Source organism: Paenirhodobacter ferrireducens, from assembly GCF_004022265.1.
Taxonomy (GTDB): domain Bacteria; phylum Pseudomonadota; class Alphaproteobacteria; order Rhodobacterales; family Rhodobacteraceae; genus Rhodobacter; species Rhodobacter ferrireducens.
In genome coordinates this window covers 166,083-219,292 of record NZ_SAVB01000003.1, presented here as the reverse complement: position 1 = coordinate 219,292, position 53,210 = coordinate 166,083, and the positions used below count along the sequence as shown (strand labels likewise).

The window sequence follows — 53,210 nt, the reverse complement described above, 5'->3', positions numbered from 1 at the left end:
CATGGTCTTCTCCGTTCAGCTTCGGCTTGAGCCGTCACGGATTGACTAGCAGGCAATTTATTTTCTTCACAATCCATTTTACTTCCGGAGAAGAAGAATTTCTCGCGATGCAAATCGTGCCGCTTTTCCGGGCAGTTTTCCCCGCACCCCAGCCCCCCAAGCCGCAATTCCGGGCAAAAACCCGCCCGGAACACACACTCACGCAACCTGAGGATACGTGATGATCGACAGATAGCGCGCCGGAAGCTCGATCAGCTCCTCGGGCCCATGCGGCGCATCCGAATCGAAGAGCAGCGTGTCGCCGGGTTCGAGGCGATAGACCTGCTCGCCGTGGCGATACTCGACCACGCCCTCGAGCATGTAGAGCATCTCGATCCCCTCGTGCTGGAAGGTCTGGAAGCGGTCGCTCTCGGTGGTCAGCACGATCAGATAGGGTTCGACCACCACGCCCGAATTGTTCGAGCCGATATGGCCGAGCAGGTGATACTGATGCCCGGCGCGGGTGCCGGCACGTTCGATCTCGACCCCCTCGCCCGCCTTCACATGCATGCAGCCGCGCGGTTCCTCATAGCCCGAGAACAGCTGCACCAGCGGCACCCGCAGCGCATGGGCGAGCGACTGGATCGTGGTCAGCGAGGGCGAGATCACCCCGTTCTCGATCTTCGAGAGCATGCCGACCGACAGCCCGGTCTGCGCGGCAAGGTCAGAGCCCGTCATCCGCTGCCGCTTGCGCAGCTCGCGCACCTGGCGGCCGATCGCCACCTCGAGATTCTTCTCGCGCGTCTCGCGCACCGCGTGCGGGTTCTGCGACAGACGCTCTTCCGTTGCAGCGCTCTTTCCGGCCATGCCCAAATTCCTTCCGCAATCCCTGCGCGCCCGGGCCGGGGCCCGCGGCAAATCCTTCTGCTTGTCGCGGTTTCGCGGGCCGCTGTCCATGCCCGACCGCAAAAGCGCCCGCTCAGTGCGCCACGTCAGCGCATCCGACGCCGCGCACGATCGCCGCGATGCCCGCCAGCTGATCGGCGAGCGGGCTCGACCGGCGCCAGACCATGCCGATGGTGCGCCGCGGCCGCGGCTCGGGCAGGCGCGCAATCGCGACCTCGGCCGAGCGGGTCTCGACCGGCACCGCCATCTCGGGGATCAGCGTCACCCCGATCCCCGCCCCCACCATCTGCACCAGCGTGGCGAGCGAGCTGCCCTCCATCAGCGCGCGCGGCGCCGAGGGCGGAATCTTGCAGAAGGAGAGCGCCTGATCGCGGAAGCAATGCCCCTCTTCCAGCAGCAGAAGCCGCATCTCGCGCAGTTTCTCAGCGCTTGGCACCGGCTTGCCGGCATCGGCGGGCGGGCGGACGAGGACGAATTCCTCGTCGAACAGCGCCACCTCGTCGAGCGCGGGCTCGGAAACCGGCAAGGCGACGATCGCCGCATCGAGCCGCGCCGCCAGCAGGTCGGCAATCAGCTTGCCGGTCACCGCCTCGCGCGGGCGCGGATCGAGGCCGGGGTGGGTCTCGGCCAGCGCATGGATGATGCGCGGCAGCAGATAGGGCGCGACGGTCGGGATCACCCCCAGCCGGAAACGGCCGGCCAGACTGCCCCGCGCCGCCCGCGCCAGATCGCCCAGCTCGTCGACCGCGCGCAGGATCTCGCGCGCACGGGTGGCGAAATCCTCGCCAAGGGCGGTGAGCCGGATCTGCCGCGCCGCGCGCTCGACCAGCGGCGCGCCGACGATCTCCTCGAGCTCGCGGATCTGCATCGAGAGCGCCGGCTGAGTGATCGCGCAATCCTCGGCCGCGCGGCCGAAATGCCCAAGCCGGGCCAGCGCCTCGAAATAGCGCAGATGTTTCATCGTCAGCGGATTCATCAGGCGAACTTATCAACGCCGTAAGGAAATGCAATTATCCTTTATCGCGCCCCTCCGCTAGCCTGCATCCATCGGGGAACCGGACGCAGCGCCGGCCCCTTTCAGATCATGACCCAAGCCCTGGAGGAGACCATGGACGGCAACGAGATGAAAACCGCCGGCAAATGCCCGGTGATGCACGGCGCGATCACCAGCGAGGCGCGCTCGGTGATGGAGTGGTGGCCGAATGCCCTCAAGCTCGAGATCCTGCACCAGCACGACAGCAAGACGAACCCGCTTGCGGGCTTCGACTATCGCGAGGCGGTGAAGGGGCTCGACGTCGCCGCGCTGAAGCGCGATCTGGCGGCGCTGATGACCGACAGCCAGGACTGGTGGCCGGCCGACTGGGGCCATTACGGCGGGCTGATGATCCGCATGGCCTGGCACGCGGCGGGCAGCTATCGCGCCGCGGACGGGCGCGGCGGCGGCGGCACCGGCAACCAGCGCTTCGCCCCGCTCAACTCCTGGCCCGACAACGTCTCACTCGACAAGGCGCGCCGGCTGCTCTGGCCGATCAAGCGCAAATACGGCAATGCCGTGAGCTGGGCCGACCTGATCCTCTTGGCTGGCACCGTCGCCTATGAGACGATGGGGCTGAAGACCTTCGGCTTCGGCTTCGGCCGCGCCGACATCTGGGCGCCCGAGATCGACACCTATTGGGGCGCCGAGAAGGAATGGCTGGCACCGTCGGACGAGCGCTATGGCGACGTCGACAAGCCCGAAACCATGGAGAACCCGCTCGCCGCGGTGCAGATGGGGCTGATCTACGTCAACCCCGAGGGGGTGAACGGCAAGCCCGACCCGCTGAAGACCGCAGCCCAGGTGCGCGAGACCTTCGCCCGCATGGGGATGAACGACGAGGAGACGGCGGCGCTGACCGCGGGCGGGCATACCGTGGGCAAGACCCACGGCAACGGCTCGGCAGCGGCACTTGGCCCCGATCCCGAGGCCGCCGGCCCCGAGATGCAGGGCCTCGGCTGGGCGAACCCGAACCAGCACGGCAAGGCGGCGAATGCAGTGACCTCGGGGCTCGAAGGCGCCTGGACGACGCATCCCACGGTTTTCGACATGGGCTTCTTCGACATGCTCTTCGGCCATGAGTGGGAGCTGCGCAAATCGCCCGCCGGTGCCTGGCAATGGGAGCCGGTCGCGATCGCGGAAGAGGACAAGCCGCTCGACGCCTCGGATCCCACCAAGCGCCACAACCCGATGATGACCGATGCCGACATGGCGATGAAGGTCGACCCGGTCTATCGCGCGATCTGCGAGAAGTTCATGGCCGATCCGGCCTATTTCAACGACACCTTCGCGCGCGCCTGGTTCAAGCTGACGCACCGCGACATGGGGCCGAAGGCGCGCTACATCGGGCCCGAGGTGCCGGCCGAGGATCTGATCTGGCAAGACCCGGTGCCGCAGGGCCCGACGGGCTATGACGTCGCGGCGCTGAAGGCGAAGATCGCGGCCTCGGGGCTCAGCACGGCCGAGCTTGTGGCCACCGCCTGGGACAGCGCCCGCACCTTCCGCCAGTCCGACTATCGCGGCGGCGCGAATGGCGCGCGGATCCGGCTGGCTCCGCAGAAGGACTGGGAGGGCAACGAGCCCGCGCGTCTGGCCAAGGTGCTGGCGGTGCTCGAACCGCTGGCCGCGGAAGCCGGTGCAAGCCTTGCCGACACCATCGTCCTTGCCGGCAATCTCGGCGTCGAGACGGCGGCCGCGGCCGCGGGCGTCGCGCTCGAGCTGCCGTTCTCGCCCGGCCGGGGCGACGCGACCGAGGCGATGACCGACGCCGAGAGCTTTGCCCCGCTCGAACCGATCCATGACGGCTTCCGCAACTGGCTGAAGAAGGACTATGTCGTCGCCCCCGAGGAGCTGCTGCTCGACCGCGCCCAGCTGATGGGGCTGACCGCGCCCGAGATGGTGGTGCTGCTCGGCGGGCTGCGGGTCATCGGCGCGAACCACGGGGGATCGGCGCATGGCGTGCTCACCGACCGGGTCGGCGCGCTGACGCCCGACTTCTTCGTCAACCTGACCGACATGGCGAACACCTGGGTGAAGGCGGGCGAGCATTACGAGATCCGCGACCGCAAGAGCGGCGCAGTGAAATGGACGGCGACGCGGCTCGACCTCGTCTTCGGCTCGAACTCGATCCTGCGCGCCTATGCCGAGCTTTACGCCCAGGACGACAACGCCGGAAAGGTGGTGCGCGACTTCGCCGCCGCCTGGACCAAGGTGATGGAGGCCGACCGCTTCGACCTCGCCCGGTAAGCCCCACCGAAAGGCGCCGCCCCCGTGCGGCGCCTTTCTCCTTGCGCGCCCCCCGAGTCGGTTTCGGAGGGCACGCCCGGGGCAAGACCGCCCCACGACTGCCCGAAATCAATGCAGTTCGATGCGCGCCCCGCGTGCTTCCCCGCGGCGACAGCCTTCGCGACCCGGCCCACCGCCTGACGCCCGGGCGCGAAAGCCACAATGACGGCCTCGCGATGGCCGCCCGCACGCTTTGATCTGCACAAGGTCGCGGCCCGGAAATATGGTGCGCGCGACGCATCTCAACGCAGATCACAACCATGAACAGACGAACTTTCCTGCAGGGCGCAACCTTCCTCACCGGCGCCCTGATCCTGCCCTCGGCCGGGGCCCTCGCCGCCCCCGACGCGCAGCCCTTCTCCTATGATGCGCTGATCGCGCGGGCGCAGAAGATGGCCGGCGCGGCCTATGTGCCGCCGCTGATGCCCGCCCCGGCGGTGGTGCAGCAGATCAACTATGCCCGCCATGGCGAGCTGGTGTTCCGCACGCAGAAGGCGCTGTTCTCGGGCCAGCCCGACACCGGCAAGGAACAGGGCTATCCGCTCGAGTTCTTCCCGCTCGGCATGTATGCGCCGAAGCGCGTGCAGATGTTCCTTGTCGAGGACGGCATGGCGAGCGAGATCCGCTATACCCCCGACCTCTTCGACATGCCCGACGACAACCCGGCGCGGCAGCTGCCGCCGGACGCGGGCTTCGCGGGCTTCCGGCTGCAGGAATGGTATCAGGCCGACGACTGGGTGCGGCAGGACTGGGTTGCCTTCCAGGGCGCGTCCTATTTCCGCGCGATCGGGGCTGATGGCCAATACGGGCTTTCGGCCCGCGGGATCGTGCTGAATGCCGCCTCGGCGCTGCCCGAGGAATTCCCCGACTTCCGCGAATTTTACATCGCGCAGGAACCGGGCTCGACCCCCGACACCCCGGTCACCGTCTGCGCGCTGCTCGACGGGCCGAGCGTCACCGGTGCCTATCGCTTCCGCATGACCCGCGGGCTTGACCGCTCGAAGGGCGTGATCATGGAGATCGAGGCCAAGGTCTTCCTGCGCGCCGATGTCGAGCGGCTCGGCCTGGTGCCGCTGACCTCGATGTTCTGGTTCGGCGAATACGGCAAGGGCCGGATGCAGGACTGGCGCCCCGAGGTGCACGATTCGGACGGGCTTGCGATGTGGACCGGCGCCGGCGAGCGGATCTGGCGGCCGCTCAACAACCCCGACGAGACCCGGATCTCGGCCTTCGCCGACGAGAACCCGCGCGGCTTCGGCCTGCTGCAGCGCGACCGCACCTTCGACCACTTCCTCGACGGCGTGTTCTACGACCGCCGCCCGAGCCTGTGGGTCGAGCCGATCACCCCGCTCGGCATGGGCGCGATCGAGCTGATGGAGATCCCGACCGACGACGAGATCAACGACAACATCGGCGCCTTCTGGGTGCCCGAGGGGCCGGCGCTGAAGGGCACCACCTACGACCTGCACTATCGGCTCCACTGGCTGAGCGACGAGCCCTTCCCGGCGACCAACATCGCGCGTGCCATTGCCACCCGGATCGGCCGCGGCGGTCAGCCGGGCCATGTGCGGCCGCCGAACGTGCACCATTTCGCGGTCGAGTTCGACCGCCCCTCGGTGATGACGCAGATCCCCTACGGCGTCTTCCCGAAGGTGGTGGCGAGCGCCAGCGCCGGCGCCATCAGCCGCACCTTCTCGGAGCCGGTGCCGAACGGCAACGTCTGGCGCGGCAACTTCGATCTCGAGGTGTCGCCGGGCACCGTGGTCGACCTGCGGATGTATCTCGAGCTCGACGGCAAGCCGCTGACCGAGACCTGGCTCTATCAGTTCGAGGCGAACTGACGACAGACGGCCGCCGGCGCAAGAGCGTGCGGCGGCCGCCCCCCCGGGCCAGCGCCCGACCGAAGCCCCCCAGTGAAATCAGCCCCCCGGCACGGCAGGAGCCGCGCGACGGAAATTCCGCGGTTCGTGATCTGGAGGAGATGGTGGGTGATGAGGGACTCGAACCCCCGACATCCTCGGTGTAAACGAGGCGCTCTACCAACTGAGCTAATCACCCGGCTGCGCCGTTCTTAGAACGACGGCGCGGCGGCATGCAAGCCCTGCCCCGCGGCCCGCGCCTTGTGTCCTGCCCGCGAAATCGCCGTCCCGGAAAAACCAAACCCCCGGGAGCTTGCGCCCCCGGGGGTTTAGAATGGTGCGGTTGAAAAGACTCGAACTTTCACGGGAGTTACCCCACAGCGACCTCAACGCTGCGCGTCTACCAATTCCGCCACAACCGCACGTTCTGGCTTGGTGGAGAGGCATTTAGCGGAGCCCGCCGGGAATGAAAAGCGGAAAATTTCGCTTCTCCGCATTTCTTTGCGAAAAAAACGCGACGGTCTGCGCGCCCCCCCGCAAACCCCCAATGTTCCTTGGAAAATTCCGTTTCAGGGCGGCATGACGGCACCCCGTGGGCCGCCACGCCGCGCCGGGACCTGCCCCCCCCGCATCCGCAGCGCGAATCCGTACAGCCTCGCCCCGATCGTTCCCGGCCCCCGGCCTGCTCGCCGCGCGGTGCCGGTGAATCCCCTTGAGACAAGGGGCGTCTTCCCCTACCTCGGGGACAGCCGCAGGAGGTGCCGATGCCCGAATGGATCCAGTCCGACCGTCTCGTTCCCTATGAGGAGGCGCTCGCCTTCATGGAGGACCGCGTGGCGAAGATCGCCCGTGGCGAGGCGGACGAGGCGATCTGGCTGCTCGAGCACCCGCCACTCTACACCGCGGGCACCTCGGCGCGGCGCGAGGATCTGGTCGATCCGGACCGCTTCCCGGTCTATGCGGCCGGCCGCGGCGGGCAATATACCTATCACGGCCCCGGCCAGCGGGTGGTCTATGTCATGCTCGACCTGAACCGGCGCGGCCGCGACGTGCGCTGCTTCGTGCGCGACCTCGAACGCTGGGTGATCGCGGCGCTCGCCGAGTTCAACGTGACGGGCGAAATCCGGCCGGGCCGCGTCGGGGTCTGGGTCAGCCGCCCCGACCGGCCGCGCGGGCCCGATGGCGCCATCGCCGAGGACAAGATCGCCGCAATCGGGGTGAAGCTGCGCCGCTGGGTCAGCTTCCACGGCATCTCGATCAACGTCGAGCCGGACCTGAGCCATTTTTCGGGAATCGTGCCCTGCGGGATTCGCGATCATGGCGTGACCTCGCTCGTCGATCTCGGCCTCCCGGTGGCGATGGCCGATCTCGACGCCGCGCTGCACAGGACTTTCGTCGCAATTTTCGACACCCCGCGGCTTTCATGCGAAGAATTGAATAACGCGACCATTTGACCCGTGGTATTGAAGGGCACCGGCTGCCTAAGAGCAGCCAGCCCGGCCGGACCCCGGGCCGAGACAAGAACCAAGGAACCCGCGATGAAGCTCAGCCTCTACGTCACTCTCGCCGCCGTCGCCTTCGCCGCCCCGTCCTTCGCGGACGATGTCGAAGCCGGTGCCAAGCTCTTCACCAAGTGCAAGGCCTGCCACTCGATCATTGCCGATGACGGCACCGCGATCGTCAAGGGCGGCAAGGTCGGCCCGAACCTCTATGGCGTTGTGGGCCGCCCGGCCGCGAGCTATCCCGACTTCAACTACGGCGACGGCATCAAGGGCGCTGCGGCCGCCGGCCTCGTCTGGGACGAAGCGCTGATCGCCGAATATGTCGTCGATCCGACCAAGTTCATCGACAGCCACGGCGGCACCGGCGCTTCGAAGATGACCTTCAAGCTGCCGAAGGGCGGCGAACACGTCGCAGCCTACCTCGCCTCGCTCAAGAAGTAAGTCCGGGACAGTCCCGAGATCCGGCCCGGGCGGCGCGATCCGCCCGGGCCTTTGCATGCGCGCCCCTGCCCCCGCGCGGCTGCGACATTTTTTCGCATCCCCTCTCTCGAAATCGTTGCCCGGCGCGGAATTGCACCCTAGGCTCCCCTCATGCGGCACAAACGGGAGGGGAGACCCGGCCGCACACAGGGAGGAAATACATGGCGGACGCAGCCCTTCACGGCGGTGCGCATGACAGCCGCGGCTTCTTCACGCGCTGGTTCATGTCCACCAATCACAAGGACATCGGGGTTCTCTACCTGATCACCGCAGCCTTCGTCGGGCTGATCTCGGTCGGCTTCACGGTCTACATGCGGCTCGAGCTGATGAACCCCGGCGTGCAATACATGTGCGAGGAAGGCGCGCGGCTGATCGCCGATCCGAGCCAGCCCTGCACGCCGAACGGCCATCTGTGGAACGTGATGATCACTTATCACGGCGTGCTGATGATGTTCTTCGTGGTGATCCCGGCGCTGTTCGGCGGCTTCGGCAACTACTTCATGCCGTTGCACATCGGCGCGCCGGACATGGCCTTCCCGCGGCTGAACAACCTCAGCTACTGGCTTTATGTCGCAGGCGTCGCGCTCGGCATCGCCTCGTTCTTCGCCCCGGGCGGCGGCGGGCAAACCGGCGCGGGGGTGGGCTGGGTGCTCTATCCGCCGCTGTCGACCTCGGAAGGCGGCTACTCGATGGATCTGGCGATCTTTGCCGTGCACGTCTCGGGCGCCAGCTCGATCCTCGGCGCGATCAACATCATCACCACCTTCCTGAACATGCGCGCCCCGGGCATGACGCTGCACAAGGTGCCGCTCTTCGCCTGGTCGGTCTTCGTCACCGCCTGGCTGATCCTGCTCAGCCTGCCGGTGCTCGCCGGCGCCATCACCATGTTGCTGATGGACCGCAACTTCGGCACCACCTTCTTCAATCCGGCAGGCGGCGGCGACCCGATCCTTTATCAGCACATCCTGTGGTTCTTCGGCCACCCCGAGGTCTACATCATCATCCTGCCTGGCTTCGGCATCATCAGCCACGTCATCGCCACCTTCGCCCGCAAGCCGATCTTCGGCTATCTGCCGATGGTCTATGCGATGGTGGCGATCGGGGTGCTGGGCTTCGTCGTCTGGGCGCATCACATGTACACCGTCGGCCTCAGCCTGACGCAGCAGAGCTATTTCATGCTCGCCACGATGGTGATCGCGGTGCCTACCGGCGTGAAGGTGTTCAGCTGGATCGCCACGATGTGGGGCGGCTCGATCGAGTTCAAGACGCCGATGCTCTGGGCCTTCGGGTTCCTGTTCCTGTTCACCATCGGTGGCGTGACCGGCGTGGTGCTGAGCCAGGCGCCGCTCGACCGGGTCTATCACGACACCTATTATGTCGTGGCGCATTTCCACTATGTGATGAGCCTCGGCGCGGTCTTCGCGATCTTTGCCGGCATCTATTTCTGGATCGGCAAGATGTCGGGGCGGCAATATCCCGAATGGGCGGGCAAGCTCCACTTCTGGATGATGTTCATCGGCTCGAACCTGATCTTTTTCCCGCAGCACTTCCTCGGCCGGCAGGGCATGCCGCGGCGCTACATCGACTACCCCGAGGCCTTCGCGACCTGGAACAAGGTCTCCTCGATCGGCGCCTTCATCAGCTTCGCCTCCTTCCTGCTGTTCTTCGGGATCATGGCCTATACGCTGCTGGCTGGCCGGCGCGTGGCGAAGGCGAATTACTGGAACGAATACGCCGACACGCTGGAATGGACGCTGCCGAGCCCGCCGCCCGAACACACGTTCGAGCAGCTGCCGAAACGGTCCGACTGGGATCACGCCCACAGCCACTGAGCCGTGTGGAACGATCGCGATGAAAGGCCCCGGCAGCCCCGGGGCCTTTTGCCGTTATTGCAGAAAAAATGTGCCGAAAGATGGAAATTCGCCGGGCCGCATCGGAACGTTGATCCTGTGATCGCGGATTTTCCGCACACTCGTTCCGATCCCTCATCCCGCACCGAACCCGGGTTCCGGCGCGGGCCGGCCCCGGCGCGCCGCGGTCCTTATTTCCCGCGCCTGGTGGACTTGGCCCCTGCCCCGCCCCAGATTCCCGGGCAGGAACGAAAGGACCGCCATGTTCGCGATGATTCCCCATGACTGGATCGCCGGCCTTCTCGGAGGGCTGATGATCGGCGCCTCGGCAGCGCTGCTACTGCTCGGCAACGGCCGCATCCTCGGCGCAAGCGGCATCCTCGGCACGCTGCTGGCGGGCGAGGATCCGGCACGCGAGCGGCTCGCCTTCGTCGCCGCGCTGATCGCGGCTCCGGCACTCGCCGCCCTCGCCTTCGGCGCGCCGGCCTTCGGTCAGGCGCGCGAGCTGCCGCTCGTGGTGCTCGCCGGGCTTCTCGTGGGCATCGGCACGCGGATGGCGAACGGCTGCACCTCGGGCCATGGCGTCGTCGGCATGGCGCGCTTTGCGCCGCGCTCGATCGTCGCCACGCTCGTCTATCTGGGCGCCGGCTTCGTCACCCTGTTCCTTGTCCGCCACCTGCTCGGAGCGATCTGATGCGTCTCGTGATTTCCGCCCTCTCGGGCGCGCTCTTCGGCCTTGGCCTGCTGGTCTCGGGGATGACCGATCCGGCGAAGGTGCAGGGCTTCCTCGACCTCGCCGGCGCCTGGGACCCGACGCTGATCTTCGTGCTGGGCGGCGCGGTGGCGCCGATGATCGTCGCCTGGCGCATCGCGGCGCGCAGCCGCCGCGCGCTGACCGGGGCCAGCTTCCCGCCGGCACCGGCCCCGCGCATCGACGCGCGCCTGGTCGCGGGCTCGGTCCTCTTCGGCGCGGGCTGGGCGCTTGCCGGCTTCTGCCCCGGCCCGGCGCTTGCCTCGCTCGGCTGGAGCGGGGTCACCGGCCTCTCCTTCACCCTCGCGATGGCGGGCGGCATGATCGTGCACGCCCGCCTTGCCGCCCGGCGCAGCCTGCAACCGGCCTGATCCTCCCCCGAAGGCCCGCATGCTGGCTTGCCGCGTCGCGCCCTCCCGCCTAGGCTGGGGGGCGCGATGTTGCGAGGCATCCCCATGCCCTACCGCTGGTCAGGCTCTGTGCCCGAGGTCAGGCTGCTGCTCTGGCCCCATCGCTCGCTGCCGCCCGCGGGCTTCGTCACCTTCATCGCGATCACCGCGGCGCTGCTCAGCCTGCCGCTGCTCGCCGCGCTCGGCTCGCCGGTTCTCTGGGGGCTGCTGCCCTTCATCGGCGCCACGCTCTGGGCGCTCTGGGTCGCGCTTGGCCGCTCCTGGCGGGCGGGCGAGATCGTCGAGCGGCTCGATCTGAGCCCCGAGCGCATCACCCTGACCCGGCTGGCGCGCGGCACCGCGCCGCGCGAATGGCAGGCGAATCCGTGGTGGGTGCGCCCCCGCCTGCACCCCACCGGCGGGCCGGTCGCCGATTACCTGACCCTTGCCGGCGGCCCGCGCGAGGTCGAGCTGGGCGCCTTCCTGACCCCGGCCGAGCGCCGAGCGCTCCATGCCGAGCTGAGCGCCCGGCTCGACACCCTGCGCGCTGCCGCGGGGCCCGGCGCAACCGTGGATTGACGGGTTTCCGTGCAGATCGCCTGCCTTTGCGGCACCCTAGGGGTATACCCCGATATTCTCGCCGACCATGATCCAATAGGACAAAACATCGCACCACGCATTTCAGGGACAGGACAGGGAGGTCCAGCCATGCACGCCCGTCGCCAGACGCTTGCCGGTCTGACGCTGCTGCTCGCCGCGAGCGCAGCCCAGGCCGGAGACGACATCACCACCTTGATCACCGAGGGCACCGACACCGTTCCGGCCTGCGCCACCTGCCATGGCGAGACCGGGCTCGGCAGTGCCGATGTCGGCGCACCGATGATCGCGGGCATGGATGCAGGCTTCCTCGCCGGCGCGCTGCGCGGCTTTGCCGCCGGCACCCGGCGCGGCGACACGATGTCGGGCATCGCCCCCGAGCTGAGCGCGGCGCAGATCGACGCGCTTGCCGCGCATTTCGCCGCGCTTGCGCCCGAGAAGCAGGACTGGCCGCTGCCCGAGACCGACACGCCCGCCGATGCCGCCCGCGGCGAGGCGATCTTCCGCAATGGCGCGTGGGATGTGGGCGTGCCCGCCTGCGCGAGCTGCCACGGCCAGAACGGCGAGGGCCAGAGCGCCACCTTCCCGCGCATCGCCGGGCAGGAGCCCGCCTATGTGATGACCCGGCTCGAGCAGCTGGCCGAGGACCCGCAGCCCTCGGACGACAGCAACGTGGCGCTGATGGCCGCGGTCGCGCGCAAGCTCACGCCCGAGGACCGTGCGGCGCTCGCGGCCTTCGTCGCCACGCTCGACCCGACCGCGGGCCATGTCACCGGCTACACCGCGGCGAACCTCGCCTGGGACGTGCCGAAGATGAAGGCCTCGCCGCTGGCCGACGCCATCGACTGGACCGCTGCGCAGACCGCCTATGAGAAGCAGCAAAAGCGGATCAACAATCCGAAGGTCTACACCCACACCCCGCCTTCGGTCGACAAGATCCCCGAAGGGCCCGAGGGCGAGATGATCCGCTTCGGTCGGGACATCTTCATCAACACCCAGCAGCTGCGCGGCACCTATGTCGGCAACGACCTGTCCTGCACCAACTGCCACCTGAACGCCGGCGCCAAGGCCGATGCCGCGCCGATCTGGGCGACGACCGTCGACTTCCCGCAGTATCGTTCGAAGAACCTGCATGTGAACACGATCTACGAACGTCTTGCCGGCTGCTTCACCTATTCGATGAACGGCACCCCGCCCGCGCCGAACAGCAAGGTGATGGTCGCGCTCGAGACCTACATGAAATGGCTCGCGACCGGCATCCCCTCGGACGCGATCATTGAGCCGCGCGGCTATATCTACCTGCCGATGCCCGAGCAGAAACCCGATTACGCCCGCGGCGAGGCCGTCTACGAGGCGCGCTGCGCCGCCTGCCACGGCAGCGACGGCGCCGGGGTGAAGAACGGCGATCATGTCGCCTTCCCGCCGCTGTGGGGCGAGACCTCGTTCAACTGGGGCGCGGGGATGCACGACCTCGAGAAGGCCGCGGGCTTCATCAAGCACAACATGCCGCTCGGCAATGCCGATCTCAGCGATGCCGACGCCTGGGACGTGGCGCTCTACATCGACAGCCACCAGCGGCCGCAGGACCCGCGCTGGCTCGGCTCGGTCGAGGACACGCGCCGCTTCTTCCAGCGCGGCTCGAACACCTACGGGCTGACGACGCCGGCGGGCAAGATGGGCGACATCGGCGCGCCGCTGCCGAAGCCCGCGGGGCTGAGCGCGGCCGAGAGCGTCTCGCCGAAGCTGACCGACGTCGCGCGCGCGCAGATCGCGGCCGAGGGCGCGGCGAACTGATCGCCGGTCATCGAAACGACGAAGGGGGCGGCCCGGCCGCCCCCTTTTTCATGTGTTCCGGACGGATCAGGCCGACAGCGCCTCGATCGGCGGCGGCAGAACCCAGGGCCCGCGCGCCGGCGCCACGCCGACCCGCAGCGGGCAGCCGTAGACGCGCGAGAGCAGATCGTCGCGCAGCACCGCCTCGGGCGGGCCCGCCGCCTCGATCCGGCCCGCCGCCATCAGCACGATCCGGTCGGCGACGCTGGCGGCCAGGTTCAGATCGTGCAGCACCGCGACGACACCGCCACCCCCTTGCGCAAAGCGGCGCAGGATCGCCATCACCTCGACCTGATGGCCGATGTCGAGGCTCGCCACCGGCTCGTCAAGCAAGAGCCAGCGCGGCCCGGCATGGCCCGAGGGGTGCCAGACCTGCGCCCGCACCCGCGCCAGATGCGCCCGCGCCTGCTGCCCGCCCGACAGCTCCTGGATCGGCCGGTGGGCAAAGGCGGAAAGCCCGACCTCGGCGAGCGCCGCGGCGACGATCTCCTCGCCCGCCTCGATCCCCGATTGCAGGCCAAGGCGCACCACCTCGGCCACCGTGAAGGGGAAGGCGACGGTGCTTGCCTGCTCCATCACGCCGCGCAGCGCGGCAAGCCGCCAGGGCGCGGTGCGCGCCACCTCGTGGCCGGCAAGCTGCACCGAGCCGGCATAGGCGATCTCGCCCGCGACCGCGCGCAGAAGCGTCGACTTGCCCGAGCCGTTCGGACCGAGGATCACCGTCACCTCACCCGGTGCCGCGTCAAGGTCGATGCCCGCCAGAACCTCGGCCCGGCCAAGACGCACATGCAGATCGGCGATGCGCAGCATCTTACAGCCCTCCGAAGCCGCGCCGGCGCAGCAGGATCCACAGGAAGACCGGCGCGCCCAGAACCGCGGTGACGATGCCGATCGGCAGCTCGGCCGGCACCACGACGCGGCGCGCGACGAGATCGGCGAGCACCAGCAGCGCCGCGCCCAGCAGCGCCGCATCGACCAGCAGCCGGCGATGGCCGGGCCCGGCCAGCAGCCGCAGCAGATGCGGCACGACGATGCCGACGAACCCGATGCCGCCCGCGAGCGCGACCGCGGCGCCGGCGAGCGCCGCGACCACCAGCACGCTGTGCCGCTTCAGCCGTTCGATATCCGTGCCCATATGGGCGGCCGCCGCCTCGCCAAGCGCCAGCGCATCAAGCCCGCGCGCCAGCCGCGGCGCCAGCACCAGCGCCGGCGCGATCAGCGCCGCCCCGGCCACAAGCCGCAGCCAGCTTGCCCCGGCAAGCGAGCCCATGCCCCAGAAGGTCAGGTCGCGCAGCTGCCGGTCATCGGCGAGATAGGTCAGCACGCCGGTCAGCGCGCCGGCCATCGCGGCAAGCGCAATGCCCGCAAGCAGCAGCACCGCGACCGAGGTCCGCCCGCCGCGGCTGGCCACGCGGTAAAGCAGCAGCGTCGCGCCCCAGGCGCCCAGAAAGGCCGCGACCGGCACAAGATATTGCCCGAAGGTCGCGACCAGCGCCCCGGGCAGCAGCCCGCCCAGAACGATCGCTGCCACCGCGCCAAGCCCGGCGCCGGCGCCGACCCCGACGATGCCGGGATCGGCGAGCGGGTTGCGGAAGAGCCCCTGCATCACCGCGCCCGCCACCGCGAGGCCAGCGCCGACAAGGATCCCCATTGCCAGCCGCGGCAGGCGGATGTCGAGCAGCACCACCTTGTCGCGCGCCGAGATCCCCTGCCCCGAGAGCAGATCGCCCAGCACGCCATGCAGCGAGACGCCGGCGGCGCCGCTGCCCACCGACAGGAGCGCCGCGGCCAGCAGCAGCGCCACCAGCCAGGGCCGCAGCCGCGCCGCCCGCGGTTGCCCCGGGTGCGGCAGGTCGAGCGCCATCGCCATCTCAGCCGCCCTCCGCCGGGGCGTAAAGCGCCGCGTGCAGGGCCTCGACCGCCTCGGGGGTGCGCGGGCCAAAGCCCAGCAGCAGCATCCCGTCCATCCGGATCACCGCGCCCGCCCGCGCCGCGGGCGTCGCGCCAAGCGCCGGATGCGTCTGCACATCGGCATCGGTGACCGCCAGATCGCCCTCGCGGTCCATCATCACGATCACATCGGGCGCAGCCTGAAGCACCGCCTCGTCGGTCATCTGCTTGTAGCCGGTGAACCCGGCCGCGGCATTCTCGGCCCCGGCGAGGCGCAGGATCGCATCGGCCGAGGAGCCCTCGCCCCCCGCCATCACCCGCCCGCCCTGGATCGCCAGCACGAAAAGCACACGCTTGCGCGTCCCGACCTCGGCCGCGGCACGTTCCGCCGCCGCCATCCGGGCGCGAAAGCTGGTGGCCAGCTCGGCCGCCGCCGCCTCGCGGCCAAGCGCATGGCCCACCACCGCGATCTTCTCGAGCACCCCCTCGGGCGAGGCATCGCCCGGCAGGGTGATGAACTCGACGCCCGCGGCGCGCAGCACCTCGATCGCCTCGGGCGGTCCCGCCGTCGCCTCGGCGAGGATCAGGTCGGGGCCAAGCGCCAGCACGCCTTCGGGTGACAGCGCGCGGACATAGCCCACATCGGGCAGCGCCGTGACCGAGGGCGGAAATTCCGAGGTGCTGTCGCGCGCCACCAGCCGGTCTTGCGCGCCAAGCGCCACGACGATCTCGGTCACCGCGCCGCCAAGGCTGACCACCCGCTCGGGCGGGGCGGCGAGCGCCGGCGCGGCCAGCAGCGCCGCGGCCAGAGCCGCGGCAAGGCGCGCGCCGATCATTGCGCCGCCTCCTTGCGCGGCAGCCCCGCAAGCGTCGCGTTGAAGGCGTCGATGCCGCCATGCTTGCGCGAGCCGAAGATCTGCAGGATCAGCCCGCCGTCGGCGTCGAAGGCCTCGAGGCTGAGCGCCGGGCCGTTGTTCGTCGGCTTGTCGACCAGCCAGACCTCGGCGATGTGGTCGCCGCGCAGGTGCAGGTTGAAGCGCGGGTCGAGCACGTTGATCCAGGGCCCCATCGGGGTGACGGTCTCGATCGTGCCGCTGTGGATCTCGATGCAGCCCTGATTGCCGACGAAGATCATCAGCGGCGTCTGCGATGCCGCGACGCGGTCGAGCAGCAGCCCCACCGCCTCGGGCGCCATCGCCACCGCGAAGGGCGCCCCCACCAGCCGATAGGCGCCGAGCCGGTTGAACTTGAGCTTCGAGACGAGGCGCAGGAACTGATGCGTGTCGGTCATCTTCGCCCATTCGGCGCGCAACACCTCGACCCGCTCGGCATCGCCCTTCGGCGCCTCGGTCAGCGCGCGGGGCTCGAGCACAAGGCTGTCGGACTGATCGTCAAGCCGCAGCGCCTCGACCAGACGGGCAAAGGCCGCGACGTCGGATTCCGGCTTGAGATGCACCTTGTGCACGGCATCGCCCGCCGCATCGAAGACCTGGATCGAACGGCTTTCGCCGTCTTCCAGCGCGAAGGCATGGAGCCAGTGCTTGCCGAAGAAGCGCATGTCGATCTCGTCGCCCAACACCATCTGCGCATGCGCGCCCGAGTGATAGTTCTCGTAGGTGCCGCGCCGCTCGATCACGCAGCTTTCGTTGCGGGTCAGCGCCATCACGTCGCCAAGCGTGCCCACCAGCGGGATCAGCTGATCGGGATGGGCGGCGATACGGGTTGCCCCGTGGCCGACCTGCGCCGCCACCAGCTCGGCCTCGGCAAGGCCGTGGCGGGCGGCGAAGTCGCGCGCCCGCAGTTTCGGCTCCTCGGCACGCAGGGCGCGGATGCGATCGCTCGTCACGGGATGGGTCAGGGTGCCGTCAGCGGCCATGGCGTTCCTCTTGTCGATGGAGGCGCGGATCTGGCGGGAGGCAGGGCCTCAGCTGGGCGCGATGAGATGTCGGAAGACATACTTGACTAATTAACTCAGATTCCTTAAGGCCGGTCGCCAGAGAGATCAAGCCAGATTCTGCACCGCCAGCTTCGTGCCAGCCCCCCGCAGAGACACAAAGGGGACACCATGGCACGCTTGCCTTCCGCCCGTCGCGGGCACCTTCTGCTCACCGTCACCACCGCCGCGCTGATCGCGGCCCAGCCCGGCGCCCTTGCCGCGCAGGAGGCGGAAAACGCCTTCACCCTGCTCGGCCGGCTGGTCTTCGGCTGGGGCACGCCGAAAGTGGTGATCGACACGCCGCAGGCGGTGACCGTGCTCGATCAGCAGGACCTCGACCGCGAGCAGCCGCGCAGCATCGGCGATCTTTTCGCCAATGTGCCGGGCGTGCAGGCGGCGGGCGCCTCGGCGCGCGCGCTCGGTCAGGCCTTCAACATCCGCGGCATCGGCAATGCCGAGCAGACCTCAAGCCAGAACCGGATCATCGTCACCGTCGACGGCGCGGTGAAGTTCTTCGAGCAGTATCGCACCGGCTCGTTCTTCGGCGACCCCGAGCTCTACAAGCGCGTCGAGGTGCTGCGCGGCCCGGCGTCCTCGACCCTCTACGGCTCGGGCGCGATCGGCGGCGTGGTGAACTTCACCACCAAGGACGCCACCGATTTCATCCCCGAGGGCCAGACCGGCGCGGTGCGCTTCAAGGGCAGCTATGACAGCAACGGCGACGGCACCGTCGGCACCGTGACGCTGGCGCAGAAGCTCGGTGCGAACGCCGACCTGCTCGCCAGCTTCTCGACCGGCAACTCGGGCGACATGAAGGACGGCGCCGGCGACACCATCCAGGCGACGGCGGGCGAGCGCTGGTCGGGGCTGATCAAGGGCAACTACCACTTCGGCGAGGCAAACGACCAGCGCCTGACCTTCAGCCTGTCGCGCACCGACAGCGATCTCGACAAGGCCGCGGTGGCACAGACCGGCGGCTCCGTCGCCAGCTATTTCGGCACCTCGGACCTGCATGCGATCGACGACACCGTGACGCTGACCTATGCGCACGAGGGCGCGGGCAATCCGTGGCTGAACCTGAACGCCACGCTCAGCTATTCGAAGACCTCGACCGAGCGCGACACCTTCTCGCTCGGCGCCTATTGCTCGCCCGGCAGCTATCAGGTGCTGTGCCCGAACACCGCCAGCTACGAGACGACGGCGCTCAAGGTCGAGAACACCATCGAGATGAGCCGCGGCGCGTGGGAGAACTACATCACCCTCGGCGCGCAGCTCTCGCATCAGAACCGCTTCGCCACCTCCTCGCTCGGCGCGCTGGCCTTCCACCCGGGCGGCACCGAGGACAAGCTCGGCCTCTACCTGCAGGGCGAATTCGTCTGGAACGACCGGCTGACGATCACCCCGGGCCTGCGCGCCGACCGCAGCTGGCTGAGCCCCGACAGCGCGGCGGCCGCGGCGGGCGGCACCGATCAGAGCGGCACCGCCGTCTCGCCGAAGATCGCGGCACTCTACGAGCTGAACGACAGCTGGGGCGTCTTCGGCTCGCTCGCCCGCACCGAGCGGATGCCGACGCTCGACGAGCTTTACCAAAGCGACGGGCGCGGTGCCGCCGGCCGCACCCCGAGCCTCAACCTCGACAAGGAAAAGGCGACCACGATCGAGGTGGGTCTGACCTATCAGACCCAGGGTCTGCTCAGCGAAGGCGACAGCCTGACCGCGAAGGCGACGCTCTTCCACAACGACCTCACCGACCTGATCGCGGCGAACCCCTCGGGTTCGGTCAACGTGCCCTATTTCCACAACATCGACTCGGCGAAGATCTGGGGCGGCGAGATCGAGGCCGCCTATGAGGCCGAACGCTGGTTCAGCCAGCTTGCCTACTCCAAGGTGAAGTCGAAGGACGACGCGACCGGCAAGACCCTGACCGACACGCCGGCCGAGAACATCGCGCTGACGCTGGGCGCCAAGTTCCCCGATCAGGGCCTCCGCACCGGCTGGCGGGTGCAGGGCTTCTCGGGGATCACCACCGCCTCGAGCACGACCTCGGGCACCGGCTTTGCGGTGCATGACCTCTTCGTCACCTGGGCCCCGCAGGATGGCGCGCTTCAGGGCCTCGAGGTCAACCTCGCCGTCGAGAACGTCTTCGACCGCGACTATCGCAACAACCTGTCGCTCGACAACGCCCCCGGGCGCAACGTCAAGCTGTCTCTGGCGAAGGCGATCACGTGGTAAGGGCAGCGCTCCTTGCGGCCTGTTGCGCGGCGGCGACCCCGCTTGCCGCGCAAGACGCCCCCCGGCTCGGGCTGACGCTCGCCGGTGCCGCGCCCGAGGGCGCGGCCTGCCGGCTGAGCTTTCTGGCCGAGAACAGGCTGGGCGCCGATCTTTCGGCGCTGGTGCTGGAAGCAGTAGTCTTCACCAAGGCGGGCGAGGTCGAGCGGCTGATGCTGCTCGATTTCCGCGACCTGCCGGCGGGCAAGCCGCGGCTGCGGCAATTCGATCTGGCCGACACCGACTGCGGCACGATCGGGCAGGTTCTGATCAACGGCGCGACGCGCTGCGAGGGCGTGGCGGAGGGGGCCTGCATCGGCGCCCTCGCCCCCGCCTCGCGCGTCGCGGGCATGGAGGTGACGGGATGAGCGGATGGTTCGCGGCGGCGCATGCGGCGCTTGCCGATTTCGTGGCCCTCGGGGGCTGGGTGGTGGCGCTGCTGCTCGCGATCTCGGTGATCGCCGGCGCGGCGGTGCTGTGGAAGCTGTGGGATCTGGCCATGCTGCGCGTCGGCCCGCATCCGGCGCTTGCCGCGGCGCTCGCCGACTGGCAGGCGGGTCAGCGCGGCGCCGCGGCGGCCCGGCTCGCCGCGGGGCGCAGCGCGCTCGACCGGCTGGCGGCGCGGGCGATGGCCGCGGGTGCGCCCGAAACGCTCCGCCCCCGCCTTCAGGCCGAGACCGAAGCCCATGCCGCGCGCGCCGAGGCCGGGCTGCGCCTTCTTGACGCGATCGCGCAGACGGCGCCGCTTCTGGGCCTGTTCGGCACGGTTCTGGGGATGATCGAGGCGTTCCAGACCCTGCAGGCGGGCGGCTCCTCGGTCGACCCGTCGCAGCTTGCCGGCGGGATCTGGGTCGCGCTGCTGACCACGGCGATGGGGCTGGGCATCGCGATGCCGGTGTCGCTGTTTCTCAGCTGGACCGAAAGCCGCATCGCGCGCGAGGCGCAGGGCGCGGCGCTGATGGTCGAGGTGCTGTGCGGACCGGCCCTGCCCGAGACGCCCGAGACCGCCTCCCGCCCGCTGGTTGCCGTGCAGGGCTGAGCCATGGCCGCCCGTCCCCGCCTCCGCCGCCCGCTGTCGATGACCTCGCTGATCGACGTCATCTTCCTTCTGCTGATGTTCTTCATGCTCGCCACCACCTTCACCCGCACCACCGAGCTGCCGCTGGCGACCGGCGGCGCCGGGGCGGCCACGACGGCCGAGCGGCCGATGCTGGTGCGGCTGAGCGAGGACGGGTTGAGCCTGAACGGCCGCGCGCTCGGCGCCGAGGCCCTGCCCGAGGCGCTGGCCGGCCAGACCTCGCCGCGCCTGCTGGTCGCACTGGCGCCCGGCGTCAGCAGCCAGCGCCTTGCCGATCTTCTTGCCACCCTGCGCCGCGTGCCGGGCGCCCGGGTGCAGGTGCTGGGGTAGACCGATGCGCCGTTTCGCCCGCCGCCGCTCGGAACCGACGATCGCGCTGATCAACGTGGTCTTCCTGCTGCTGACCTTCTTTCTGGTCGCCGGCGCGATCGGCGCGCGCCCGCCCGCGGGGCTGCAGCTCGCGCATCTGACGGGCGGCGACCCGGCCCCGATGCGCGGCACCGTCGCGCTCGATGCCGAGGGCACGGCCCTCTGGCCCGAGGGGGTGGCGGATGCGGCGGGTTTCGTCGCCACCCTGCCCACGGACACCGCCGGCACCGCGCGGATCCTGCCCGACCGCGCCGCCCCCGCCGCGGCGCTGGTGGCGCTCGCCCGCGCGCTGCGCGCCGCAGGGGCGCAGGAGGTGCGCATTCTCGCCGAACGGGAGGGGGACGAATGACCCGCAGATCCATCCTCGGCCGCACCGTTGCGGTCGTTGCGCTGCTGCTTTCCGGTGCGGTCCATGCGCTGGTGCTGGCAGGCTCGGCCCCGGGGCTGAACGAGGCCCCGCCCGGCGGCGGCGGTGGCACCGAGATCGCGCTTCTCGGCAACGGCTTTGCCGATCTCGCTCAGGGCACCCTTGCCCCGGTGGCGCCGGCCGAGACGGGCGAGGCCGCGCAGCCGGTCGAAGCGACCGCGGCGCTTGCCCCCGTGGCCGAGGCGCTCGATCCGGTGGTGCCGGCCGTGCAGCCCCCGGTGCCCGCGCCCGAGCCCCTGACCGCCCTGCCCGATCCCGCCCCCCGGCCGCAGGCGACCCCCGCCGCAAAGCCGAAACCCGCCCCGAAAACCCCCGCCAAGGTCGCCGAGGCGCCGCGCAAGACCGCCGCGGCGCCGCAAAAGGCGCAGGCCCGCGGCAATGCCGATCACGACGCCCGCCGCGGCGCCGCGCAGGGCAGCGAGACCGGCCAGGGCACGCAGGCGCAGGGCGCCCCGGGCAATGCCGGAGCCGGCGCCACCGCCTCGCCCGCGCGCTATGCCGCCACGGTGATCCGCAAGATCCGCGCCGTGCCGCAGCACCGAGGTTCGGGCCGCGGCACCGCGCTGGTGGGCTTCGAGATCGCTCCGGGCGGCGGGCTGGCGCGGATCACGATCCTGCGCAGCTCGGGCTCGGCGCCGCTCGATGCCGCGGCGCTCGACCACATCCGCCGCGCCGCCCCCTTCCCGCCGCCGCCCGCGATGCCCGCGCGCTTCTCCTTCGAGTTCAGCGCCCGCGGCTAGAGCGCGGCAAGCCGGCGGCGCAGCACCGCGGCAAAGGCGGTGGTCTTGTGCTGACGGAAAGCCGTGGGCAGGGTCAGCAGGTGAATGGGATGCGCCGGCCCGGCGAAATCGGCCAGCACCTCGACCAGCGTTCCGGCCGCCAGATGCGGCGCCAGAAAGATGTCGGGCGCATGCACCAGCCCGTCCCCCGCCAGCGCCATGCGGATGGTGATTGCCGCGCTGTTCACCGCAAGGCTGCCCGGCAGGGTCATCGTCACCGGCCCCTCGGGCGTCTCGAAGCCCCACCGCCCCGGCCGTGCCTCGTTCAGGTCGAGAAGCGCGTGGTGCCCCTGGGAAAGATCGGTCGGATGCAGCGGCACCCCCGCCTGCGTGAGATAAGCGGGGCTTGCCGCGACGCGCAGCACCGTCTCGCCCACCTTCTGCATCCGCAGGCTGGAATCGAGCGGGATGCCGATCCGCACCGCCATGTCGAAACCGCCCGCGGCAAGGTCGGTCAGCCCGTCCGACATCACCATCTCGACCCGCATCCCCGGATGCTCGGCCAGGAAGGCGCGCACTGTATCAGCCACCACGAGCTCGCCGAGCGTCGTGCCGCAGGCCAGCCGCAGCCGCCCGGTCAGCCCCTCGCCCGGCTCCTGCAACGCCCCCTGTGCCTCTTCGACGGCGTCGATCGCAGCCCGCGCGAAGGGCAGCCAGCGCGCCCCGTCGTCGGTCAGCGAGACCGCCCGCGTGGTGCGGTAGAGCAGCGTGTGGCCCAGCCGGTCCTCGAGCGCCGCGACGTATTTGCTGGCGACCTTGTTGGTGATACCCAGCCGCGCCGCCGCGGCGGTGAACGAGCCGCTCTCGGCCACGGCGACGAAGGTGCGGATGCCGTCGAGCAGGTCCATCAGATTATCCCCAAAATGGCGAAATTGATTGAATGATAATGCCCATTCTGTGCCGTGATGCAAGGCGCTATCTCTTCCTCATCAAAAGGGACGACCACAACGGCTCCCGACACGGACAAGGATACGGATCATGACTTCGCTTCTCTCGACTTTCGGTTTCGGCTCGGCCGAGGCCATCGCTCTCGCCGCGCTGCTGCTGCGCGTCAGCCTCGGCGGGCTCTTCCTGGCGCATGCCTGGCTGAAGATCTTCGTCTTCACCCCCGCGGGCGCCGCGGGCTATTTCCGCTCGCTCGGCCTGCCCGGCTGGTTCGCCTATGCGACGATGGCGGCCGAGGTGCTGGGCGGCATCGCGCTGATCGTCGGCTTCGAGACCAGCCTCGTGGCGCTGGTGATGATCCCGGTGATCCTGGGCGCCGCCTGGTTCGGCCACCGCAAGAACGGCTTCTGGTTCACCAACCCCAACGGTGGTTGGGAATACCCGGCCTTCTGGGGGCTCGCCCTCTTCGTTCAGGCGCTGATCGGTGGCGGTTTCCTCACCTTCACCCTGGCCTGACCGCCAGCCCCTCTGATGCCCGGCCGGGCGACACGCCCGGCCTCTCGCTTCCACCCCGACACAGGAGACAGGACCATGGCCAGCAATGATGCCCAGATGACCGTCAGCCGCGTGGCGCTGACGGTGCGCGACCTCGACCGGGTCGGCGATTTCTACCAGACCGCGATCGGCCTTGCGGCACTGCGCCGCGATGGCGAGAGCCTGGTGCTCGGGATCGGATCGACGCCGCTCGTCGAGCTGCGCCGCGACCCGGCCGCCCTCTCTGCCCCGCGCGGGGCGGGCCTCTTCCACACCGCCTTCCTGCTGCCCGAGCGCGCCGATCTCGGCCGCTGGATGCGGCATGCGATCGGGGCCGGGCTGCGGCTCGACGGCGCCTCGAACCACCTCGTGAGCGAGGCCGCCTATCTGCGTGACCCCGAGGGCAACGGCATCGAGATCTATGCCGACCGGCCGCGGGCCGAATGGCAGACCGACGGCACCCGGGTGAAGATGACCTCCCTCCCGCTCGACGTGCAGGGGCTGATGCAGGCCGCGCCGGGCGACTGGCAGGAGGCGCCCGCGGGCACGGTGATCGGCCATGTGCATCTTCAGGTGGGCGATGTCGCCGCGGCCGAGGCCTTCTATGCCGGCACCCTCGGCTTCGACGTGACCGAACGTATCCCGGGCGCCGCCTTCTATGCGACCGGCGGCTATCACCACCACCTCGCCACCAACACCTGGCGCAGCGCCGGTGCGAGCGTCCGCGCGCCGGGCACGGCGGGGCTGGCGGAACTGGTGCTAGGCGTCATGCCCGGCGCGGGGCCCGCGGGCGCGGCCTTTGCGGACCCCTGGGGCAACCGCGTGACGCTCGAACCCGCGCCGCTTGCCCGCGCCGCTTGCCCGCGCCGCCTGAGCGGTACAAAGGAACCAGGGCCGCCCCTCGCCGGGGCGGCCCTTTTCGTGTCAGGCCGAGACGGCAAGTTCCGTCATCATCCCACTCGCCAGATGCCCCATCTGATGGCAATGCAGCATCCAGGGCGCGGCCTCGCCGGCATCGAAGGCAATCGTCACGCTGCCCATCGCCGGCACATGCACGGTATCGCGCAGCGCCCCCGCGAAGCGGGTGCCGTTCACCCCGACCACCTGGAAGACATGACCGTGCAGGTGCATCGGATGCGCCATCATCGACATGTTGTGGAACATCAGCTCGACCCGCTCGCCGCTCTTCGCCGCGACCGGAATGCGATTCTCCCAGGTCCGGCCGTTGATCGTCCAGACATAGGGCTGCATCGCCCCGGTCAGCATCACCATCTGCCCGTTCTGCACCGGGCGCGCGGCCAGCGGCGTGGCGGCGCGCAGCGCAAGCTCCTGCGTCATGTCGCCCGAAACCGGCGGGTGATCGGCGTCGGACAGCCCCGCGAGCTTCGGCACCGCAGCGCCCTTCGGGGCCAGCACGATGCCGGTGCGCTCGCGCGCGCCCTCGCGCAGGGCAAGGACCGGCAGCGCCGTGCCATCGGCGGGCAGATCGAACTCGATGTCGAGCCGCTGCGCCGGCGCGGCCGCAAAACGCGTGCCCGAGAGCGGCACCACCGGCTCGCCATCGACCGCGACCAGCCGCCCGGTCACCGCGCCGAGGTCGATCCAGAACGCCGTCATCGCGGCGCCGTTCACCACCCGCAGCCGCACCCGGCCACCACGCTCGACCGTGATCACATCCGGGTCGTCAAGCGTGCGGTCATTGGCGAGATAGGCGTCGAAGTCGAAGTCGTTCAGATCCATCGCCATGCCGCCGCCCATCATGCCGCCCATGCCGGACATGCCGGACATGCCACCTGCGCCGGGCATCATCGAGGCCATGTCGCCCATGCCCTGCATGCCGGACATTGCCCCCATGCCGCCCGCCATCGGCATCGCCGAATGGTCCATGGTGGTGTGGTCGATCGCGGTGCCGCCGGTCACCTCGGCCAGCACCTCCTGCGGCGTGCGGAAGGCGAAATCGTGCAGGAACATCACCACCTCCTGCCGGTCGGCCGCAACCTCCTCGGGCCGGCGCACGATCAGCGGCGCGGCAAGCAGGCCGATCTCCTGCTCGGGGATGTGGCTGTGCATCCAGAAGGTGCCCGGGCGCGGCGCGAAGTCATAGGCACGGGTCTCGCCCGGTTTCAGCATCGGGTTGGTGTTCGGCACTCCGTCCTGCGCGTTGGGCGGGATCTGCCCGTGCCAGTGCACGATCGTCTCGATGTCGAGCGCATTGGTCAGCTCCGTGCGGAAGCGTTGGCCGGGGTCGAGCGTCAGGCCAAGACCGCCTGGCGCGTTCATCAGCCCCATCACGGTGGCGGCGCGGCCCTGCACCTCGATCACCCGGGTGGTGGCGGTCAGCGCGAAACCGTCGGTGGCGGCGCGGACGCGCGCGGGCAGAACAAGCGATGCGGAGGCAGCCGCAGAAGCGGCCAGAAAGCCGCGGCGGGAAAGTCGGGTCATGATCATCTCCGAAAAAAGTATCGACGTCAGGTCGGGGTCGGAGGATCAGACGCGGGGCGGATGCCCCTCGGGCAGGGGCCAGAGCGAGGGGGCGGTCTCGACCAACGCCACCACATGCACAGGCACGACGCGCACGGCACGCGGTGCGGGCATTGCCGGCGCGATCAGCACACTGACGCCAAGGCAATGCGCCCGGCAGCTCTCGTCGACCGGCATCGGCGCCGCGTCGGGCTGAACAGGATGGGCTGCGTGCATCTGCGCCATCGCCGGCATCGGCGCCGCGGTGGCGGGCGCCGCAGGCAGGCCAAGCCCCGCCGCGAAAACCGCGACGATCACAAGGCGCAGGAGGGCGGTCACGCATGACATGCGCGCAAGGTAGCCGATCCTCCCCCAGCCGTCAGGTGACATTTCCGTCAGAGCGCCGGCCGCGCGCAAGAAAATGCGTGGCACGGTGATCTGCCACAGGATTTTCCCTCCACCTCTCGATGAGAGTCCGGCCCGACTTGAGGACGGACAATGAAGCGAACGAGATTCACGGACGAGCAGATCATCGGCATCCTGACCGAGCACGGTCGACGTATACGTCGACGGGGTGAAGTGCGCGGATCTGTGCCGCAAGCACGGCATGTCTGACGGCCCCTTCTATAACTGGAAGGCCAAATTCGGCGGCATGACGGTGTCGCAGGCGAAGCGGCTAAAGGCGCTCGAGGAGTGAGCCCGTGAATGCCACTGGTTCGAGAGAACAGGCGAACAACGCGAAGCTGAAGAAGCTGCTGGCCGAGCAGATGCTGGATCTGGCGGCGATGAAGGAACTGGTTTCAAAAAAGTGGTGACGCCTGCCGTGAAGCGCGAGGCTGTCGCGCATCTGAAGGCCCGGTTCGGGCTCTCGGAACGGCGGGCGTGCCGGATTGCCGGAGCGGATCGCAAGATGGTTCGCTATCGGTCACGACGAGCCCCGGATACGGCTCTGCGCGCTCGCTGCGGGAACTGGCGAACGAACGCCGGCGGTTCGGCTACCGGCGGTTCTTCGTGCCGGCTCGCGCCACGAGGGCGAGCCTTCCGGCATCAACCGGATCTATCGGCTCTACCGCGAGGATGGAGGAGGATCAGAAAACGGTCCGGGGGACCGTTTCCCCGACGACACTGATGGTCGCGCAAGCGGAAGGCCCGGCGCAAGGCTGTCGGAACGCGGGCCCCGATCCTCGTCGAAGCGCGGGCCAATGCGCGCTGGTCGCTGGATTTCGTCCACGACCAGTTCGCCAGCGGCCAGCGCTTCCGGGTGCTCAACGTTGTCGATGATGTGACCCGGGAATGCCTCGCGGCGATCCCGGACACGTCGATATCCGGGCGGCGCGTCGCACGTGAACTGACGATCCTGATCGAGTGCCGCGGAAAGCCAAGAATGACCGTCAGCGACACGGCACGGAACTGACTTCGAACGCCATCCTGCGCTGGTGTTCCGAGCACCGGATCGAGTGGCATTACATCGCGCCGGGCAAGCCGATGCAGACCGGTTTTGTGGAAAGTGTCAACGGGCGGATGCGGGATGAATTGCTCAACGAGACCATGTTTCGCAACCTGGACCATGCACGCGTCGTCATCGCGACGCCGATCGGCATAAACACCAACCGGGCTCCGGTCACGGCTGGATGAAAGACCCGTGGCAGGTCAGAGCCTTTGCGATTCAGCCGGGAAACGGGACTTCAAACCGCAGAAACCACCTATCCCTTCAATGCCTTAGCAGATGCAAATCAAGGGGAGGACGATATGGTGCCCAGAGCCGGAATCGAACCAGCGACACGCGGATTTTCAAAAGGCGTAACGTAGAACGCTGAAATCCACACTATTACATAGCTTTGCACTGAATCACTATTCACCTTTTGCCATGCTTTTGCCACGTTGACTAGGCAGCGCCATTCTTGCCATGACCGCCGCCGCGCTGCCGTCATCGTCAAAAAGGTGACCGTATTCCTTGAGCGTGAATGCCGGGTCATGGTGGCCCATCCAGACTTGAAGCTGCTTGAGGTTCGCCCCGGCGGCAATCAGGCGCGCAGCGTACGCGTGGCGGATGGCGTGGAAGCCCAGCATGGGAACGCTTACCCCGCCTTCCTTGTTTGCCGCTGCAAGCGCGTTAGCGCGCTTCACCAGCGGCTTGAGCATCCGATTGTAAAGGTTGTGGTAGGACCGGGGAGTCCCCGCAGAGCTGGCAAAGACAAGGTCATGCTTGTGCAGCCGCATTGCGGCTTCCAGAGGCGCGACAAGGTCCGGGTGCAGGGGAATGTCCCGCCGTCCTTCGGCTGACTTCGTCACCCCTATTTCCCCGGCTTCTGCCGCGCGCTGGCGTATCTTGATCAGGCCTGCCGCCTTGTCGAAACCGCTACGGGGGAACCCCCGCGCCTCAGAAATCCGCGCCCCCGTCCAGACAAGGAAATAGGCAAGGGGGCGGTACAGTTGCCACGTCCGGGCAATCTGCCGGTTCTTGTCCGCCGCTAGGCTATCTGCCGCCTGTAGCAGGGCTTCAACCTGCGCGGGGGTAAACACCCCTTCATCCTTCTTGGCCTTGTTCGCCGCCTTCTCGCGCCGCGTAGGGGGCAGCGTGACTAGCGCCCCCGGCACCGCCTCAAGGTACCCATGCTTCACGCCGAACGCCAAGACCGCCTTGGACAGCCGCAGAACTTCCCGGATCGTCCGGGGGGACAGCTTTTCACCCCCGACCACTTTCTTGGTGAGCGTTTCGCGCAGCTCTTCCATATCGCCCGCAGTGATTGCCCGGCAGTCGCCATAGGGCGCGAACTGCGGCTGAGCGTGCCATGCGATATAGCTGCGATAGGTGCGCAGCGTTTGTGCCTCTAGCGGGTCCCGCCCGTCATAGCCCGCCTCAAGGGCGGCAGTGTAGAGCGTTGCCAGCTCTTCGAAGCTGGCCTTTTTCGCCGGTCCGCTGGCAACGCTGGACTGCCCGGCCTGTTCGTGCCGTGCCTCCATGTCGCGGGCGTAGTCCTTCGCCTCTTTCTGTTTGCTGAATGACTTCTCGCGGGTCTTCCCGTCCTGTTTCCAGCGCGCGATATAGACCTTGCGTTCCTTCCCGGCTTTGCCGGGCACCATCTTGTCAACTACGTATGCCATGTTTTGCCACTACTGATTCCGCGTGTCGCACATTGCCCACTGACGCGGGCCAGCGTCAAGCCTGAATGTCGACAGCGCCACCAAGCAGGGCGGCTCGCACGGCGCGACAGAGAGACGGCGGGCCTGCCCGGTTCGGACTTAGTCACGGCCCCGCGTCAGCGGGGCCTTTTCCATTCCTGCCCCCCACCAAACCACCCGCAAGAATCGCGAACCGAATCGGCGGTTTTCTTGACTCGTCAGCATTTTTCTGTCAGTATGTCAATAGCGAAAAACAGAGAGCCGCAAGATTTATGCTCACCATCAAGCAAAACGACTTCCTTGAGGCCACGGGCCTGAAAAGCCGGTCCGTCACCCTGAAATTCAACGGACTCCCTTCCACGCAGGACGGGCGGTTCAAGGCCTATGCGCTGGCAGACGTCCTGCCCCTCTTGGGCAAGAAGCACGCCGGGGCAGCCGTGGCCCTTCTCGAACGCGCGCGAGACTCCGGGGTGACCTACGTAGGCGGTGACGAAGTCCTTGGGTCCTCTGCCCGGCTGGAAGAATGGGTCCGTCAGAACGTGCCGGGCGCGGCCCTGCGTTTGCACCAAGTGCGTACTTCCTTCTTTGACGGGCTGGCACGCGGCGTCCGCACCAATGGCCTGACTTCGGACGTTGAACGACTCCGCCTGCTTGTGATCCGCACGCCGGGTGCGCTGCGTTACATCTTGGCCGGGGACCCTGTAGGGCTGCCGTGCGATTGGGCAACGTGGGCGCGCCACTTCGCGCTTCTGCATTCGGCCCGTTCCAACCTGACTGCCGAACTTGTGCAGGGGGAAGCGGCATGAACGAGCTTTCCGCCCTGCGACGGCTTGCTATGTCCAGCGCCAAGGCCTGCGCCTCTCTGCACCGCCGGGCAGGTGGGACCGACGCCGGAATCGCCGCCGCGCTGGAAGACAAGAACGCGCTGACTGCGGCAATCGCCACCGCCCACCGGATCAGCGCCCGCGACGTGGACCGCCTCACCGCCCCGCTTGTCGCGTCCGATGAGCCTGCCCCCACCCCCACCCTTGCCGACATCGAACATGTCCGCTTCATGAACCTTCATGGATGACCCAAAAATGAGCTTCGATTATCCTCTCACCGCCCGCGAACAGGCCCGCCTTGAGGCCGTCACGGATATGATCGCTTCCCGGTTGGCCTCTGAGGGCCTTACCGTCGATAAGGCCGACCTCCTGAAACTGCCTTCGGTGCGCCTCTTCATCCTGTCCGAGGGCGCGGGGCTGCCGGACGGCTACCTTGACGAAGTCAAGCGCAGTGCCCCCAGCGTGGCGGAACAGATGCACAAGCGCGAGCTGGCCCGGCAGCTTGAGAACACCGAGTCCGACCTCCACAAGGACCTCTCGCGCATGAATCCTCACCAGCGCATGGCCTTTGGGCGTGAGCTTGAAGCCATTCAGAAGGCGCAGAAAGCGGCGGAAGGCTCGTCCAAGCCCGCAATGACGCTTGAAGAGGAAGCAACCATTATCAACTTGATCCGCCGCACGGCTGATCCGGCGACGAAGATCAACATCGCCCGCGCGTCTGGATTGATCAAGTGAAAGGCGGGGCGACGAACATGGACGACCTGCACGCCGAAGTGCTGGCAACGCCGGGGGCCTGCTTGCTCTTGGTGGCCCGCGCCCGCCTGTCTGCCGAAAAGCACGGCAAGCCTTTGGACTCGATGATCAATGACTACCTTTCGCAGACGGCAAAATTGCGCGGCGCGCTGTACGAAGCCCGCGGCCTGAGCCTGCGGAAGGTCTTGGACGTGATCGAAGACGAACGGTTTGACTTCTACCGCGCCCGCCAGAAAGAGGCGGAAGAGAAAGAAGCCGCCGCGAAGACCCTGCGCGACTTCGCGCGGCAGGTGACCCATACGGCGGAAGGCGTCCTGCCGGGCATCTACTTTGATGCAATGGAGAACGAAGACACTCCCCCGGCGGAGTCGGAAATGGCGGTGGCCGCATGACCCCCCGTGCCCGTGAAGTTGCCGACTACATTCGACGGAATGGGTTGAACGTCCACGCCTGCTTCGGCCCGCTGCGCCGTGGCACCGTCCGCCCGTTTGTGGGCGGCGGGACCGTGACCGAAGCCGAATACCGCGCCATTATGGCCGAGCTGTACACCCCGCCCACGATGGCGGACGGCGCAGAGATCGCCCGCGCGCGTGCCCGTGGCGCGGCGCAGCGGTGGAACTGATCTAAGTTAGCCTGCGCCCCCGTTAGGGGGCGTGGAAGGACCGATGGCGGGGCTATTGGTCAAGGCGCTGCACAGCGCCACCCATGGCAGACGGGTTAGCCTGCCACCCCTTCCCATATCATTACTGAAAGACTCAACCATGGCAGACGCCAGCATTCTCACGCCCGCCGAACGCGCGGCAATGATCATCCAGACTGAGACCCAGCTCTTGGACGAACTCACCCGAATTCTTGCGGACGCGGTGAACGACCACTTTTCCAGCCCGCCCGTCGCACTGCTTATCCCCGCCCATGAGCTGACCATGGTCATGGGGTCCAAGTATGCGTACCTGAGCGCCACGCGGTGCAAGTTTACTCTCTCGGATGACGGCGCATTCTGGGTCCGGTCGGTCGGGCCGGTGGAAGGCGAAGCCGAAATCCACCCTGTCGGATTCTGGGATCGAGTGACGGACGCGCGGGGGGCGATTGATCCGCTTGGCCTTTTGGACCCCCTCTGCGCGGGGGCCATGATCGAAGATGCGTGACCCGTTTATCATTACGCCCGACTTGGGAACTCGCAAGCGCATGGCCGCGCATCGGGCGAAGTGGCGCAACGCCGAACGCGCCCGGCGCAACATGACCCCCGAAGAATTGGCAGAAGAGGAAATGCGGCTTGAAGCTGAAAAGCTCGCATTCCTTGCCCGGCGCGATGGGATGCAGGACGCGGCTTAAAATCTGAGGTCGCGACTTTTAGGCAACACCCGCGAAAACGACCCCGAAACAATCGAAGCCTAAAATTCGGCTTCAAGCTCAAATCTGGAAATTGAAATAAGCTTGAAGCCGAATTTGAAATTTAGCTTGAAGCCGAAGTCCCGGCTTAAATTCGGCTTGAAGCTGAATTGGCAAAACGGCACCGCCTTAAAACCGGAAACAGTGAAATTATGGCGAAAACGATGTGCCAGACAAAATGCGGACCACTCACGCCAAACCCTTCTTTTCACGCAAGAATCGGGCATATTGACCTCAGATCAAACCAAAAGGAGGACCGAATGACCGTTATCAATTTCCCGAGCGCGGAAACCGAAATGCAAATCATCCTTGTATCGGACCTTCTGGCCCGGACCGCGCAAAAACCAATGACCCCCGGAAATCTGGAACGCGTGAATAACCTTGCGCGGAAGGTCATGGAATTGACCAAACACCCCCACTGAGAACAACCAATCAATGAACGCTCACCACAAGTTTGACGAGTCCGACCTGATCGAGACGGACACCGACCCGCTTCTTGGCAATACCGATGCAGAATTGAACAGTGCCCGCGTCAGCGGGCCTGACTCGCCGGAATGGCAGGCATTGCTTGACCGGCCCATGACCTTCCTTCTGCCGGATGACCTCGCGCGCGACGTGGAACAGAAGCGCTGGACCAACACCACGGGCACCCTGCGCGCTTGGATCAAGGGCCAGAAGGTCAAGAACGGGCGCGGCCCGGAATGCGGGCTGTCGCATCACCTTGAGCGCAAGGCCAAGGGATTCTTCCCTATCGTCTTCGGCAAGTCTGCCGGTAAGGACCGCACCGCCAACGCCATGGTGACGCAGGAATGTATGACCTTGGACGTTGAGTCCGGGGACTTCTACCTTGACGCGGTGGACCGGGCGGCAAAGCTGGGTCTTGCCTGCATCGCCTACACCTCGTTCAACGATCAGACGGAAAAATCTCACGTCGAACGCGACAAGGTCCTTGCGTGGATGGACAAGGCGGCGCGCGTAGGCGACCCGACCGACGACGATGTGCGCGAATGGATGGCCGCTTCTGGCAAGTACCGCCCGGAACATGTCGCCTCTGTCCGCATCGCGACCCCGTACACCCACACCCCCAAGGGCGTGATGATCGAGATTGCCCACGATCCGCTCGACAAATTCCGCATGGTTTTCCCGCTCGACAAGCCCGTGGAGATCGGGCGCATTGCCCGGAAGGTCCGGGATGGGCGCGACCTGTACAAGCGCAAGTTGCTGGGGCTGGCAGCGAAGCTGGGGCTTATGATCGACGAGTCCTGTATCGACGTCTCGCGGGCCTTCTACATGCCGTCGCACCCGCCCGGCGCGGAAGGAGTAATCGACATTATCCGGGGCCGCGCCCTGACCTTTGAAGAACTGCCGGAAGGCGAGTCCAGTAAGCGCAACGCTTTCGAGAAGGCAGGCGCTGGGGCTGAGACCGATGAGCGCGAGATCGCCGGAATGTCCGTCAAGGCGTGGGCCGCAAAGTATGCCAAGCGCCTGCGCATTGCTGACCTGATCATGTTGAATGCGCCGGAACGCGTTCGGGAAGACAAGGGCAGCCTTCTTGTCGTCGAATGCCCGTTCGACGAATGGCACAGCAACGCCGGGGACCCCGTCGACGGCGGATGTCACGTGCAGGACGCGGACGGGGACACCGGCTTTGTCTGGAAGTGCAAGCACAACTCTTGCGGCGGCCATGACCGGCTCGACATGCTGCACAAAGCTATCGCGGACGGCTGGTTTGACGAGTCCTGCCTTGTTTCGGACGCCTACCTTGAACCGCTGTCCGACGAAGAATTGGCAGAGGAAGAGGCAGCTAAGCCCAAGGGCAAGCGCCGGAAGGCCAAGCCTGCCACCGGTCACGACTACGAAGAACCGGAGGCGGAACCCGAAGACGCGCGTTTTGAACCGCGCAAGGATTGGCTGCCTTCCGGGTACAAGGTCAGGGGTGGCATGGTGTACCGGCTGGGGGATGAAGACGAAGGCGACAAGCCCCTTTGTCAGGCCTTTGACGTGGTGGGCACTGCCGCCAACCTCGCGGGCAATGGTGACGCAGGCATGATCATCCATTTTCAGAACCGGTTCGGGGTGGAAGTGGAAGTGACCTTGTTCCTGCGCGACCTGACGTCCCCGACCGGGGGCGGGGTTGTGGAAGACCTCGCGGACGCCGGAATGCGCGTTGTCGCGCGAAATAAGAAGGACCGGGACTCGCTTCTGGACCTCTTCTGCCGGGTAAATCCGCGCCGCCATTCCCCGACTGTCCCGCGTCCGGGCTGGGTCCGCGACGGCGGGGGCAACGTCCTTGGCTTCATGCTGCCTTCGGGCGTGCACATCGAAGCCGAACCGGCGAACCCCTTCCGGCTGGCATCTGTCGCCACGATGAAGGACACCGGCACGGCGGGCACTTTGGAGGGGTGGCAGAAGGCCGCTAACGCGGCCCTTGCCCATGACCGCAATTTCTATTGGGGCTGGGGCGTCTGTGCCGCCTTCGTGGGTCCGCTTCTGTCCCTCACCGACTTGCCCGCCTGTGGTTTCAACCTGTCGGGCGACTCTTCCATGGGCAAGACTCTGTCCTTGCTCTTGGGCTGCGCGGCATGGGGCGCAACTGCCAGCAAGCGCGGGACGTTCTTCAAGCTGAATTCCACGTTGAACGCCATGGAAGACCTCGCGTCTGTCGGTTCGGAAACCTTCATGGGGCTGGACGAAATCAGCATGATGCAGAACCCCAAGGCCCTCGCGGAAATGCTCTTCGCGCTGGCAGAAGGCACCGGCAAGAGCCGGAAGGCAGGACGCGGGCGCGGGCTGGCAGAAGATGCAGAGTACCGGCCTTTCATCGGCCTGACCAACGAACGGACTCTGCGAACCGTGATCGAGAACGCCGGGGGCGACTACAAGACCGGCATTTCCGTTCGCTTCCCGGATATTTCCGTGGGGGACGGGGCACGCGTTAGCGCGGCTGAAATCAAGGTCCTTGAAGATGTTACCCGCAACTATGGGCACGCAGGCCCGGCTTTCGTTCGCTGGCTGATCGCGAACGACTGGCACCGCCGGGGGCACGATCTGCGCAAGGCAGTGGACGAAGCCGCCGCGACCTTGGCGGGTGAGGCATCGCCTGCACAGGCGCGGGCGGCGCGCATCTTCGCCCTTGTACAGATCGCGGGGGAAAAGGCCTGTGAGGCTGGACTCCTTGATGATGTGGCAAAGGTCCGGGGCGCGGTGATGACGGCTTGGAACGCGTTCAAGGCATCGGACGAAGGCAAGGCGACCGAAGGCGAAGCCTCTTTGCTGGACGGCTTCCGGGCGTGGCTGGTCCGGGCGTTCGACGTTAGCGTCATGGATGTATCGGACGACACCGCGCGCAGCTATCGCGACCTCAAGGGCTGGTACGACGAAGACAAGATTGTCCTGATCGCGGACGCGTTGAACGACATGAAGACCATGGGCTTGAACGGGACCCGCGCGGCACTGTTGAGGGCGCTGGAAGACGCCGGGGCGCTGGAACTGAGCGGCAAGAACCGGACCCACAACAAGTTGCCCAAGGGCATCGGGGCGGGTGACGTGCCGAACGTACGCGTCCTTCGCGACAAGCTGGGGTTGCCGCATATCCCGAAGGGCTTGGGGGTGGCTTTGTGAGGGCGCGCGTTAGCGCGCCTTTTCACTTCCAGCGGACAGGGCGGATTTTGGAAATGCTTGTCCGCCCGAAAATCCGCCCGAAAAATCCTTTAGAATCAACAGGGGCGGAAAGGGCGGAAAGGGCGGACAGAAAAACAGGCACAGACAGATTTTCCTTGACCGCAACACGCGCCCCGGACCCCACACCGCGCGAAGAGAGAGGGTCAGAGAAAAGAGAACTAACTAATATTTTTGTCCTCCCTTTCCGCCCTGTCCGCCCTTTCAACAAAATAAGGGGTTTTTCGGGCGGATTTTCATTTTCCAAAATCCGCCCTGTCCGCCCTAAATTCCGCCCTGTAGTCATGATACGAGACCGCATCAGCGGTCACAAATCGTCCACTGATATACCAGCGTCATACAATTTTAGCTTCATCTGTGCTTGGCCGCAGACGAGAAGTTCATCATGCGCCCGCTGAATATCTCTCTGCCCTACCACCGATGAACCCATAGGCCCCGGAAGGCTTCCGGCACCGACACAAGCTGCCCGCAGTTCTTCGACTAGCGTATCGCGCTTGTGGTCTGCATTGATGTACTGAAAACCCACTACCCCGGCACACACCACCGCACCGACCAGAACGAGCGCGGCGACGCCGCCCAATGCAATGCTCATCCCCCGCTTAAAATCATTCTGACTCATGGACAACGATACATGACAGCATCAATCAGCATGTCCCCCAGCAGACTGGTAGGGCGAGTTTCCATTAGCACAAGGTTAGCGCCATTCGACGCCGCCTGAGACCGGATCGCACTCATTGCCCTGTCTTGCGAATACTTGTTGGAGCCAACTTGCGGGATCAACCCGATTTCCACCGCCCCAGCGCAGTTCGGGACCGAGGCGAACGACATGCGGACCTGCGCGGGTTCAACCGGTGGATAGCTTGCGCCGCTCATCATGACCGGTTCGACGCAAGCCGAAAGCACAAGCAATGGCACCAATAGCAAAGCGTTTCTCATCAAATGTCCCTCTTCCTTTAAGGCCTCCAATGTATTGAAAGATCGTGGCGAGACTTTGGCGAATATGGGGAAAGCTCATCGCCGCCCATGCCACCCTTTCCGAACATGAAACCGCGAAAGGAGTCGATCATGGCAAACCAAACGATAGTGACCCCCGCCGATGTGGCGGCAATCGAAAACGCCGGGCTGCGGCTGGCAGTCGGGGCAGACCTGCCCTGCACGACGCCAGAACTGCGGCGCATCTTCGGACCCAGCACGCTAGGCCGGGTGCTGGTGCTGTCGATTGCTGAGACTGCCAAGGGCGCGCTGGTAAGCTGGCAATGAGAACGGCGGGGCCTGCCTTCGTTGCACCAGTTGCATAAATTCGCCCCTGCTATGGCTTGCCTGCAAGATGTACTAATTGATCCATATCGCGCAACGGCTTACGACTAAACTGACCTTGGGTAACAAATGTTGGATGGATCAGCTCCGCTAATTCCCCCATTCGACATTGCAGGCTTCTCTCAATGAATTCGCATGTTGAACGAATTTTATCATTTCGACCTTCAATCACAAATAGGAGGTCGATATCTCTAAAAACCTCCCCTCTGAAATAGCTTCCAAAACCAAACACACTAATCAATCCGCATTGTTCCATTGCGATATAGCTTATTTCCCTTCTTATCTTTCGTATGCACATCCCAGAATTCCTCAATGCAAAAGGCACGGAATATCTCTGCACTGTTGTACAGCCCGATCCCTCTCTCAACGCAATGAATCTTTGCGTCGCGATCATAGGAGTTCCAATTTCCGCCGATCATGAATATCTGCACACCCTCATAGACCGATCTTAGCTTATAGAATTGCGGCATTCCAAACGTGTACTCATTGCAAAGCAAAACACGTCTGACCTCACCGCCTTTAAGTGTCACGTCAAAAACCACATCATCAAATCTTACATAGCTTGAAACCACCGGATGATCATTTAGAAAGCGCTCGAACCAAGAAATCAATGAATAACGTACGCCAATTTCGTTTTGCTTCGCCATCCTCAATCATGCGCCTCTCTGTTTCAATTCTCCGGGCAAACGCTACCGGAAAAAGCGGATAGTGGTGAGCACGGTCATATTGGTTACTCTCGAAAGCCTGCGCGTGCAACTGAAAGACTCTAAATTCATCCATCAGATCCGCCCCGACCATATCCGCCCCGCCGAGGAATGCACTAACAATCCTTGTATTATTGGGAATAATTGTGTCGAGCTTACGGAGTTTCCAAGTTGTCGCCGCACTCGAACTCGGGTTCTCTAAAGCATTAACGGACCCGGGTCCAAACTCTTGGTGAAGCAGCCTGTTCTGCTCCAACAATTCAAAAGTAGTTGCGATTATCTCATTGCGGTTATTGTACTTTCTGCTCGAAAGTCGCTCACGAACCCACCTCTCATGCTGGCTCTTCCAAGAATGAAGAAGCGCGGCTGGGAAAGTGCCCTCGGGCGACTTATCAATCTTTCTGTGATGCGTGGGGCATAGGAGGATCAGATTGTCGTAAGTGTCATCACCGCCACCGCCATCGGAGCGAGGTCCGCCAATGTTCCTTGCAATCACATGAGCCATCTCTCCAATGAGGTAAGCTTCATCGCTCTCCCCCACGTCGATTAGTTCGTCACGGCAGTCCGGCTTGCTGCACATGCCGCCTGCACGCCCCCAGAGAAGCTTAATGTCCTTCTCACTGATCGCCATGTCCATCTCCTCTTACTACTCGATTTTTATATTGTAGTTTGCAAAAGCCAACTCAGATTCGAGGTGCTGAAACGCCCTTCCAGCCGCCGCGCGCCTCAAGCGACGAAGTCCGCGCGACAGTGCACATTTACACGACCTAACGAGTCGTAATTAATGCCCTGCCACCCCCGAAAACCGATTGTTTCCGATTCAAGTCATTGATTCGACTCGACTTTTGTGCATCCGCCATGCTATAAAGAACGCAAGGAACCATGACGATTTAGAAAGGCCCGGAAATGTCCCGCAAGTATGTGATCTACCGCCGTGTATCGACTGCCGCGCAGGGCGAGTCCGGGCTGGGGCTGGAAGCTCAGGACAGGGATATTGCCCTGTTTCTGGAAAACTACAGTGACACGCCCTTTGAAGTGCTGGGCACGTTCACCGATGTAGAGTCGGGCAAGCACGATAACCGCCCCGAACTCGCCAAGGCGCTGGACCTCGCCCGCAAGGAAGGCGCGGAAGTGCTTGTGTCGAAGCTGGACCGCCTGTCCCGTGACGTCGCGTTTATCGCTAACCTTCTGAAAGATAAGCGAATTTCTTTCCGCGTTGCGTCCATGCCCCATGCGGACAAGTTTCAGCTTCATATCTACGCAGCCCTTGCCGAACAGGAACGCGACTTCATTAGCCTGCGTACCAAGCAGGCCTTGGCAGCCGCTAAGGCCCGTGGTGTCAAGCTGGGTGGGATGCGCGATGCCACTATGAAACGGAACGACGCAGCCATTGCCGCCGCTGACGCGGCTGCCCAGCGGGTGGCTGCTATCGTCGTCCCCATGCGCGCAGCGAACGCCACGCTGCAACAGATCGCAGACGCCTTGAACGCTGCCAACGTGCCGACTCCGCGCGGGGCGAAGTGGCTGCCCATGAGCGTTTCCAATGCGTTGAAGCGCTTGGCGGGGTGAGAGGGTCAAGCCCCGCGTTAGCGGGCAAAACTGCCAAACCTCACATTGTCCCCGCTGCCGCGACAGTCGGACCCCGAATTGCCCACAGATTTAGTGCCGGGGGACCCAAAGGGCCACTACCCGTAGGGGCCACTTGGCCCGGTAGTACCTGTGGGCAGTTGCAATAGCAACTTTTCAGTTTCCAAACTGGCGACAATGTCAGGTTTATGACTCCGGCGTTGCACCCCTGTTGACCGGTGCAACTTCGCCCCGAAAACTGCGCCCCAAGACTACACAACTGCCCTAAATCGTTACACGAAAGGTGAACCGTTCGGGGCCAGTTGCTTTGTCCCGCGCCGGTCCTGTGGTATAGTTTCTGTGTCGAAGTGGAGAGCTTGCGCAGGGCGGGCTTGGGTCTTTCGCCCGCCCCGCGTCTTTTCTCCCTGCCCCCGACAACCTCCCTCCCTCACCGCGCCTGTGCTGGACCCAGCACGCCCCCGACAGGCCAAAAGCGCGAAAGCTCTCTCACCCATGACCGAACAGATTCACTCTCTCGCCCTCAAGATCGACGCCGCACAGGCTGAGGCCGGTTCCAAGCGTTTCACCGCCGCCCTGTCCGCCGTAAAGAAGGCGGTGCAGGACCTTGACCGCGCCGCCGATGGCACCTTTGCCAAGCTCGCCAATCACAAGCCGCAGTTTGACGTCACGCCCCTGCGCGCCGCGACCACCGAAACCCAGAAGCTCAATACCGCCCTTTCCGCCACCACCCGCGCGTACGACAAGGCCGCAGCCGATATGCGCCGCGTCATGCTGGCCGCAGATGCTTCGATCCGGCAGGCCGACACGTCCGCCCTCAAGCTGGGCTACCGCCTCGGCGATCTTGGCGACACCGCCGGAATGGCGAAGCTGGAGTCGGCGCTCGCTCGCCTCAAGACGGCCCTTGCCGCCCCTGCCGACTTGATGGCGGTCAAGACGGCCCGGAACGATTACGAAAACGTCCGCGTGGCGATCAACAACGCCGCCACGGAGGCGGAATACGCCAAGGGCAGCCTTGCCCAGCTCGCGCGGGAACAGACCGAAGCGGCGCGTTCCGCCGCGACCCACAGCGCCGCGTTGGACGCCCTGCGGGCTGAATTCAACCCGCTCTTTGCCGCCAGCAAGCAATACGAAGCCACCCTTGAACGGATCGCAGCCGCAGAGCGTGCGGGCGTAATCAGCACGCAGCTTGCCGCCCGCGCGCGGGAACAGGCCGCTGCCACCCTTGAGGGGGTGGGCCGCGTAGGCACCGCCGCCAGCAAGGCGGGCTATCAGGTCCAGAACGCCAGTTATCAGGTGGGCGACTTCTTTGTGCAGGTCGCGGCGGGCACCGATGCCACGCGGGCGCTGGCGATGCAGCTTCCCCAGCTTCTCGGGGGCTTCGGCGTCTGGGGTGCCGTTGCCGGGGCCGTCGCTGCGATCATGGGCGCGCTTGTGCCGATCCTGCTTTCCGGTGGCGAGGCCACTCGGAAGTTTGACGACGTGGTCAGCGATCTTAACACGACCCTGACCACCTACCGCGACTCCGCCGCCGCCGTGAACGGCGGGACGCTCGCCCTGCGCGAGGAATTCGGGCTGGCAGCCGAGTCCGCGCAGAAGTTTCACGCCGCAATGGCAGCCGTCGCGGCGATGAAGATGGAAGCCCAGCTTCAGGAGGGCGTGGCAGCCCTCGCCAAGACCATGAGCGGGGTCACCGACCTTATGGCACAGTGGGATTCCGCCACCTATCTGCCGGAAGCCCTGCGTCCTGAAACTATTTATCTGACGGCTGATGCCGTTTCCCGGCTCCAGTCCGAATTCGGCCTGACCCTCAATCAGGCGCACGCCCTGTCGGATGCAATCAGCGAGGCCAAGCTCGCCAAGGGTCCTGAGGCCACCAGCGCCGCCATGAGCAAGGTGGTTACCTTGCTGCTTGCCGCCCGTGACGCAGGCGCGAAGCTACCGCCTGAGCTGGTGAAGGCCGTAGAGGAAGCCGCCACGCTGGGCCTGACCGCTGACCGCCTGTCTGCCATTCTCGCGCCCATGCCGTCCATGATCGGGCAGGCCACGGGCCAGACCAATTCTTGGGCCAGCGCCATGAGCGGCGTCCGCGCAGAAATCAGCGCTATCATGTCCAGCCTTTCCGCCATCGGCGGCGGCGCAATCAGCAACGCCGCCAAGCGGGCCGAACTGACCGCCTTGCAGGCTGGGCAGACGGTTCGGCAGGCCGAAGTTGCCCGCCTGCGCTATGAGAACGAACAGCGCCTTGCAGCGCGGGAAATGGGCGCGGGAAGCGGAATTTCGGGCTGGGCACAGCGCCAGTTGATCGGGATGGAACGCTTCCAGTTCGAGGAAGGCATTCGGCTGGATGATCAGTTGAACGCCCAGCGCGAGGCTGCCCGGAAGCGCGAGACCTCGACCAAGGGCGGCGGTGGGGGTGGCGGCGGGCGCAGCCGCGTGGAAGCGCTTGGCGACGAAGAGCGGGCACTGTCCAAGCTGACCAAGAGCATGAATGACCGGATTGTGTCGCTCGACTCCGAGAATGCAGCCCTCATGCTTCTCGCGACGGGTCAGGCCAAGACCGAAGAGTCCGCCCGCTTCATGGCTGACGCCATGGCCGCGAACGGCGGCGTGCTGGACGATACGACCATGGCAATCGTTCGGCAGTACGAGGCCGCAAGCGTCCTGAATGAACAGCTTACCAAGTTGGCCCGCGACCCGGTCAAGGAATGGATGGACTCCGTCCCCGATTGGCAGTCCGCCGCGAAGGACATTCAGGCGAGTATGACCGAGACCTTCGCGACCACGCTTGCCGACTTCCTCAAGACCGGCGAATTCGACGCCACCGCCTTCGCGGACGCGCTCTTTGCGCCGGTCTTTGACGCTGTGGCGCAGAATGCCACCAAGGAGCTTTTCACCGCCCTTGGCGCTGACAACGGCGGTCTTCTGTCGGGCCTCTTCTCTTCGCTGGGCCTGTCCAGCATGGGCGATCCTGACCTTGCAGCGATGACCACGGGCGCGGGTCAGGCGGGCAGCACCATCGCCGCGTCTATGGTGCAGGCGGGTGGGCAGGTCGCGGCGCAGATTCAGGCTGCCATGACCGGCGCAGGCGCGCAGGCTGGGGCCGCTGTGCGTTCTGGCGTCCAGACCGGCGGCGCAATGGCCGGGGCGCAGATCAGCACCGCCGCCAGCACGGGCGGCGCAACGCTGGGCGCGGGCGTTGTGCAGGGCGCGGCACAGGGTGCGCCCATCCTTGCGTCTGGTGTGGCTTCTGGCGCGTCTGGTGGGGGCATCCTGTCCGGTATCGGCGGCTGGCAGGGGCTGCTTGGCATGGCCTTGGGGGCGTTCTCGGAAGGGGGCGTGTCCACCTCGCCCGTGGGCTTCACGACCATGCCCGCTTCTGCCTTCCGGCACGCTCCGCACTTCTCGCAGGGCACGACCAACACTTCCGGCATCCCGGCAGTGCTGCACCCGAACGAGGCGGTTATCCCGCTGTCCAAGAACCGGAAGATTCCGGTGGAAATGGGGGACAGCGCCGGGGGCGGTGACAAGATCGTGACCCAGCACATGACCTTCAACATTCAGACGCCCGACGCGGACGGAATGCGGCGCAGTCAGAAGCGTATCGCCGCCGATATGGCAGCGGCAGGACAGCGCGCAATGCGCACCGAACACTAAGGAGTCCGATATGAGCGGATACGTCTATGCCGGGGCACCCAACCCGCGCGGAATGTTCAACAGCCCTGAGATTGAGGCCAAGGCCGACAGGCTGCACGACCTCTTCACGGCGGGCGTGCCTGTCACCGCGTCCGGTGACGGCTTGAGCTTCACCGCCCATGGGCGGCGCGTGCCCGCTGACGCGGGCGAAGACGAAGACCACGACACCTAGTCGACTGAGCGAGAGAGGGGCCAAGCTGGCCCCTTTTCTGTGTTGGTGGCTTGCCGTGGCTTCGAAGGCCCTCCGAAGGGCTGCCCCGCGTTAGCGGGATGTGCCGAACCTTCCGCAAAAGGTCACATCCCCCGAGTCGCGGGATGTGCCAAAAGCCCGGCGGGCACATTTTTTGCCATGCTTTTTGCCATGCTCACGATGTGCCGAAAGGCAAAACCCGCCCGAAAATGGCACATTCGCGCTTTCCGCCAAGCCTCAAGTTTGGCTTCAAGCCGGAGGGCTTAAAGCGTTGATTTTACGGACGTTTTTTGCGGTTCGGTGAGGGGTGGAAGTGGTGCCCAGAGCCGGAATCGAACCAGCGACACGCGGATTTTCAATCCGCTGCTCTACCAACTGAGCTATCTGGGCACCGTGCCGTTTGGTCCGGCGTTGGTGTGGGCTTCCTACTGGAGCGGGCGGGGGCTGTCCAGAGGATTTTGCGGATTTTTTCGTCCCGCGCGCAGGAAAATCCGCGCCCTCCCCCGAAAACCAAAAGGCCCTCCGTCGGGAGGGCCTTTCGCCGCCGAAAGGCGGGCATTTCAGGGGCTTGGGTGGGTTCAGTGCGGCCGGTCCGAGGCGCCGCCGAGCGGGCCTTCGGGGGCGCGCTCCTCTTCCTCGGCTAGATCGCCCGGAATCACGTAAGACCCGTTCAGCCAGCGCGCAAGGTCGATGTCGGCGCAGCGTTTCGAGCAGAACGGGCGATATTTCTCGACGCTCGTCTTGCCGCAGATCGGGCAGCTCATGCCCGCCCCTCCAGAAGCGCTGCAAGCGCCACGCGGTCGCGCTTGCGCACCAGCTCGTAAAGGCCGAGCGGGGTCCAGCCGGCAAGGCTCGTCTCGGCGGCCTCGCCCTTGAAGGCGGCGCGCAGCTGCTGTTCCAGCGCGGCCCGGTCCTTCTTCGGCATCGGCGCGAAATCGACCACCACCTGACCGCCGAGGCCACGCAGCCGCAGCTGCCGCGGCAGCTCGCGCGCGGCGGCGATGTTCGCCTTGAGGCTTGCGGCCGGCGAGGTGTCGGCGCCGGTGTTGACATCGACCGCGATCAGCGCGCGGGTCGGCTCGATCATCATATGGCCGCCGCCGGTCAGATCGACCCGCGGCGACAGCAGCGCATCGACCGCCTCGGGCACGCCATGATCGGCCATGCCCTCGACCACCTCCTCGGGGGCGGGGTCGGCCCATTCGCGCCAGGCCTCTTCCTGCGGGCTCGGCGCATCGACCAGCAGCTCGGGCTCGCCCGTGCTGTCGCCGGTCACCGCCTCGGCCAGTTCGCGCAGCGCGGCGATGTCCTCGACGATCTCGCCCTCCTCGGCCTCGGCACAGGCCGAGCGCAGGATGAGCCCCATCTCGGAGCCCTCCATCACCACCGCGGCAATCGCCTGCAGCCCGTCGCGCAGATCCTCGTCCTGGATCCGGCGCGAGACGTTCAGCCCCGGCGCGCCTGGGGTGACGATGCCGTAGCGGCCCTTGAACAGAAGCCGCAGCGAGACCGGAAGCGCCTTGCCGGGTTCGGTGCCGCCGGTGACCTGCACCACGACGCCCTGCCCCGGGGTCAGGCCCCGCGCCTCGCGCAGAAAGCCCTTCTCGCCTCCCGGCAGGCGCAGGAACACACCGCCCTGCCCCTTCATCTGCCGCTCGACCTTGCCACGACAGATCGCGCCGGGCGCAAGCGTCACCGCGTCCGAGCTGTCGAGGAGCAGATCCTCGAGCCGGCCATCGACCATCAGCGCCGCGGCCTCGAGCCCGTGCAGCTCTCCCAAAACGACGATGCGGCCCTTCATGCGCTCACCCCAGCCGCGTTCAGAAGCAGCGCGGTCTCGGCCAGCGGCAGGCCGACGACGCCGGTGAAGGAGCCCTGGATCCAGGGCACGAAGGCGCCGGCGCGGCCCTGAATGGCATAGCCGCCGGCCTTGCCCTGCCACTCACCCGAGGCGAGATAGCCGTTCACCTCGGCATTCGAGAGCGGGCGGAATTTCACGATGGTATCGACCAGCCGCTCGCGCAGGCCAGTGGCGCTGCGCACGGCGATGGCGGTCATCACGTGATGGCGTCGGCCGGACAGCAGCCAGAGGAACTCGGCCGCCTCCTTCTCGTCCCCGGGCTTGCCGAGGATGCGCCGGCCGCAGGTCACGGTGGTGTCGGCGGTGAGGATCACCTCGTCCGCCGCGCAGTCGAGCACGGCGGCCTTCTCGCGCGCCATCCGCGCGACGTAATCGCGCGCCAGCTCGCCGCGCTGCGGCGTCTCGTCGATGTCGGGGGCGCGCACCTCATCCGGGACCAGCCCGAGCTGGCCCAGAAGCTCCCGTCGGCGCGGGCTTGCGGAACCGAGGATCAGCTTCACTTGAAGCGGTAGTTGATGCGGCCTTTCGACAGATCGTAGGTGTTCATTTCCACCTGCACCTTGTCGCCCGCGAGGACCCGGATGCGGTTCTTCCGCATCTTGCCTGCCATATGCGCGATGATTTCATGGCCGTTCTCGAGTTCGACCCGGAAAGTCGCGTTCGGCAGGAGTTCCTTCACGACGCCGGGGAATTCGAGCATTTCTTCCTTGGCCATGTTCACTCCTGAAGACACACCCGCCAGATTCCGCGGGCGCGCGATACATGCGCCGTGAAGCGGCAAAATTCAAGGAGAATGTCAAGCGTCGCGGAGCTTTTCCGGCACAATGTGAAGGCGCGCGGCCTGCGCCGCCTGTTCGGGCCAATGCGCGAAGGGCAGCACGGCGCCGCCCGAACGACTCGCGGCGACCTGATCCAGATCGACGGTGGCGACGACCCAGCCGGGCACGTCCATCGCGCCCTCGGCGATCACGCCCGTTGCCGGCCAGCCGGTGTCCGGGGGGCCATAGATCGCCGCCGCGCCCCGGTTCACGTCGATCGCCGGGCACCACAGCGCCTCGCCCACGGTCGGCGCGTGCACGACGACGCACTGGCTTTCAAGCGCGCGCGCCATGGCGCCCACGCGCACCCGCCAGAAGCCCGCCTCGGTGTCGGTGCAGGACGGGACAAGCAGGATCTCGGCCCCCGCCTCGGCGAGTGCCCGGGCCAGCAGCGGGAATTCGCTGTCATAGCAGATCAGCACGCCGATGCGGCCAAGCGCGGTGTCGAAGAGGGTCAGCCCCGCGCCCGCCTCGACCGACCACTCCTCGCGCTCGAAACGGGTCATCATCGCCTTGTCCTGATGGCCGATGCGCCCGGCCGGACCGAAGAGCGTGGCGCGGTTCAGCCGCCGCCCGCCCTCGATCACCGGGCCCGAGGGGGCGAGGATGGTCAGCCCGAACTCGATCGCCAGCCCCTCGAAGGTCGCCTCCATCGCGGCGCGGTGGCGCACCACCTCGTTCAGCGACGCCTCGAGATCGGCGGCGACCTGCGGCCCGCCAAGTGCCGCAAGCTCCATCGCCGCATATTCGGGAAAGACCAGCAGATCGGCGCCTTTCAGCACCGCCTGCTGCCCCCAGGCCCGCACCTTCGCCGCCCATTGCGCGACATCGGTGACCTGATCGAAGGGATAGGCGGCGGCCGCCACGGTCACATGTCTCACAGCGCACGCCCCCAGAATTGCAGCGGTTTTTCGGTCTGTTCGCTGTCGCCGAGATCGGTCCAGCGGAAGTGCGCGACGACGCCCGGCATCGGCTCGTAGCCGCGCTTGCGCCAGAACCCGTCAAGCGGGCGGTAGCCCGCGGGCCGCATCGGGTGATCGGCCGGCCGCATCACCGAGCAGAAGGCGGAGAAACTGCGGCCAAGCGCCCGGGCATGGGCCTCGCGCGCATCGAAGAAGGCGTGGCCGAGGCCATGGCCGCGATACTCGGGCAGCAGCACCGACTCGGCGCAGTAGAAGACCGTCTCGAGCGGCAGCCCGGTGTCCGCGAAGGGGGCGGCGAAATCCTCGGCGTGATCCTCGAGCGGCGTGCCGGTCGCGGCGCCGACAAGCCTCGCACCGTCGAAGGCGCCGACCACCACCGCCGTGTCCGAGGCGCGATAGCTTTCGAGATAGCGCCGCTCGTAGTCGAGCGAGCCGTCGTAAAGGTAAGGCCAGTCGCGGAACACCGCGATGCGCAGCCGCGCCACGTCGTCAAGCGCCGCGTCAAGCGCCGCGCCGGTCAGGCTGCGGACCTCGACCATCAGCTGACCTGCCGGACCCAGTCGGACAGGTTGTAATAGGTCGTCACCCGGGTGATGCGGCCGTCCTTCAGGCTGAGGAAGGCGCCGGCCGGCAGCACGTATTTCTGCCCGCGCGCCTCGGGCAGGCCGTCGTCGGACTCGATATAGACGCCATGCACGACGAATTCGGCCGCCGCGCGGGTGCCCGCGTCATTCGCCATCACCACGACATCGGCCAGATGCTCGCGGTAGCAGCGCGTCATGTGGGCATTGAAGGCGCGGAAGGCCTCGGCGCCGCGGCGGATCTCGCCCTCGTTCACGTGATGCTCGAACTCGTCGGCGATCAGTGCCTCCATCGCGGCGGTGTCGCCGGCGTTGAAGGCCTCGTAATAGCGGGTGACGGTGGCAAGGGCTTCGGCGCGGGGCATGGGCGAACTCCGGTCGGATGGAACTGACCGAGATGTGGCATGCGCGAGGCCCCGCGTCAAACCCCGCAACCGACGTCCGGGCGCGCGAAACCGTCGCGGCGGCAGCGGCTCAGATCGGCTGTTTCGGCGCCCCGAAGCGCTCGACCATATGGGCGCGGATCTGGTCGCGGGTCAGCCGATAGGCCGCCAGCCGCGCCTCGCGCCCCTCGCCCACCCCGGTCGGATCGGTGATCGGCCAGTATTCGACCGAGACGTGATGCACCCGCGCCGCCTCTTCGGCCAGCGCGCGCGAGGCCGGCGTCAGCGCCACCACCAGATCGAAGGATTCGATCTCGTCGCCGAAATCCGACAGCTCGTTGAAATCGCGGGCGCGGTGGCGGGTCAGATCGACGCCGATCTCGTGGCACACGGCGATGGTGAAACCGTCGATCTCCAGATCCGACTTCACCCCCACCGACTGCACATAGACCTCGCGACCGTAGAACTTCTTCATCATCCCCTCGGCCATCGGCGAACGCGTGGCGTTGTGGTCGCAGCAGAACAGGACCGAATGGGGAAGCGACGCCATCATTTTACCGGGGTAAGAACACAGACGAGAGTGAAAAGGCGGCGCGCAGTGTCGATGTCGAGCTCGGCCTTGCCTTCGAGCCGCTCCTGCAAGATCCGCGCGCCTTCGTTGTGGATGCCGCGCCGGGCCATGTCGATCGCCTCGATCTGGCTCGGCGGCAGCTTCTTCACCGCGTCGAAATAGCTGGCGCAGATCTGGAAGTAATCCTTCACCGCCTGCCGGAACGGGCCGAAGCTGAGGTGGAACTCGGCCACCTTCTCGCCCGCCTCGGTGGCGGTGTCGAAGACCAGCCGGCCGTCGCGCACAGCCAGCGTCAGCGCGAAGGGGCCCTCGGGCGCCGGGGCGCCGTCGCGGCCCGGGAGGGTGAAGCTGTTGTCCTCGAGCAGGTCGAAGACCGCGACGCGGCGCTCCTGCTCGATTTCCGGGGCGGGGGCCGGCAGGCCGCTGTCGTCGATCTCGAGACGGGTGATGCGGGCCATCAGGCGTCCCCTTCCTTCAGCGCCTCGGCGCAGTTCAGCGCGTCAAGCCGGGCCCGCACCGACAGGCCATGCGCCTGCAGGCTTTCCGAGGTGGCGAGGATCTCGGCCGAGGGGCCGATCGCGCGCAGCGCCTCGGGCGTCATCCTCGCGAGCGTGGTGCGCTTGAGGAAGTCCATCGCGCTCAGCCCCGAGGAGAAGCGCGCCGAACGCGCCGTGGGCAGAACGTGGTTCGGCCCGCCGACATAATCGCCGATCGCCTCGGGCGTCCACTGGCCAAGGAAGATCGCACCGGCATGGGTGATTTCGGCGCTCAGCGCCTCGGGATCGGCGACGCAAAGTTCAAGGTGCTCGGGCGCGACGCGGTTCGACAGCGCCGCCGCCTCGCTCAGGTCGCGGGTGACGATGACGGTGCCGAAATCGCGCCAGCTCGCGCCGGCGATCTCGCGCCGCTCAAGCGTGGCAAGCCGTTTTTCCAGCGCCGCGACGACCTCTTTCGCGAAGCCCGCATCGGGGGTCAGCAGCAGCGCCTGCGCCGACTGGTCGTGTTCGGCCTGGCTGAGCAGGTCGATCGCCACCCAGTCGGGGTTGGCGGTGCCGTCGGCGATCACCAGAATCTCGGAGGGGCCGGCAATCATGTCGATGCCGACCTTGCCGAAGACGCGCCGCTTCGCCGCGGCGACAAAGGCGTTGCCCGGCCCGGTGATCTTGTCGACCGGGGTGATCGTCGCCGTGCCATAGGCAAGCGCCGCAATCGCCTGTGCGCCGCCGATCCGGTAGACGGTATCGACGCCCGCAAGCCGCGCCGCGAGCAGCACCAGCGGGTTCACCGCGCCCCCGGGCGTCGGGCAGGCGATGACCAGCCGCTCGACCCCGGCGACCTTGGCCGGAATCGCATTCATCAGCACCGAGGACGGATACGAGGCCAGCCCGCCCGGCACGTAAAGCCCCGCCGCCGAGACCGGCGTCCAGCGCCAGCCGAGCTCGGCGCCGGTGGGTTCGCTCCAGCGTTCCTCGGCCTTCGGCATCTGCCGCGCGTGATAGGTGCGGATCCGCTCGGCCGCGAGCTCGAGTGCGGCACGCTCGGCCGCCGGCACCTTGGCGATTTCCGCCTCCATCTCGGCAGGCGAGAAGGCGAGGGTTTCCGGGGTCAGCGACAGCCGGTCGAATTTCTCGGTCAGCGCGATCACCGCCGCATCGCCGCGCGTGCGCACATCGGCGATGATTGCGGCGACGGCCGCATCGACATCGGGACTGTCCTCGCGCTTCATCCCCAGAAGCGCGGTGAAGCGGGTCTCGAAATCGGCGTCGGCGGTGGCAAGGAAATGCGGCATGGGGAGGCTCCTTCTTGCCCAAGGGATTAAGGCCTTGCCGCGCGCGGGGCAAGCACTCGTGTCCCCTGCCCTGCACCCCCGGCTTTTTCCCGGCCCAAACAGTCATCCGACGGATCCGCCCAGGCGGCCGCCGGGGGCTCGCCGCCGGCTCCCCGAAAGTATTTCAGCCTGGCAAAAGGCCGGATCAGTCGGGGTGATGCGGCGCCGCGCCCGAGACGGCACGATAGGGCCGCGTCACGTCGTGCAGGTCGACCTCGAGGCATTCTGCCGAGACCGCGATCGCACCGTCACCCGCGAGCGTCAGCAGCACCCGGCCGGCGGGGTCCTCGCCCGGCTCCCAGCCGAGATCGAGAAGCGACAGCACGAGGTCACGATCCTTGCGGTCGATGCCCTGCGAGGCGATGCCGGTCACGCCCGAAATCACCAGAAGCGCGCGCACCCGCTCGTAGGGGCGTTTTTCCGCCTCGGCCGCGGCCTTGTCCTCCCAACGGAAGCGGTTGACGAGCAGCGCAAGCCGGCGCGACTTCGCCTCCCACGAGATGTCCGCGGTGGAGAACACCGCGTCCTGCACCAGCGCGGCGATGACCTTCAGGTCCTCGGCCGTCTCGGCCCGCAGCGCGAGCGCCCCCTCTGTCCCATCCTCGAATCGCGCGTCGGTCGTCATGCGTCCTCCTGCGGCAGCACCGAGAGCGTCTCGGCCTCCCATTCCTTGTAGGTCTTCCCCTCAGGCGCGTCGGTCGCGGCACGCCCCTGCGCCATCACTCGCCCTTCACCCGCTCGATCTTGGCGCCGACCGCGCCGAGCTTTTCCTCGACCCGTTCATAGCCGCGGTCGAGGTGGTAGACACGGCTGACCACGGTCTCGCCCTCGGCCGCAAGCCCGGCGAGGATCAGCGACACCGAGGCCCGAAGGTCGGTGGCCATCACCCGCGCGCCCTTCAGCTTCTCGACGCCATGCACCGTCGCCTGGCCGCCCTGCACCTCGATCCGCGCGCCCATGCGCATCAGCTCGGGGGCGTGCATGAAGCGGTTCTCGAAGATCTTCTCCTCGAGCACCGAGGTCCCCTCGGCGGTGGCCAGAAGCGCCATCATCTGCGCCTGCAGGTCGGTCGGGAAGCCCGGGAAGGGCTCGGTCACCACGTCGACGGCGCGGATCCGGCCGTTCTTGCGCTTCACCTTCAGCCCCGTCGCCGTCTCCTCGACCGAGATCCCGGCCGCGTCGAGCTTCTCGCAGAAGCTCTCGACCAGCTCGATCTTGCCGCCGAGGCATTCGACCTCGCCGCCGCAGATCGCCGGGGCGAGCATGTAGGTGCCCAGCTCGATGCGGTCGGTGACCACCGGATGGGTCGCACCATGCAGCCGGTCGACGCCCTGGATGGTAATGGTCGAGCTGCCCTCGCCCTCGATCTCGGCCCCCATCGCGCGCAGGCAGCGGGCAAGGTCGACGATCTCGGGTTCGCGCGCGGCGTTCTTCAGCACCGAGCTGCCCTTCGCCAGCACCGCGGCCATCAGGAAGTTCTCGGTCGCGCCGACCGAGGCGAATCGCATCTCGTGCACCGCGCCGCGCAGCCCGCCGAGCGCCTGCGCGTGCAGATAGCCTTCCTTCAGCTCGATCTCGGCGCCAAGGGCCGAAAGCGCGTCGATGTGGATGTCCATCGGCCGCGCACCGATCGCGCAGCCGCCCGGCAGCGACACGACCGCATGGCCGAGCCGCGCCAGCAGCGGGCCGAGCACCAGATTCGAGGCGCGCATCTTGCGCACGATGTCATAATCCGCGACCGGGTTGATCTCGCCATGGCAGGAGGTGGCCAGCACCTTGCCGTCCTGCAGCCCCGTCACCTCGGCACCGAGGCTGGCCAGAAGCTCGGTCATGGTGCGGATGTCGCTCAGCCGCGGCGCATTCGTCAGCGTCAGCGGTTCCTCGCTCAGAAGCGTCGCCGGCATCAGCGCGAGGCAGGCGTTCTTGGCCCCGGCAATCGGGATCTGGCCGTGAAGCGGCCCGTTGCCGCGTACGATGATCGAATCCATCTACTCGTTCTCCTGCCCGCCCCGACCCGATTCCGTCTCGGCCACATCCGCCGCCCGCCCGCGCGCCTGCGCCTTGCGCCGCGCGAGATTCGCCCGCAGCGCGGCACGCAGCCGTTCCTCGCGGGTTTCGGGCGCAGCTTTCGCGCCGCCCTTGCCGGGTTTCTTCTCGGGGGTATCCTCTGTCATTGGCCCTCTCTACCCCGCCCGAAAAAATGTGTCGAGAGAGAGTGAAAATTTGCCCTTGCGCCCCCGCGCGATGTCCTCTAAATCCCCGCCCACGGTCGACGCCGACCGAAACGGCGCTGCAGTAGCTCAGTGGTAGAGCACTCCCTTGGTAAGGGAGAGGTCGAGAGTTCAATCCTCTCCTGCAGCACCAGCCCTCACCTAAAAGAAACCAAGAAAACGAGCGTCGCCAGATGCTTGAAGTTTCTTCGGCGCTCCACTGAGCGGCGGCGGTTTTCATCGACAGCAGCTCAGACCAGCATGGCGCGCACCTTGGTGTCCATTGGCGGGCTCAGGTCGCCCAGTCTCGAGTGCCGACGCAGGAACGGTGAAAGCACCGTGGCCCCGGTCTCACGGGCGCGTCGACGCCCCCCCCCTGGACGCCACAAAGCTCTTGACCCGCTGATCTCGCGATGTTTCCCTTTCTCCCACGGCAAACCATTTGGGAAATGCCGGGTCGGGGCGCGCCGATCACACGGGCGGCCCGAGATCGGGCAAAGAGGTCGGAACAGCTGGCAATGTCGGGCATTTTCAATATCGGGTCAGCCGAAATGGTCGGCGTGTTTGATCGGGGCCGCATCTGGCAACTCCAGACCCCTTGCTTCTGAGCAGGCACGAAAGCCCATGCCAAATCTTCTGCCGCCGCAACCGAAACCTCCCGAGCAGCGGCAAGGGCTTTCCACGGT

At 66.7% G+C, this 53,210-nt stretch carries 57 protein-coding genes, 4 tRNA genes and 2 pseudogenes (1 of these 63 only partly in view); 34 read left to right on the top strand and 29 right to left on the bottom strand.

Annotated elements, in window-relative coordinates; genetic code table 11:
* The coding region (locus tag EOW65_RS20095; RefSeq protein WP_206364010.1) for a hypothetical protein at positions 1-221 on the top strand (221 nt) is incomplete at its 5' end.
* Here the strand turns inward: EOW65_RS20095 and EOW65_RS03795 are convergent.
* Both EOW65_RS03795 and EOW65_RS03790 read right to left on the bottom strand, forming a co-directional pair.
* Positions 199-846 (bottom strand): helix-turn-helix domain-containing protein, encoded by a 648-nt coding sequence (locus tag EOW65_RS03795; protein ID WP_128147661.1) that lies wholly within the window; start codon positions 844-846, stop codon positions 199-201. The genes EOW65_RS20095 and EOW65_RS03795 overlap by 23 nt on opposite strands.
* Before the next feature lie 112 nt (positions 847-958).
* The gene (locus EOW65_RS03790; RefSeq protein ID WP_128147660.1) at positions 959-1,861 is read right to left on the bottom strand and encodes a hydrogen peroxide-inducible genes activator; all 903 of its coding nucleotides are present in this window, start codon (positions 1,859-1,861) and stop codon (positions 959-961) included.
* A gap of 132 nt (positions 1,862-1,993) precedes the next feature.
* Between EOW65_RS03790 and katG the strand changes: the two genes are divergently transcribed.
* Complete coding sequence (gene katG, locus EOW65_RS03785) at positions 1,994-4,165, top strand: catalase/peroxidase HPI (RefSeq protein WP_128147673.1); 2,172 nt, start codon at positions 1,994-1,996, stop codon at positions 4,163-4,165.
* A gap of 299 nt (positions 4,166-4,464) precedes the next feature.
* Positions 4,465-6,045, top strand: a complete 1,581-nt coding sequence (locus tag EOW65_RS03780; RefSeq protein WP_128147659.1) for a glucan biosynthesis protein — start codon at positions 4,465-4,467, stop codon at positions 6,043-6,045.
* Between the two features lie 141 nt (positions 6,046-6,186).
* Here EOW65_RS03780 and EOW65_RS03775 read toward each other — a convergent pair.
* A tRNA-Val gene (locus EOW65_RS03775) sits at positions 6,187-6,262 on the bottom strand.
* Between the two features lie 136 nt (positions 6,263-6,398).
* Positions 6,399-6,485 (bottom strand) — tRNA-Leu (locus tag EOW65_RS03770).
* Positions 6,486-6,827: 342 nt separating this feature from the next.
* Here EOW65_RS03770 and lipB point away from each other — a divergent pair.
* The 7 genes from lipB (at position 6,828) to EOW65_RS03735 (ending at position 13,426) form a co-directional block, all read left to right on the top strand.
* On the top strand, positions 6,828-7,517 hold the full coding sequence (lipB, locus tag EOW65_RS03765) for a lipoyl(octanoyl) transferase LipB (protein WP_128147658.1): 690 nt from the start codon (positions 6,828-6,830) through the stop codon (positions 7,515-7,517).
* A gap of 84 nt (positions 7,518-7,601) precedes the next feature.
* Positions 7,602-8,006: a c-type cytochrome gene (locus EOW65_RS03760; protein ID WP_113901110.1), complete on the top strand. Its 405-nt coding sequence runs from the start codon at positions 7,602-7,604 to the stop codon at positions 8,004-8,006.
* A 200-nt stretch (positions 8,007-8,206) separates the two neighbouring features.
* Positions 8,207-9,877 carry a cytochrome c oxidase subunit I gene (gene ctaD / locus EOW65_RS03755; RefSeq protein WP_128147657.1) on the top strand — a complete coding sequence of 557 codons (1,671 nt, stop codon included), beginning with the start codon at positions 8,207-8,209 and terminating at the stop codon, positions 9,875-9,877.
* Positions 9,878-10,157: 280 nt separating this feature from the next.
* A complete protein-coding gene (locus EOW65_RS03750; protein WP_369407168.1) occupies positions 10,158-10,589 on the top strand; it encodes a YeeE/YedE family protein in 432 nt (143 codons plus the stop codon).
* The gene (locus EOW65_RS03745; RefSeq protein ID WP_128147656.1) at positions 10,589-11,017 is read left to right on the top strand and encodes a DUF6691 family protein; all 429 of its coding nucleotides are present in this window, start codon (positions 10,589-10,591) and stop codon (positions 11,015-11,017) included. The genes EOW65_RS03750 and EOW65_RS03745 overlap by 1 nt, the downstream gene beginning before the upstream one ends.
* Before the next feature lie 84 nt (positions 11,018-11,101).
* A complete protein-coding gene (locus EOW65_RS03740; RefSeq protein WP_128147655.1) occupies positions 11,102-11,614 on the top strand; it encodes a DUF2244 domain-containing protein in 513 nt (170 codons plus the stop codon).
* A gap of 129 nt (positions 11,615-11,743) precedes the next feature.
* The gene (locus EOW65_RS03735) at positions 11,744-13,426 is read left to right on the top strand and encodes a c-type cytochrome (RefSeq protein ID WP_128147654.1); all 1,683 of its coding nucleotides are present in this window, start codon (positions 11,744-11,746) and stop codon (positions 13,424-13,426) included.
* Between the two features lie 66 nt (positions 13,427-13,492).
* Here the strand turns inward: EOW65_RS03735 and EOW65_RS03730 are convergent, their stop codons facing one another.
* Genes EOW65_RS03730 through EOW65_RS03715 form a run of 4 tightly spaced genes read right to left on the bottom strand, consistent with a single transcriptional unit; the run spans position 13,493 to position 17,231 of the window.
* Positions 13,493-14,275 carry a heme ABC transporter ATP-binding protein gene (locus EOW65_RS03730; RefSeq protein WP_128147653.1) on the bottom strand — a complete coding sequence of 261 codons (783 nt, stop codon included), beginning with the start codon at positions 14,273-14,275 and terminating at the stop codon, positions 13,493-13,495.
* Between the two features lies 1 nt (position 14,276).
* Positions 14,277-15,335 (bottom strand): FecCD family ABC transporter permease, encoded by a 1,059-nt coding sequence (locus tag EOW65_RS03725; protein WP_128147652.1) that lies wholly within the window; start codon positions 15,333-15,335, stop codon positions 14,277-14,279.
* Between the two features lies 1 nt (position 15,336).
* Entirely contained in the window at positions 15,337-16,191 is an 855-nt protein-coding gene (locus EOW65_RS03720) for a heme/hemin ABC transporter substrate-binding protein (protein ID WP_128147651.1), read from the bottom strand.
* Positions 16,188-17,231, bottom strand: coding sequence for a hemin-degrading factor (locus tag EOW65_RS03715; protein WP_206364009.1), 1,044 nt, complete (start codon positions 17,229-17,231; stop codon positions 16,188-16,190). Before EOW65_RS03715 ends, EOW65_RS03720 begins: the two co-directional genes overlap by 4 nt.
* A gap of 189 nt (positions 17,232-17,420) precedes the next feature.
* Between EOW65_RS03715 and EOW65_RS03710 the strand changes: the two genes are divergently transcribed.
* The 6 genes from EOW65_RS03710 to EOW65_RS03685 are packed head-to-tail and all read left to right on the top strand — an operon-like array spanning position 17,421 to position 22,173.
* On the top strand, positions 17,421-19,523 hold the full coding sequence (locus tag EOW65_RS03710; RefSeq protein WP_128147650.1) for a TonB-dependent receptor domain-containing protein: 2,103 nt from the start codon (positions 17,421-17,423) through the stop codon (positions 19,521-19,523).
* Entirely contained in the window at positions 19,517-19,927 is a 411-nt protein-coding gene (locus tag EOW65_RS03705; protein ID WP_128147649.1) for a hypothetical protein, read from the top strand. Before EOW65_RS03710 ends, EOW65_RS03705 begins: the two co-directional genes overlap by 7 nt.
* Positions 19,924-20,598 (top strand): MotA/TolQ/ExbB proton channel family protein, encoded by a 675-nt coding sequence (locus tag EOW65_RS03700; RefSeq protein WP_128147648.1) that lies wholly within the window; start codon positions 19,924-19,926, stop codon positions 20,596-20,598. The genes EOW65_RS03705 and EOW65_RS03700 overlap by 4 nt, the downstream gene beginning before the upstream one ends.
* Positions 20,599-20,601: 3 nt before the next feature.
* Positions 20,602-20,967 carry an ExbD/TolR family protein gene (locus tag EOW65_RS03695; RefSeq protein ID WP_240664480.1) on the top strand — a complete coding sequence of 122 codons (366 nt, stop codon included), beginning with the start codon at positions 20,602-20,604 and terminating at the stop codon, positions 20,965-20,967.
* A 4-nt stretch (positions 20,968-20,971) separates the two neighbouring features.
* Positions 20,972-21,355 carry an ExbD/TolR family protein gene (locus EOW65_RS03690; RefSeq protein WP_128147647.1) on the top strand — a complete coding sequence of 128 codons (384 nt, stop codon included), beginning with the start codon at positions 20,972-20,974 and terminating at the stop codon, positions 21,353-21,355.
* Positions 21,352-22,173, top strand: a complete 822-nt coding sequence (locus tag EOW65_RS03685; RefSeq protein ID WP_128147646.1) for an energy transducer TonB family protein — start codon at positions 21,352-21,354, stop codon at positions 22,171-22,173. The genes EOW65_RS03690 and EOW65_RS03685 overlap by 4 nt, the downstream gene beginning before the upstream one ends.
* Here the strand turns inward: EOW65_RS03685 and EOW65_RS03680 are convergent.
* A complete protein-coding gene (locus EOW65_RS03680) occupies positions 22,170-23,060 on the bottom strand; it encodes a LysR family transcriptional regulator (protein ID WP_128147645.1) in 891 nt (296 codons plus the stop codon). The two genes, EOW65_RS03685 and EOW65_RS03680, sit on opposite strands and share 4 nt — an antisense overlap.
* Before the next feature lie 130 nt (positions 23,061-23,190).
* On the opposite strand from EOW65_RS03680, the gene EOW65_RS03675 reads away from it, so the two are divergent.
* Positions 23,191-23,613 carry a DoxX family protein gene (locus EOW65_RS03675; protein WP_128147644.1) on the top strand — a complete coding sequence of 141 codons (423 nt, stop codon included), beginning with the start codon at positions 23,191-23,193 and terminating at the stop codon, positions 23,611-23,613.
* Positions 23,614-23,628: 15 nt separating this feature from the next.
* Positions 23,629-24,315: pseudogene (locus tag EOW65_RS03670) on the top strand (VOC family protein); the annotation flags it as partial.
* Positions 24,316-24,555: 240 nt separating this feature from the next.
* On the opposite strand, the gene EOW65_RS03665 reads toward EOW65_RS03670, so the two are convergent.
* On the bottom strand, positions 24,556-26,073 hold the full coding sequence (locus EOW65_RS03665; RefSeq protein WP_128147643.1) for a multicopper oxidase family protein: 1,518 nt from the start codon (positions 26,071-26,073) through the stop codon (positions 24,556-24,558).
* Between the two features lie 45 nt (positions 26,074-26,118).
* Positions 26,119-26,430: a hypothetical protein gene (locus tag EOW65_RS03660; RefSeq protein ID WP_128147642.1), complete on the bottom strand. Its 312-nt coding sequence runs from the start codon at positions 26,428-26,430 to the stop codon at positions 26,119-26,121.
* 159 nt (positions 26,431-26,589) lie between these two features.
* Between EOW65_RS03660 and EOW65_RS03650 the strand changes: the two are divergent.
* A pseudogene (locus EOW65_RS03650) lies at positions 26,590-27,726 on the top strand (IS3 family transposase).
* Between the two features lie 216 nt (positions 27,727-27,942).
* Here the strand turns inward: EOW65_RS03650 and EOW65_RS03645 are convergent.
* Positions 27,943-29,175, bottom strand: a complete 1,233-nt coding sequence (locus tag EOW65_RS03645) for a tyrosine-type recombinase/integrase (protein WP_164879978.1) — start codon at positions 29,173-29,175, stop codon at positions 27,943-27,945.
* 311 nt (positions 29,176-29,486) lie between these two features.
* On the opposite strand from EOW65_RS03645, the gene EOW65_RS03640 reads away from it, so the two are divergent.
* The 9 genes from EOW65_RS03640 to EOW65_RS03605 all read left to right on the top strand — a co-directional run bounded on the left by EOW65_RS03640 (position 29,487) and on the right by EOW65_RS03605 (position 35,801).
* On the top strand, positions 29,487-30,020 hold the full coding sequence (locus EOW65_RS03640) for a hypothetical protein (RefSeq protein WP_128147639.1): 534 nt from the start codon (positions 29,487-29,489) through the stop codon (positions 30,018-30,020).
* Positions 30,017-30,286, top strand: a complete 270-nt coding sequence (locus EOW65_RS03635) for a hypothetical protein (protein ID WP_128147638.1) — start codon at positions 30,017-30,019, stop codon at positions 30,284-30,286. Before EOW65_RS03640 ends, EOW65_RS03635 begins: the two co-directional genes overlap by 4 nt.
* A 7-nt stretch (positions 30,287-30,293) precedes the next feature.
* Complete coding sequence (locus EOW65_RS03630) at positions 30,294-30,773, top strand: hypothetical protein (RefSeq protein WP_128147637.1); 480 nt, start codon at positions 30,294-30,296, stop codon at positions 30,771-30,773.
* A 17-nt stretch (positions 30,774-30,790) separates the two neighbouring features.
* Positions 30,791-31,183, top strand: coding sequence for a hypothetical protein (locus tag EOW65_RS03625; RefSeq protein WP_128147636.1), 393 nt, complete (start codon positions 30,791-30,793; stop codon positions 31,181-31,183).
* Positions 31,180-31,413 (top strand): hypothetical protein, encoded by a 234-nt coding sequence (locus EOW65_RS03620; protein ID WP_128147635.1) that lies wholly within the window; start codon positions 31,180-31,182, stop codon positions 31,411-31,413. Before EOW65_RS03625 ends, EOW65_RS03620 begins: the two co-directional genes overlap by 4 nt.
* A gap of 139 nt (positions 31,414-31,552) precedes the next feature.
* Positions 31,553-31,936 (top strand): hypothetical protein, encoded by a 384-nt coding sequence (locus EOW65_RS03615; RefSeq protein WP_128147634.1) that lies wholly within the window; start codon positions 31,553-31,555, stop codon positions 31,934-31,936.
* Entirely contained in the window at positions 31,929-32,123 is a 195-nt protein-coding gene (locus tag EOW65_RS03610) for a hypothetical protein (RefSeq protein ID WP_128147633.1), read from the top strand. The genes EOW65_RS03615 and EOW65_RS03610 overlap by 8 nt, the downstream gene beginning before the upstream one ends.
* 317 nt (positions 32,124-32,440) lie before the next feature.
* Complete coding sequence (locus tag EOW65_RS19900) at positions 32,441-32,602, top strand: hypothetical protein (protein WP_164879977.1); 162 nt, start codon at positions 32,441-32,443, stop codon at positions 32,600-32,602.
* Positions 32,603-32,615: 13 nt separating this feature from the next.
* On the top strand, positions 32,616-35,801 hold the full coding sequence (locus EOW65_RS03605) for a DUF927 domain-containing protein (RefSeq protein ID WP_128147632.1): 3,186 nt from the start codon (positions 32,616-32,618) through the stop codon (positions 35,799-35,801).
* Between the two features lie 364 nt (positions 35,802-36,165).
* Here EOW65_RS03605 and EOW65_RS03600 read toward each other — a convergent pair whose 3' ends face one another.
* The gene (locus EOW65_RS03600) at positions 36,166-36,477 is read right to left on the bottom strand and encodes a hypothetical protein (protein WP_128147631.1); all 312 of its coding nucleotides are present in this window, start codon (positions 36,475-36,477) and stop codon (positions 36,166-36,168) included.
* A 446-nt stretch (positions 36,478-36,923) separates the two neighbouring features.
* On the opposite strand from EOW65_RS03600, the gene EOW65_RS03595 reads away from it, so the two are divergent.
* The gene (locus tag EOW65_RS03595) at positions 36,924-37,118 is read left to right on the top strand and encodes a hypothetical protein (protein WP_128147630.1); all 195 of its coding nucleotides are present in this window, start codon (positions 36,924-36,926) and stop codon (positions 37,116-37,118) included.
* A gap of 290 nt (positions 37,119-37,408) precedes the next feature.
* On the opposite strand, the gene EOW65_RS19895 is transcribed toward EOW65_RS03595, so the two are convergent.
* Entirely contained in the window at positions 37,409-37,747 is a 339-nt protein-coding gene (locus tag EOW65_RS19895) for a hypothetical protein (RefSeq protein ID WP_164879976.1), read from the bottom strand.
* Between the two features lie 7 nt (positions 37,748-37,754).
* Positions 37,755-38,510: an HNH endonuclease gene (locus EOW65_RS03590; protein WP_128147629.1), complete on the bottom strand. Its 756-nt coding sequence runs from the start codon at positions 38,508-38,510 to the stop codon at positions 37,755-37,757.
* Between the two features lie 275 nt (positions 38,511-38,785).
* On the opposite strand from EOW65_RS03590, the gene EOW65_RS03585 reads away from it, so the two are divergent.
* The 3 genes from EOW65_RS03585 to EOW65_RS03575 all read left to right on the top strand — a co-directional run bounded on the left by EOW65_RS03585 (position 38,786) and on the right by EOW65_RS03575 (position 43,331).
* Entirely contained in the window at positions 38,786-39,448 is a 663-nt protein-coding gene (locus EOW65_RS03585; RefSeq protein ID WP_128147628.1) for a recombinase family protein, read from the top strand.
* A 510-nt stretch (positions 39,449-39,958) separates the two neighbouring features.
* Positions 39,959-43,120 (top strand): phage tail tape measure C-terminal domain-containing protein, encoded by a 3,162-nt coding sequence (locus EOW65_RS03580; RefSeq protein ID WP_128147627.1) that lies wholly within the window; start codon positions 39,959-39,961, stop codon positions 43,118-43,120.
* Between the two features lie 10 nt (positions 43,121-43,130).
* On the top strand, positions 43,131-43,331 hold the full coding sequence (locus tag EOW65_RS03575; RefSeq protein ID WP_128147626.1) for a hypothetical protein: 201 nt from the start codon (positions 43,131-43,133) through the stop codon (positions 43,329-43,331).
* A 332-nt stretch (positions 43,332-43,663) separates the two neighbouring features.
* Here EOW65_RS03575 and EOW65_RS03570 read toward each other — a convergent pair.
* From EOW65_RS03570 to EOW65_RS03505, 14 genes are all read right to left on the bottom strand, one after another.
* A tRNA-Phe gene (locus tag EOW65_RS03570) sits at positions 43,664-43,739 on the bottom strand.
* 188 nt (positions 43,740-43,927) lie between these two features.
* Positions 43,928-44,113 (bottom strand): DNA gyrase inhibitor YacG, encoded by a 186-nt coding sequence (gene yacG / locus EOW65_RS03565; RefSeq protein ID WP_128147625.1) that lies wholly within the window; start codon positions 44,111-44,113, stop codon positions 43,928-43,930.
* Positions 44,110-45,150: a ribonuclease E/G gene (locus tag EOW65_RS03560; protein WP_128147624.1), complete on the bottom strand. Its 1,041-nt coding sequence runs from the start codon at positions 45,148-45,150 to the stop codon at positions 44,110-44,112. The genes yacG and EOW65_RS03560 overlap by 4 nt, the downstream gene beginning before the upstream one ends.
* Positions 45,147-45,710: a Maf family protein gene (locus EOW65_RS03555; RefSeq protein ID WP_128147623.1), complete on the bottom strand. Its 564-nt coding sequence runs from the start codon at positions 45,708-45,710 to the stop codon at positions 45,147-45,149. The genes EOW65_RS03560 and EOW65_RS03555 overlap by 4 nt, the downstream gene beginning before the upstream one ends.
* Positions 45,707-45,925, bottom strand: coding sequence for a translation initiation factor IF-1 (gene infA / locus EOW65_RS03550; RefSeq protein WP_036636451.1), 219 nt, complete (start codon positions 45,923-45,925; stop codon positions 45,707-45,709). Before infA ends, EOW65_RS03555 begins: the two co-directional genes overlap by 4 nt.
* A gap of 81 nt (positions 45,926-46,006) precedes the next feature.
* Complete coding sequence (locus tag EOW65_RS03545) at positions 46,007-46,900, bottom strand: carbon-nitrogen hydrolase family protein (RefSeq protein ID WP_128147669.1); 894 nt, start codon at positions 46,898-46,900, stop codon at positions 46,007-46,009.
* A 5-nt stretch (positions 46,901-46,905) separates the two neighbouring features.
* Positions 46,906-47,490 (bottom strand): GNAT family N-acetyltransferase, encoded by a 585-nt coding sequence (locus EOW65_RS03540; RefSeq protein ID WP_128147622.1) that lies wholly within the window; start codon positions 47,488-47,490, stop codon positions 46,906-46,908.
* Entirely contained in the window at positions 47,490-47,897 is a 408-nt protein-coding gene (locus tag EOW65_RS03535; protein WP_128147621.1) for a ketosteroid isomerase-related protein, read from the bottom strand. The genes EOW65_RS03540 and EOW65_RS03535 overlap by 1 nt, the downstream gene beginning before the upstream one ends.
* A gap of 109 nt (positions 47,898-48,006) precedes the next feature.
* On the bottom strand, positions 48,007-48,468 hold the full coding sequence (locus tag EOW65_RS03530; RefSeq protein WP_128147620.1) for an arsenate-mycothiol transferase ArsC: 462 nt from the start codon (positions 48,466-48,468) through the stop codon (positions 48,007-48,009).
* Positions 48,465-48,944 (bottom strand): UPF0262 family protein, encoded by a 480-nt coding sequence (locus tag EOW65_RS03525; RefSeq protein ID WP_128147619.1) that lies wholly within the window; start codon positions 48,942-48,944, stop codon positions 48,465-48,467. The genes EOW65_RS03530 and EOW65_RS03525 overlap by 4 nt, the downstream gene beginning before the upstream one ends.
* Positions 48,944-50,275: a histidinol dehydrogenase gene (gene hisD, locus EOW65_RS03520; RefSeq protein ID WP_128147618.1), complete on the bottom strand. Its 1,332-nt coding sequence runs from the start codon at positions 50,273-50,275 to the stop codon at positions 48,944-48,946. The genes EOW65_RS03525 and hisD overlap by 1 nt, the downstream gene beginning before the upstream one ends.
* Positions 50,276-50,459: 184 nt before the next feature.
* Entirely contained in the window at positions 50,460-50,939 is a 480-nt protein-coding gene (locus EOW65_RS03515) for a DUF2948 family protein (RefSeq protein WP_128147617.1), read from the bottom strand.
* Between the two features lie 94 nt (positions 50,940-51,033).
* Positions 51,034-52,302 carry a UDP-N-acetylglucosamine 1-carboxyvinyltransferase gene (murA, locus tag EOW65_RS03510; RefSeq protein ID WP_128147616.1) on the bottom strand — a complete coding sequence of 423 codons (1,269 nt, stop codon included), beginning with the start codon at positions 52,300-52,302 and terminating at the stop codon, positions 51,034-51,036.
* Positions 52,303-52,488, bottom strand: a complete 186-nt coding sequence (locus tag EOW65_RS03505) for a hypothetical protein (protein WP_128147615.1) — start codon at positions 52,486-52,488, stop codon at positions 52,303-52,305.
* Between the two features lie 115 nt (positions 52,489-52,603).
* On the opposite strand from EOW65_RS03505, the gene EOW65_RS03500 reads away from it, so the two are divergent.
* Both EOW65_RS03500 and EOW65_RS03495 read left to right on the top strand, forming a co-directional pair.
* Positions 52,604-52,678 (top strand) — tRNA-Thr (locus tag EOW65_RS03500).
* Between the two features lie 470 nt (positions 52,679-53,148).
* A protein-coding gene (locus EOW65_RS03495; protein WP_128147614.1) for a radical SAM/SPASM domain-containing protein crosses the window boundary here: on the top strand, positions 53,149-53,210 show its beginning. The gene runs 874 nt beyond the window's last position; only the first 62 of its 936 coding nucleotides appear in the window; it begins with the start codon at positions 53,149-53,151; the stop codon falls past the right edge of the window.

Bases quoted from the DNA above. Each gene is read 5' to 3' on its own strand.
- EOW65_RS03795 (WP_128147661.1), bottom strand. From the start codon at position 846: ATGGCCGGAAAGAGCGCTGCAACGGAAGAGCGTCTGTCGCAGAACCCG.
- EOW65_RS03790 (WP_128147660.1), bottom strand. From the start codon at position 1,861: ATGAATCCGCTGACGATGAAACATCTGCGCTATTTCGAGGCGCTGGCC.
- katG (WP_128147673.1), top strand. From the start codon at position 1,994: ATGGACGGCAACGAGATGAAAACCGCCGGCAAATGCCCGGTGATGCAC.
- EOW65_RS03780 (WP_128147659.1), top strand. From the start codon at position 4,465: ATGAACAGACGAACTTTCCTGCAGGGCGCAACCTTCCTCACCGGCGCC.
- lipB (WP_128147658.1), top strand. From the start codon at position 6,828: ATGCCCGAATGGATCCAGTCCGACCGTCTCGTTCCCTATGAGGAGGCG.
- EOW65_RS03760 (WP_113901110.1), top strand. From the start codon at position 7,602: ATGAAGCTCAGCCTCTACGTCACTCTCGCCGCCGTCGCCTTCGCCGCC.
- ctaD (WP_128147657.1), top strand. From the start codon at position 8,207: ATGGCGGACGCAGCCCTTCACGGCGGTGCGCATGACAGCCGCGGCTTC.
- EOW65_RS03750 (WP_369407168.1), top strand. From the start codon at position 10,158: ATGTTCGCGATGATTCCCCATGACTGGATCGCCGGCCTTCTCGGAGGG.
- EOW65_RS03745 (WP_128147656.1), top strand. From the start codon at position 10,589: ATGCGTCTCGTGATTTCCGCCCTCTCGGGCGCGCTCTTCGGCCTTGGC.
- EOW65_RS03740 (WP_128147655.1), top strand. From the start codon at position 11,102: ATGCCCTACCGCTGGTCAGGCTCTGTGCCCGAGGTCAGGCTGCTGCTC.
- EOW65_RS03735 (WP_128147654.1), top strand. From the start codon at position 11,744: ATGCACGCCCGTCGCCAGACGCTTGCCGGTCTGACGCTGCTGCTCGCC.
- EOW65_RS03730 (WP_128147653.1), bottom strand. From the start codon at position 14,275: ATGCTGCGCATCGCCGATCTGCATGTGCGTCTTGGCCGGGCCGAGGTT.
- EOW65_RS03725 (WP_128147652.1), bottom strand. From the start codon at position 15,335: ATGGCGATGGCGCTCGACCTGCCGCACCCGGGGCAACCGCGGGCGGCG.
- EOW65_RS03720 (WP_128147651.1), bottom strand. From the start codon at position 16,191: ATGATCGGCGCGCGCCTTGCCGCGGCTCTGGCCGCGGCGCTGCTGGCC.
- EOW65_RS03715 (WP_206364009.1), bottom strand. From the start codon at position 17,231: ATGGCCGCTGACGGCACCCTGACCCATCCCGTGACGAGCGATCGCATC.
- EOW65_RS03710 (WP_128147650.1), top strand. From the start codon at position 17,421: ATGGCACGCTTGCCTTCCGCCCGTCGCGGGCACCTTCTGCTCACCGTC.
- EOW65_RS03700 (WP_128147648.1), top strand. From the start codon at position 19,924: ATGAGCGGATGGTTCGCGGCGGCGCATGCGGCGCTTGCCGATTTCGTG.
- EOW65_RS03695 (WP_240664480.1), top strand. From the start codon at position 20,602: ATGGCCGCCCGTCCCCGCCTCCGCCGCCCGCTGTCGATGACCTCGCTG.
- EOW65_RS03690 (WP_128147647.1), top strand. From the start codon at position 20,972: ATGCGCCGTTTCGCCCGCCGCCGCTCGGAACCGACGATCGCGCTGATC.
- EOW65_RS03685 (WP_128147646.1), top strand. From the start codon at position 21,352: ATGACCCGCAGATCCATCCTCGGCCGCACCGTTGCGGTCGTTGCGCTG.
- EOW65_RS03680 (WP_128147645.1), bottom strand. From the start codon at position 23,060: ATGGACCTGCTCGACGGCATCCGCACCTTCGTCGCCGTGGCCGAGAGC.
- EOW65_RS03675 (WP_128147644.1), top strand. From the start codon at position 23,191: ATGACTTCGCTTCTCTCGACTTTCGGTTTCGGCTCGGCCGAGGCCATC.
- EOW65_RS03665 (WP_128147643.1), bottom strand. From the start codon at position 26,073: ATGACCCGACTTTCCCGCCGCGGCTTTCTGGCCGCTTCTGCGGCTGCC.
- EOW65_RS03645 (WP_164879978.1), bottom strand. From the start codon at position 29,175: ATGGTGCCCGGCAAAGCCGGGAAGGAACGCAAGGTCTATATCGCGCGC.
- EOW65_RS03640 (WP_128147639.1), top strand. From the start codon at position 29,487: ATGCTCACCATCAAGCAAAACGACTTCCTTGAGGCCACGGGCCTGAAA.
- EOW65_RS03635 (WP_128147638.1), top strand. From the start codon at position 30,017: ATGAACGAGCTTTCCGCCCTGCGACGGCTTGCTATGTCCAGCGCCAAG.
- EOW65_RS03630 (WP_128147637.1), top strand. From the start codon at position 30,294: ATGAGCTTCGATTATCCTCTCACCGCCCGCGAACAGGCCCGCCTTGAG.
- EOW65_RS03625 (WP_128147636.1), top strand. From the start codon at position 30,791: ATGGACGACCTGCACGCCGAAGTGCTGGCAACGCCGGGGGCCTGCTTG.
- EOW65_RS03620 (WP_128147635.1), top strand. From the start codon at position 31,180: ATGACCCCCCGTGCCCGTGAAGTTGCCGACTACATTCGACGGAATGGG.
- EOW65_RS03615 (WP_128147634.1), top strand. From the start codon at position 31,553: ATGGCAGACGCCAGCATTCTCACGCCCGCCGAACGCGCGGCAATGATC.
- EOW65_RS03610 (WP_128147633.1), top strand. From the start codon at position 31,929: ATGCGTGACCCGTTTATCATTACGCCCGACTTGGGAACTCGCAAGCGC.
- EOW65_RS19900 (WP_164879977.1), top strand. From the start codon at position 32,441: ATGACCGTTATCAATTTCCCGAGCGCGGAAACCGAAATGCAAATCATC.
- EOW65_RS03605 (WP_128147632.1), top strand. From the start codon at position 32,616: ATGAACGCTCACCACAAGTTTGACGAGTCCGACCTGATCGAGACGGAC.
- EOW65_RS03600 (WP_128147631.1), bottom strand. From the start codon at position 36,477: ATGAGTCAGAATGATTTTAAGCGGGGGATGAGCATTGCATTGGGCGGC.
- EOW65_RS03595 (WP_128147630.1), top strand. From the start codon at position 36,924: ATGGCAAACCAAACGATAGTGACCCCCGCCGATGTGGCGGCAATCGAA.
- EOW65_RS03590 (WP_128147629.1), bottom strand. From the start codon at position 38,510: ATGGCGATCAGTGAGAAGGACATTAAGCTTCTCTGGGGGCGTGCAGGC.
- EOW65_RS03585 (WP_128147628.1), top strand. From the start codon at position 38,786: ATGTCCCGCAAGTATGTGATCTACCGCCGTGTATCGACTGCCGCGCAG.
- EOW65_RS03580 (WP_128147627.1), top strand. From the start codon at position 39,959: ATGACCGAACAGATTCACTCTCTCGCCCTCAAGATCGACGCCGCACAG.
- EOW65_RS03575 (WP_128147626.1), top strand. From the start codon at position 43,131: ATGAGCGGATACGTCTATGCCGGGGCACCCAACCCGCGCGGAATGTTC.
- yacG (WP_128147625.1), bottom strand. From the start codon at position 44,113: ATGAGCTGCCCGATCTGCGGCAAGACGAGCGTCGAGAAATATCGCCCG.
- EOW65_RS03560 (WP_128147624.1), bottom strand. From the start codon at position 45,150: ATGAAGGGCCGCATCGTCGTTTTGGGAGAGCTGCACGGGCTCGAGGCC.
- infA (WP_036636451.1), bottom strand. From the start codon at position 45,925: ATGGCCAAGGAAGAAATGCTCGAATTCCCCGGCGTCGTGAAGGAACTC.
- EOW65_RS03540 (WP_128147622.1), bottom strand. From the start codon at position 47,490: ATGGTCGAGGTCCGCAGCCTGACCGGCGCGGCGCTTGACGCGGCGCTT.
- EOW65_RS03535 (WP_128147621.1), bottom strand. From the start codon at position 47,897: ATGCCCCGCGCCGAAGCCCTTGCCACCGTCACCCGCTATTACGAGGCC.
- EOW65_RS03530 (WP_128147620.1), bottom strand. From the start codon at position 48,468: ATGATGGCGTCGCTTCCCCATTCGGTCCTGTTCTGCTGCGACCACAAC.
- EOW65_RS03525 (WP_128147619.1), bottom strand. From the start codon at position 48,944: ATGGCCCGCATCACCCGTCTCGAGATCGACGACAGCGGCCTGCCGGCC.
- hisD (WP_128147618.1), bottom strand. From the start codon at position 50,275: ATGCCGCATTTCCTTGCCACCGCCGACGCCGATTTCGAGACCCGCTTC.
- EOW65_RS03515 (WP_128147617.1), bottom strand. From the start codon at position 50,939: ATGACGACCGACGCGCGATTCGAGGATGGGACAGAGGGGGCGCTCGCG.
- murA (WP_128147616.1), bottom strand. From the start codon at position 52,302: ATGGATTCGATCATCGTACGCGGCAACGGGCCGCTTCACGGCCAGATC.
- EOW65_RS03505 (WP_128147615.1), bottom strand. From the start codon at position 52,488: ATGACAGAGGATACCCCCGAGAAGAAACCCGGCAAGGGCGGCGCGAAA.